The organism is Sporomusa sp. KB1 (genome assembly GCF_007830295.1).
GTDB lineage: Bacteria > Bacillota > Negativicutes > Sporomusales > Sporomusaceae > Sporomusa.
In genome coordinates, this window is the sequence record NZ_VLKC01000002.1 from 2840200 (window position 1) to 2897870 (window position 57671).

The window sequence follows — 57671 nt, forward strand, 5'->3', positions numbered from 1 at the left end:
GTACCAGTTATTCCGCCAGGAGTAGAGCTGGGTAGCTACGTTCGGAAAGGATAAACGCTGAAAGCATCTAAGCGTGAAACCAGCCTTAAGATGAGGTCTGTCATTCGAAAGAAGTAAGGCCCCTTGTAGATTACAAGGTAGATAGGCCAGATGTGGAAGTGGAGTAATCCATGCAGCTGACTGGTACTAATAGGCCGAGGACTTGACTTATATTCGAGGTTCAGTGATCGAAGTTCGAGTGTTCGAATGAGCAACGAATGAAGATAACGAACTAATAGATTAATCCTAATGCGCAGTCTTTCTTCTGTGAAGTTTTTAGGGAACATACTTTAATGAGATGTTCACCTATTTAATATTCCTCGATAGCTCAGTTGGTAGAGCAATCGGCTGTTAACCGATTTGTCGTAGGTTCGAGTCCTACTCGAGGAGCCAACTTTGTTTGAAAACGCCTTCACTTTTGTGAGGGCGTTTTTTATGATTTTGAGAGAAAGTATAACTTTTTCTTAGGGTCAGGGCAATCTCAACTTCTGCTTTCGCCAAAGGCGCGGCGTAAGCCGTGGTTTCTATCTATGAAAAAGTCCTAAAATAAAGCACTATCTCAATAGGCGGATAGTGCTTTTTGGTTTGGATGAAAAAAATACTATATATGGTAATCATTGCATAGTATAATATATAAACTACAATATGCTAGAATAAATGGTGTCTTTTGGTTTTGAATGATAACACGGAAGAGTAAAATGTATTCGAATCCAAGTATAAAATAGTATTGCTTAGTGGTTTCCGCAGTAGAATCATCCTATACATTTACATTGTAAATTGATATCAGCGCTGTGAGATTAGCTAAAGATTGTCGAAAATGATAGTAATAAAGCTGTTGAATTTAATTCCATTATTATTTAGAATGTACATTAGTTGGATATACTTGAAAATATTACCATGTTTATTCACCTAAATACCAGTGTTTGTGTACAGCACAAACATGGAAACAATCATCAGGCGTAAGATAAAGGTAGTGAGGACATGATCAAAAAATCTGTTTCTGTTTTACTAATCTGTGATGCCAAGCAGCATGATGAAATTAAAACGACATTAGATGATGCTAGGATAGATATCTGCTTTAATCTGCATTGGAGCGGAAGTCTTTCAGAAGGTCTAGAAATATTGAATAATACTGCAATTGATGTTGTCCTGTTAGTTCTTGCACTTTTGGATAGCTACGGGACAAGTGGCCTGACGCAGATTCGAGATTCTAACCCGGATGTACCGGTGGTTGTTATGGTCGAAACAAGTGATGCTGCGGTGATTACCAAGGCGGTGCAGAATGGAGGCCAAGATGTTCTTGTTAAACAGGAAGTTACTGGCAATGCATTGGCGCGTTCGTTACTTTTTGCGATCGAACGGCAGCGGATAGTCCAGAAATTGCAGACTGCGTCGTTAGTTGATGAGCTTACTGGTTTATATAATCGGCGGGGTTTTATGAATTTTGCCAGCCACTATGTGCAAGTATCAAGACGATCAAGAAAAGGAATGCTATTGTTTTACGCTGATTTGGATAACATGAAGTTCATTAATGATAATTTTGGACACCAAGCGGGGGACCAAGCCATTGTTGCTACGACTCTCATACTTAAGAGTATTTTCCGTGGTTCGGATATTATTGCCCGTATTGGCGGTGACGAATTCGTTGTTTTGGTAGTAGATACGACCTTAGCGTTTGCACCTAAAATTTTGGGACGATTAAGAGAAAAAGAAAAAGACAGCATCCAGCCCTATCCGCTATCTCTTAGTGTTGGCTTTGCTTATTACGATCCCGAAAACCCATGCACAATTCAAGAACTCCTAGTTAAAGCCGATAAGTATATGTATGAAAATAAACGGACCAAACGGAATGAAATGCAAGAGAGTACAATATTGGACGTCAATTAAATGTCTTCAAGAGTAAAGGACAATACACTTGTTTAAGTAAACAGCGTGTACTGTCCTTTATATTTTAAACATTGACAAATAGTAACACTTTATTCCAAAATTTCTTGCTTTCTCGATAATATTTCATCTGATAGCAGTTGCGTTTCAACATTTTTAAAACCAAGTCTTTCTATGGTTTGAGAAAAACGTTCTCCGGTTTTACCTTGCTCTTTGTAAAAAAGAATAGCCGTTTCAATTACGCGTAAAGCTTCTTCTTTATTTGTAAACAGTTTGTTTAACGCTTGGCCATGAGCTACGCATTTACCCCATCTGCCGCCAATGTATATCTTATAGCCCTGTATTCCTCCTTTTATCGCATCAAAATTGCATTTCCCAATACAGCGTCCGCAATGTTTACAGTTGTCAGCGTTAATTTCCAAAATACCGTCTACTATAGTAGCAGCGTTTACCGGACAACCTGAAGCAACCGAACATTTTTTACAGCCCTTACACTGGTTTTTATCAAAATTAGGAATCATTTGACCAATAATACCTAAATCATTTAAGTTCGGTTTTACACAGTTATTTGGACAGCCACCTACTGCTATTTTAAATTTATGTGGCAATTTCACACTAGTATAGCCGTTGAAAAATCTTTCATGAATTTCTTTGGCTAAGCCGGAGGCATCGATAAGGCCATATTGGCAGGTGGTGCCTTTACAGGCGACAACAGGACGCACTTTAGCGCCTGTCCCCCCGGTAACGAGGTCTTCTTTGGCAATATAGGAACGGAAGTCTTCAATCTTGCTATAAGGAATACCCTGGCATTCTACACTAAGTCTTGTTGTAAAGGTTATCATACCATTACCAAATAACTCAGCAGCAGCAGCTATACATTTGGCTTGAGCAGCAGTAATAGCACCATTCACGGTAAGCACTCTTGCTGAAAAATTATCTGTTCCTCTGTTGTTAAGGAAGCCAAGTGCCTTCACTCTCTGTTCATCTTCCTTACTAATTGTTAATGTAGCCATTTTTCATATTCTCCCATGCTATTATTTCTAAAAAATATCTATGATAACAATATAACACTTGTTGATTAATAATTAAAGTGATATTATTTTATGATAATCATAGGTAAAACCTATTAATAGTAAATTTGGCTTTTAAAAGTTTAAGGAGAAAAAATGACAATACGGCATCTAAAAATCTTTATTGCTGTGGCCGAAACTGGTAAGATGAGTGCTGCTGCTGCCAAATATTTTATTTCTCAGCCAACGGTGAGCCAAGCAATTAAAGAATTGGAAAATCATTATGGAGTATTGCTATTTGAAAGAATTTCAAAAAAGTTATACATAACGGAAGCCGGGAAAAATCTACTTACCTATGCCAGGGTAGCAGTAAAGCAATTTGATGAATTGAACAAGTATATGCTTATCGGAGGTCACTCGGAAAAAATACGTATTGGTGCTACGGTAACAGTAGGCTCCTGTCTGTTACCGTCCATTCTTACTCATTTTAAGGAACGAATGCCGCATGTGGGAACCTTTGCCTATATGAATAATACAAAATCTATAGAAGATAAAATTCTGAAAGCAGAGTTGGATATCGGAATTGTGGAAGGTCAGGTCAAAAGCCATGAATTAGTAAACACTCCGGCCATAAAGGATTATCTTGTTATTATATGTGCTAAAAGCCACAGTTTTGCGGGCCGTAAACGGATTTCGATAAAAGAACTCGAGAATGAATATTTTGTAATGCGCGAAGAGGGAAGCGGCACCAGGGAATTGTTTGAGAATTATATGCAAAATAATGGAACTAAAATGAAAGTCGCCTGGGAAGTAACTTGTCCGGGCGTAATAAAAAATGCTGTATTGGAGAATAATTGCCTGGCAGCGATATCGATAAGATTGGTGGAAGAAGAGGTAAAAAGTGGACAGCTGTATGTGATAAAGAGTAAAGAAAACGCTTGGGATAGATCATTTAACATAGTCTATTATAAAAATAAGTATATAAGTGAAAGTATGAAAACGGTAATGGAAATCGTTAAGGAGTATAACAACGCAGATATCTTAAAGGGTATACCAACAGGAACCCTTGTAAATGATTGATTGACAGCCAAGAAAAACCTCATCCCTCCCCTTGGCAATTTAATGATTTCTCTGGACGCCAGAGCGGGTACTATCGTAAGAATCTGGCCAGAGCCAACCACTAGATTGATTTCAAACGGCCAAAACAGCATAAAAACAGCAATGTTGGTAATTATATATTGGGTGAATTCTCTGAGAAACTTGTCTGGATATCTCAAAGGAGGCTGTTTATGCAGGCCTATTTAGGAATTGATGTTGGTTCAGTTAGTACCAATGTGATCATTTTGGATGACCAAGCAGTAGTGAGGGATACTTTATATATCCGTACCCAAGGACGTCCCATTGAAGCCGTGCAAACAGGTTTACGGCAAATTTATGAGCGCAATCCGGATATTATGGTGCGTGGTGTAGGGACTACGGGGAGTGCAAGGGTACTGAGCGGTGTTGTAATAGGGGCAGATAGTGTAAAAAATGAGATTACAGCCCATGCTGTTGCGGCTATGCATCTGGTACCGGATGTACAGACTGTACTCGAAATTGGCGGACAGGATTCCAAAATTATTATTATGCGCAGTGGGATTGTAACCGATTTTGCCATGAATACCGTATGTGCCGCTGGTACAGGCTCTTTTCTTGATCAGCAGGCAGCTAGACTCAATATTCCTATTGAGCAATTCGGCGATATCGCGTTAGAATCTCAGGCACCTGTGCGAGTTGCCGGTCGCTGTGCTGTATTTGCTGAGTCTGATATGATTCATAAACAACAGACCGGGCATTCAACTGCTGATATTTTAAATGGTTTATGTCAGGCATTGGTTCGCAACTATCTCAATAATGTCGGTAAAGGAAAGCAAATTAAAGAACCTATTTTATTTCAAGGGGGGGTGGCCGCGAATAAGGGTATGTGCCGGGCCTTTGAAGAGGCACTAAATACTAAAGTACTAGTTCCGCCTCACTTTAATGTTATGGGCGCTGTCGGCGCGGCTTTGTTAGCTAAGGAAGAAGTTAGTGATGGCCGGCCTACGGCATTTCGTGGTTTTGGGGTTACTGATTTTAGCTATCAGCCGAAAAGCTTTGAGTGCTCAGGCTGTGCTAATATGTGTGAAATTGTTGAAATTATATTGAACGACAAAGTCATTAGCCGTTGGGGAGATCACTGTGGAAAGTGGTCAAATAATGTGAGTGAGTCGCTGCAATAAGATAAGACTTGGTTTGTGCCAAGTCCTTTAGGACGCCGGCAGAAGCCGTAGTCGTTCTATCCAGGGAAAGTTAGCCTTTCCATCTGGATAGTCAAAAAACCTTTGAGTAAATTTATTTACTCAAAGGTTTTTGATTTGGAAGAGGGAAGTTAAGTATATTAAATGTTAGCTTTACTGGAAACTGATTAATACCAGGCCTATAGTTATAAAAAAGGCACCCACGACTTGACTGGTGGTAACCATTTCGTGAAGTAGAAAATAGCTTAAAACTAGAGTAATCAGAGGAGCACAGGCCATAATCAGAGATACCTCATTTATATTGCCAGCTTTTAAAGCATAAAAATAGGCTAGGTCGCCGAGTAGAGCGGCTAGTATGGCTTCAATTGTAATGAGTATCCAGAGTGATGGTGGTACAGTGAGAAGTTCATTGTAACCGCGGGCGCTAAGAAACCATGTGGCAATAATGATCGCTGCAATCGCCGTGCGCAGAACAAACGCGGTGACAGGGTTCATGCTATTTAAAACTGTTTTGCCGAATAATGGTGCTAAACCTAAGCAAAAAACTCCAGCTAAGGCATATACTATAAACATGCTCATTCCTCATTTCACAGTAAGCTTGTTGTAGATAAATATGCTAAAATAAGTTAAAAAAAGAACTATAGACCTGCTCATTTAAATGCTAATATTATATATAGGCTTTGTATTACACAAAGGGGGCTGATTCAAAGACTGGGTACGTCATTTCCATATGGCACTTTATTTCTAATGTTGTAGGGTGCTTTATCATTGGTATTTTTATAACAATCGTTACCGAAAAATTCATTGTAAATTCGTATTGGCGTTTGTTGATTACGACTGGCTTTTTGGATGGGCTTACCACTTTTTCCTCTTACAGCTATGAAACATTTAAATTGTTTGAGGATACCGGTATTAATGCTGCGTTTTACAACATTGCCGCCAACCTGATTAGCGGACTGTTGGCTACTTGGCTAGAAATCAAAGCGATTAGGATTTTATTTTAACGGAGAGGCGGGAGTAGTATGAAGAAGATTGCGGTAATAACTAGTGGTGGTGACTGCCCGGGAATGAATGCGGCTATTCGAGCAGTAGTTCGTGTGGCATTGACTTGCGGGATTGAGGTATGGGGAATTAGAAACGGCTATGCGGGCATGATTGCTGATGATATGACGAAATTAGATTCACGTTCTGTAGGGGATATTATCCAAAAGGGGGGGACATTTTTAGGTACGGCCCGCAGTGAAGAGTTTAAAACCTTGCAGGGACAGCAAAAGGCGGCTGGCAATTTGCAGGCACATGGTATTGAAGGCCTCGTTGTTATTGGCGGTGACGGTTCTCTTACCGGAGCTAAACAACTGAGCGAGCTTGGAATTAAGATTGTTGGGTTGCCAGGGACGATTGACAATGATATTTGGGGCACAGATTATACGATTGGTTTTGATACAGCCGTAAATACAGCACTTGATGCTATAAATAAATTGCGAGATACCGCCTCTGCGCATGGACGGGTTATGCTGGTTGAGGTAATGGGGCGGGCGTGTGGCTGGATTGCGCTTACAGCGGGACTAGCAGGTGGGGCCGAAATTATTCTTATTCCAGAACAGCCCTTCTCATCAGATAATATTTGCAAAAAACTGGTAGATTCGCGCTCTAAGGGTAAGAAATACAGTATTATTGTGGTGGCTGAGGGTGCCAGTAGTGCGATTGATCTGGGTAAATACATCTCAGCCAAGACGGGATTAGAGACGAGGGTATCGGTTATTGGACATATTCAGCGTGGCGGAGCACCTACGGTAGCAGATCGCCTGTTGGCTAGCCGCTTAGCGGAGCGAGCAGTCAGAGCTCTTGCGGATGGTAGAAGTGATGTTATGATTGGCTACCACAATAACCAATGTGTGGAAGTACCCATTGCTGATGCTGTTGGTAAGAAAAAAGACATTGATCCAGAGTTATATCGCCTGGCTGATGTTTTATCTCAATAAGATTTATACTTTCTGTTAGGGTAAAAAATCCCGCATTTATTTCCAGGGAAATAAATGCGGGATTTTGTCTGATATCCGGATAATGAGAGGTGTCCCAATAAGTTACATTACAAGTACCAGTAGCATTTTAAAGTTTTCTACAGCATCAAGGCCATGAGGAATTCCAGCCGGCATAACAACGACTTGTCCGGTAGTAGCTGCGACTTTTTCGTTGCCAATTGTAATTTCAGCCTTTCCATCAAGGATGTAGACCATGGCATCGCCGGGGGCAGAGTGGCTGCTGATAGCTTCGCCTTTGGCAAAAGCAAAGAGGGTCATACTAAGTGCCTGATTTTGTGATAAAGTCAGGCTTACCACTTTGCCAGGTTGATAATCTACCAGAGTAACCATTTCCAGGGCTTTGCTGAACTCAATATTTTTGATAAATTGCTTTTCCATTATAATAACCTCCTTGTAGTTGGTATGAATTGTATCTTTGTATTTAGTTTACCAAATCAATTTAGAAGAGACTGTGACGCAAGTCACAGTTTGCCGAAAAAACAGGCCGGAGTTGGCCTGCTTTTTGCATTTTTGTTCTCTTTTACTTTTAGCGAACATCATTATTCAAATCAAGAATCCCGTCTTCAGAAACCCGTACATTAAGGCTAGCATTCTCTTCATGCCCCCAGAGCATTTTTGCTACTAAACTGTTCGCAGCGTATTTATTGTTAAACTTGAGTGCCCCTGCCCGGAAAGTATCATGGGTGTTATCAAAACTACTCTCATGGGTTACCACATTGGTGTGGTCAATATCAGGACCTTCATGAAAGGCGGGAGCTGCAGGGGAAGCAGATAGGGTGGTTCCTACTTGTAAATTATTTTTAGTTTCAGTCATGATAAGTTCCTCCTGATTGCAACGGGTGCATTTGAAGTTAGCGTATCCGTTGAATCCTTGTGCCATACATACTTTCTTTGAGTTTGTGGCAATTGTTTGTTATCGTGCATATCTATAAGCATGTGATGCGTGAGGCAAAGTCGCCTGTGCAACGTACCAGAGAGCTGGCTGCGTGTTGACACAGGCTATTCTTTTGGGGAGATGATGGGTACAATGTGTGGAATTACTGGGTGGATTGACTGGCAGCAAAATCTTGTTGAAAAAAGCCATATCGTAGCTGCGATGATTGACACGCTGGCAGCACGAGGGCCAGATGCACAGGGAGCATATATTACACCACATGCGGCATTAGGACACCGCCGTCTTAGTGTTATTGACCCGGTAGGGGGCGCGCAGCCCATGATTCGCTTTCGTGGTGAACAAAAATTCGTTATCACGTATAATGGGGAACTGTATAATATGCCAGAGCTTCGACAGGAACTTGCGGATCGGGGTCATGTTTTTAATACACGTTGTGATACTGAAGTGTTGCTTGTGGCTTTTATTGAGTGGGGTTCAGCTTGTGTTGAACGGCTTAACGGTATCTATGCTTTTGGTATTTGGGATGAAGCAAACCAAAGCCTGTTTTTGGCCCGTGATCGCATTGGTGTAAAGCCACTATTTTATACTGAACAAGGCAGCAGTTTAATTTTTGGCTCAGAGCTTAAGACGCTTTTGGCGAATCCACTTGTACGGCCAGAAATTGATGAAGAGGGCCTGGCTGAAGTATTTATGCTTGGTCCAGCCCGGACACCAGGGAATGGCGTGTTTCGTGGCGTTAAGGAATTAAAGCCCGGTCACTCAATGATATATAACAGACAGGGAAAGGTGATAACAAAATATTGGGCGCTTGAAACCAAACCGCACACAGACGATTTTGATGCAACGGCGGCTAAAGTCCGTGAGCTTTTAATTGATGCTACCACACGGCAATTGGTGTCAGATGTCCCTATTTGCACGCTGCTGTCAGGGGGCCTTGATTCCAGTGCGCTTACTGCGCTAGCTGCTATGTCAAATAAACAATCAGGTTTAGGAAGTCTAGCCACCTATTCTGTGGATTATGTAGATAACGAATTGTATTTTAAGGCAAATAGTTTTCAACCCAACTCTGATTCGCCTTGGGTTAGACGCGTATCCGAATATTTTGGTACATGTCATCATACTATTGTCTTAGATACTCCTGAACTGGCAGCAAGCTTGAGACCTGCTGCATTAGCACGTGATTTGCCAGGGATGGCTGATATTGATACTTCATTATATTTATTTTGTCGTGAAATCAAAAAGGGAGCGACAGTTGCCCTGTCGGGTGAGTGTGCTGATGAAATCTTCGGCGGGTATCCCTGGTTTCAGCGGGAAGAGATGATTAACGCTGCTACCTTTCCCTGGTCGCCGCAGCCCGAGATCCGCATTCCTTGGTTGAAACCAGAAATACAGCACAGAATTAAGCCGGCCGATTATGTAGCGCAGCGCTATAGTGAGGCTCTGGCAGAAGTGCCGCATCTGCCTGGCGAAGATAAATGTTCGGCCAGAATGCGTGAGATATTTTACCTTAGTCTTACCCGTTTTATGCCAACACTCCTTGATCGTAAAGATCGTATGAGTATGGCATTTGGCTTAGAGGTTAGAGTACCGTTTTGCGACCACCGGATTGTGGATTATGTTTGGAATGTGCCTTGGAAGCTGAAAAATGCTCACAACCGGGAAAAGGGATTATTGCGTTATGCGTTGACAGGTATTTTGCCTGAGGATGTATTGTGGCGAAAAAAGAGTCCCTATCCTAAAACACATAACCCCGCATATACTAAGGCCGTTGTCAGTGAGGCTTTCGCCGTTTTAAATCAAACGTCATCCCCGCTTAAACAGGTTCTTGCGATTGATAAATTAAGAGAAATTGCCGAGACCAATTTAGCTGCATCCAATATCCCTTGGTTTGGTCAACTGATGAGTGGGCCGCAGCTCTTTGCCTATCTCATCCAAGCTGACTATTGGATGCGCGAATACAAGGTACAAATAGTATGAAATAACCGCTGTATCTCTTGAGAAATCAGAGATACAGCGGTTAATTATTTACAAAATTAGTATTTTATCAGTAAAATATTTATTTTACTTACAGCTTTTTGTTGAAAAACAAAGGAAATATATGCTTTTAAAGCGAATATAATAAATGAACTTGTTCAGCAAAGCTGACATCGAATCTTCAGATAGGGACTCTACTCCCACCCGAAGTAACGCCGCCTATAAAGGCGGGAGTCTTATCGCATCATTAAGATAAATAAATTCATCTATCGGAGTGAAATATGCAAAATATGTGGGCAAAGCTAAAATTAAAAATTAAAGAAGCTATCGAGCAAACAAAAGGAATTAAGCCGCCGACGGTGAGTAAACCTGATTTTGCTGGACTGTTTAGTAAGGTAAAGGTGGCTATAGGCAGTCTTTTGGCAAGTCTTGAGCCTAAGCATCTGGTATATTTTGCGTTAATACTTCTGCCTGCTATTGTTGGGCTTGGGACTTACTATGGTATTATGGATAGTAAAGTGAAACTGGAAGCGGCTAATTTGCCGGAAAACCAGCTTTTTCGCATGGGTGTGAATTTTACGGCTGATGATTTTGTTAAATATGCTGGTCGGGGTGATAAAGGTATTACTACGCTATTTTTGCAAGCTGGGATGGGGCCTGATGCTTATCGGAAAAATGATGGGTTTACGCCACTCCACGCAGCTGCTGCTTATGGACGGGCTCCCATAGTTCGCCTGCTTTTAGATCAAGGCGCTGACATAAACGCCCGTGATAAAGACGGTCAGACTGCGCTAATGAAGGCTGTAGGGAATAGCCATGCCAATGTGGTGACTGTCTTGCTGCAAAGGGGCGCTAACATTACCGCCAATGATGGTAAAGGCAGTAATAGTGTCAGTATGGCTATAATCAAGAGTGACCGGAGGGTGTTGGAAGCTTTGGTGCAAGCCGGGGTTACTGAACTTAAGGGTGCATTAGATAAAGTTGCTCCTGTTAGCAATCCAGATAAGCCGTTAACCTTAACCACACCTGATAGCAAGCCTCAAGGAACGAAAACCTCCAGTTATAATTCAGCGGCCAGTAAGCCCTCGGCAGCGGTGGCTGGCCCCCAGGGGCAATTTACGTTAGCTACTGCCTATGCAGGGAACCTTGGGGTGGGTAAGTCGGTTGCCCCGCTGTACCAGGAGTTTGGCGAGCAGGCTGTAACCGGCGGTGAAGCATTTCTTAGCGGCAGAATGTATCCTGTGCTTAGGGCGTATAACCAAAGCACAGGGTCCCTGTCGCTTGTTGTTTTTTTTGCTCAGGGGAAAGAGAATGAAAAAATAGTTACTGCTATTCATGTGTTTGATGAGCGTTATCGGACCGGCAATGGTATTGGAGTAGGGACTACACTGGGCGAGCTGAGGCAAGCTGGCGGTTTAAGTTCAATTCAATACACTGACTCCCTCTATGCCATAACGCGCGATGGGAAAATACGGTATGAGCTTGATATCAGTGCCGATAGTATGCCTATTGATTGGCTAAACGGCGGCGATAGTAATTCTTTGCCTGATGATATGAAAACTAAGAGCATTTACATTTTTTAGTGTGCTTTTTTTATTGACAAAGTGCCTAGTGCTATGATATTATATGTAACATAATAGTACATAAGGTATATTTATCTAGGCTGATTAGTAAACTAAAGGCCAAAGAACTGCTCTAGTGAGCCATTCTTTGGCTTTTTTATTTTTAGTAACTTACAATTATTAGGAGGAAAATTAACATGGCATTACCTGAAAATCTAAAATTCAATACCCTGGCTGTTCACGGGGGGCAAGAGTCTGATCCTACTACTGGTTCCCGAGCGGTACCTATCTATCAGACTACGGCCTACAATTTTCGTGACGCTGACCATGCCGCCAATTTATTTGGTCTTAAAGAGCCTGGCAATATCTATTCCCGTCTTATGAATCCGACTACCGATGTATTTGAAAAACGCATTGCCGCACTTGAAGGCGGTGTAGGTGCGCTGGCTTTTGCATCCGGTCACGCTGCTATAAGTGCAGCTATCTTTAATATTGCCCAGGCTGGCGACGAAATTGTCAGCTCCTCGACCTTATATGGTGGTACTTACAATATGTTCGCCTACAACCTGCCGCGGCTGGGCATCAAAGTTACTTTTGTTGATCCCAGTGACCCTGAAAACTTTGCCAAGGCCATTACTCCAAAAACCAAGGCTCTTTATGCCGAGACCATTGGCAATCCTAAGATTGATGTGCTGGACATTGAAAGCGTAGCCGCCATAGCCCATAACAACGGCATACCACTTCTTATTGATAGTACCTTTACTAGTCCGTATCTCTGCCGCCCCATTGACTTTGGTGCTGATATTGTTATCCATTCGGCAACTAAGTTCATTGGCGGTCATGGTACATCCATGGGCGGTGTTGTTATTGACAGCGGTAAATTTAACTGGGACAACGGTAAATTCCCGTTATTATCTGAGCCTGACCCCAGCTATCATGACTTAAGATATACAGCAGCCTTAGGGCCATTGGCCTATATTATTCGCCTGCGGGTACAAATTTTGCGGGATTTAGGTGCTTGCCTCAGCCCGTTCAATAGCTTTGCATTTTTACAAGGCCTGGAAACACTACACCTCCGAATGGAGCGTCATAGCCAAAATGCTCAGAAGGTAGCCGAGTTCCTGCAAAAGCATGAGCTTGTCTCCTGGGTCAGCTACCCTGGCCTACCAAGCCATCCTGATTATAAACTGGCCCAAAAATATCTGCCCAAAGGCGCGGGCGCTATTTTGACTTTTGGTATTAAAGGTGGCCTAACGGCTGGAAAAAAATTCATTAACAGCCTTAAACTGTTCTCACTTCTTGCCAATGTTGGTGATGCCAAGTCGCTAGTTATTCACCCGGCCAGCACAACCCATTCTCAATTGAGCGGCGAACAGCTGACTGCAGCCGGTGTAAGTGACGACATGGTGCGGCTGTCTGTTGGGATTGAAGATGTAGAGGATATTATTGCTGATTTGGAGCAGGCTTTTGTAGCAACCAAATAGTAACAGGTGTAGTTTTTAGTGCAGGAGGAACCCATAGTGCAACTCAACGATAAATTAGAAAACTTGAAACAACTATTACAGGAAATGGGGACCGTGGCAATCGGTTTTTCCGGTGGCGTTGACAGCAGCTTCCTGGCTGCTGCTGCCCAGCGGGTATTAGGGGACAATGCGGTGGCTGTTACTGCTTATTCGGAAACCCTGCCTGATGCAGAACGACAGGAGGCCATTGATGTTGCTAAGCAAATTGGTATTCGTCATGTTCTGTTACACAGTAGTGAGCTTGTTAGTGACGACTTTGTTGCCAACACAGCGGAACGCTGCTACTTTTGTAAGAAAAAACGGTTTAGCGACTTGAAAAAGTGGGCTGATGAAGAGCAAATAGCCTGGGTATTAGAAGGTTCCAATGCAGATGATAAATCAGACTACCGGCCTGGCATGCGCGCTATTGACGAACTAACAGGGGTTCGCAGTCCCTTGTTGGAGGCCGGGTTGACTAAAGCGGACATCCGGGTACTATCGAAGGAATGGGGCGTTCCTACCTGGAACAAACCCAGCGCCGCCTGCCTGTCATCACGGGTGGCGTATGGTTTACCAATTACGGCTGAGAGGCTAAAGCAGATCGAATTAGCTGAGGCTGTTATTAAACAGTTCTGCGCTGGTCAGGTTAGGGTAAGACATCATGACCAACTGGCTCGAATTGAAGTTTCTCCTGAAGATATTCCAGTGCTAGCTGCACCGGAAAAAGCAGCGTTAATTAGTGGGGAACTTCGCAAGTTAGGGTTTATGTATGTCACGCTGGATTTGTCAGGGTATCGTACTGGTAGTATGAATGCGGTGTTAGACTTACCTGACAAGCAGTAGTTTTAACGAGATAGTTTAAAAGAAATAAGTCCGTACCACAATGGTGCGGACTTACTTATTTTTTTGATTACAATTGTTTGTCAAGCATATATGGGAGCTTTTGAACTCAGCAGGTACCATTAGGCGATTTTGCTTTCCGGCGTATCTTGATCAGTTATATTTAGATTGTGTAGTTGCTGGTATAGTTCTTTGGCGGCTGGTGATAGGTTTTGGGGGATATCGATACGGATTCTAAGATATAAATCGCCCAGCCCCTGTTTTTTTGGCAATCCTTTATTTTTTAAGCGCAGTCTTTGACCTGTATGTGTAGTAGGTTGAATTTTGAGCTGGACTGGACCGTGAGGCGTAGAGACTTTGATGCTGTCACCCAATACGGCTTGTTCAGGATAGAGGATGAGTTCGGTTTCCAGGTCGCTGCCAGTTATTTGCCAAGACGCGTTTTCAGCAACCTGAAGGTGAAGATGCAGATCACCGGCAGAACCAGTTCCGTATCCCTTACCGCCTAGCCCTTTTAGGCGTAGTGTAGCCCCGGGGTAGAGGCCGGCAGGTATCTTCACCTTGACAGTTCTGGTATCTTCGATGACACCAGTGCCGCCGCAGGACGGGCAGATACCTTGTTGACTAAACCGCTGCCCATGGCAGGTGGTGCAGACATTGGGCAGAGATAGATAGAGCTCTTTTTCTGCTCCGTGGATTAGCTCATTAACAGCTAAGCTGATGCTGGCATCCACGTCTTCGCCTTTGTAGTTGCCACTGTTTGCCTTGCTGCCGCCGTGTTCGCTATGGGTAAAATTTTGTCCAAAAATACTTGAGAAGAAATCGCTGAACCCAAAGTTGCTGTTATCAAAATCAGCAGCTCTCTGGTAGGTATAACTCTGATTACCAGCAGGGTTGGTTGGATCAAAATGAATGTTATCACCTGCCTGCCAATTCATACCCAACTGATCATATTTGGAACGCTTCTCGGGATCGCCCAGCACTTCATAGGCTTCGTTGATGAGCTTAAACTTTTCCTCCGCTTTGGCCTTGGCATCACCTTGATGAAGATCGGGGTGATGCTGGCGGGCCAGCTTGCGATAGGCTTGCTTGATTTCTTTCTCAGATGCCGTTTTGGAAATTCCAAGTGTTTCATAGTAATCGATATATTTCATAAGCATCACCCCTTTTTATTTTTGCGGCGAGTTAAGACCCCCGCCTTTGCAGGCGGCGTTTGTTCAGGTGGGGTAGACTCCCCACCTGAACCTGCCGATGTTTCAGCTATGCTGAAACAAGTTCACTTACTCATACTCAGCATCTATTATGTCATCATTCGGATGGGGCTGCTGAGTGGGATTAGTACTTTGGCCGGCATCAGCGGGCGTGTATTGGCTGGCTTGGTTATACGCTTGTTCCAATTCATTTTTTAGCTGTAGCAGCGTAGCTTTGTCAGCGGTGTTTTCCGCTTGTTTGACTGCATCCAGTGCAGTTGTCAGGCGGCCGCTAATATGGGCAGGCAGGGCGTCTCCCTTTTCTGTTACCAAATTACGGGCCTGATAGGCCAGAGAATCTAATTCGTTTTTCAGTTCTATATATTGTCGGCGGGTTTTATCTTCCGCAGCATAGTGCTTAGCATCAGCCACCATACGGTCAATATCTGTCTTATCCAGGTTACTGGAGCCACTGATGGTGATGGACTGCTCCTTGGTGGTTGCTTTGTCTTTGGCGCTGACGGTGAGAATACCATTGGCGTCAATGTCGAAGGTGACTTCGATCTGTGGCAGACCACGAGGCGCGACAGGAATGCCGGCTAATTTGAATTGACCAAGGGAACGGTTGTCTTTGGCCATTTCCCTTTCACCTTGAAGCACATGAATGTCTACTTCGGCTTGATTATCATCAGCAGTGCTGAAAACTTGACTGCGGCGGGCTGGAATGGTAGTGTTGCGCTCGATAACCTTAGTCATGATGCCGCCTAAGGTTTCTACGCCAAGTGATAGTGGTGTAATATCAAGGAGTACTACATCTTTAAGGTCACCACTCAAGATGGCGCCTTGGATGGCAGCGCCCACGGCTACGACCTCGTCAGGATTAACGCTTTGATTTGGGTTTTTACCAGTCATAAGTTTGATTAATTCCTGAACTGCGAGGATACGGGTAGAACCGCCTACTAAAATGATTTCATCAATGTCTTTAGCGGACAGCTTGGCATCGGCAAGCGCATTTTCCACTGGGATGCGACAACGCTCTACCAGACTGTGGGTAATTTCGTCGAATTTTGCCCGGGTAAGCTTGCTGTCCAGATGCTTAGGGCCGCCAGCATCTGCGGTGATGAACGGCAGATTGACGGTTGTTTCGGTAACTGCTGACAACTCAATTTTGGCCTTTTCGGCTGCCTCGGTAAGACGTTGCAATGCCTGTTTGTCTTTGAGAAGATCAATGCCGTTATCCTTTTTAAATTCGGCAGCCAGCCAATCGACGATAGCCTTATCAAAATCATCGCCGCCAAGGTGGGTATCGCCATTTGTGGCTTTGACTTCAAACACGCCATCGCCAACTTCAAGAATCGATACATCAAAGGTACCGCCGCCTAAGTCAAAAACCAGGATGGTTTCATTCTTTTGCTTATCAAGGCCATACGCCAGGGCCGCAGCGGTAGGTTCGTTGATGATTCTCAAAACATTGAGGCCGGCAACCTGGCCAGCATCTTTGGTGGCTTGACGCTGGGCATCGTTAAAATAGGCAGGTACAGTAATGACCGCATCGGTTATGTTTTCGCCCAGGTATTTGCTCGCGTCATCTACCAGTTTACGAAGCACTTGTGCTGAGATTTCCTCCGGTGCGTACTGCTTATCATCAACAATGAAAGTAACAGTGTTATCTGCGCCTTGCGCTATTTTATAGGGTACCAGCTTCATTTCATCTGTGACTTCACTATAACGGCGACCAATAAAACGTTTTATCGAATAAAAGGTTTTTGTGGGATTTAAGACTGACTGGCGTTTGGCTAACTGGCCCACAAGACGCTCGTTATCGCGAAATGCGACAACTGAGGGGGTAGTGCGGCCGCCTTCAACATTGACAATAACCTCAGGACGTTCTCCTTCCAATACAGATATACACGAGTTAGTAGTACCTAAATCAATGCCTACTACTTTTCCCATAATTTGCGCCTCCTCTTTATTTCAATTAAACAATAACTTACGTGGGAAGAGTTCCCTGTTTACAACTTTATAGTAACAGAAAATAATTACTAATGGAAAAATCAAAAATGTTTAAAAATAGCTACCTATAACCCTGTAAGCCATTCTATAAACAAAATGTCCGTAATTCATACCCAGGCTCATTATTTCTGACTTTTTGACCTTTAAACTTTTTGACTTTTTATTTTGGCTCTCAAAGAGGGATTTTATCTTAGTCGATAAGTTAGGACTCTCGCTCTTATAGGGGACATTACTTCCGGTGGGGTAGAGCCTACAACTGAAGAGTTGATTTTCAGCTTTGCTGAACGAGTATATTTTACAGGCCAAAGAAAACGCAGCTTTCAGGCAAATTTTTGCCTGAAAGCTGCGTTTTCTTTGCACCCCGGAGTATTGTGGGCAGTTATAGTTATGTCTGAGTTAACTATTTAATAGCTTTGATTTGATTAAACACTTCCGTTATATCGGGTAGTTCGGGAATTGGATAAACTTTAACCCAAAGTACTTTGCCGGCTTCATCAATAAGAACATTTGCCCGCTCTGAGAAACCTTCCTCTTCACGGAAAAGGCCATAGCTAAGAGCAATATCACCATGCGGCCAAAAGTCAGCCAACAGTTTTACCCGGGCAATGCCTAATTCCTTCGCCCAGGCATTTTTGCAGGGATAAGAATCAATGCTAAGGCCAAGAGGAACAACGTTATACTTATCAAACTCATCCAAATTAGCTTCCAATGATTTCATTTGCTCGGCACAAATCCGTGTCCATGCAAGGGGATGCCAGGATAGTAGAACCTTTTTTCCTTTGTAATCTGATAAACGAATTTCATTTCCACGATTGTCTTTCAAAATAAAATCAGGCGCATACTCTCCAACCGTAATTTGATTCATAGCGATCGCCTCCGTTTATATAGCAAATCATGAACTATGTATATAAGGTTATAAATTATCATCAAAAATCCTTCTTTTATAGAAAAATATCTTAATTATTTTTAAACTTTTTACTGTAAATTTGCAATTACTAAGAATATATATTTGACAAAATGCCGATCACTATATATAATACTTATTGTGCGTTAAACATTAATCTATAACGTTGGGGCGTCGCCAAGCTGGTAAGGCACGGGACTCTGACTCCCGCATTCCTAGGTTCGAGTCCTAGCGCCCCAGCCATAAGCAAAGAGCCAAGTTTTTGTCGCGATAACAACGCGGAAACTTTGCGAATTGTGTAGTTCCAAGCGATAGCGCGGAACATCTAATTTACTATTTATATGACTCACTAGCTCAACTGGCAGAGCAACTGACTCTTAATCAGTAGGTTCACGGTTCGATTCCGTGGTGGGTCACCACTCGAAAACTCAGGTGTATCAAGGCTTTAAGGCCTTTTGGTACACCTTTTAATTTTGCCGTTACAGCAAAACAGTTGCCAAAACCATTGCCACGAATGGGTATAAAAAAATATATAGCAATAATCTGTAATAATCATTTTTTAAACTTTGAGGAACGGCCAGAACAACAACAAATGTTAATTCAGTCTGAAATCAAGGATTTTCTTAATGAAATGACCTTTGAAAATGGGATGCACTAGTCAATAAAAAGTAGTTATTATTTTTGTTTCTCATATCTCTCAAGAATCTTGCAGCATATTTCAGTAGAGATATCAATTATTGCTTTTTTTACTGAGTTTGCAGTTTCATCGCTAAAGATATTTGCTTTCTCTTTATTAAGGTAAACATCTTGGAAGGGTATCAGATTTTTCTCTATTGCCATGGTTGGAGGAGTTGTGAAGGAGGAGAAAGTTTATGAGTAATGGTGTAGAAATGGTTGCTGCTTAACGGCAGCGACAGATAGAACAAGAAGGCTGGTCGCAGGATAAAAAAATAAGCCCAATCAGGGCTTATGAGATACAGCGATTAGTTTCTTTCGGGAACCGCGAATTTAATTAAAATCTACGAAACCGTCGCCGGAACGGGAAGAATGGGAAAAACGGGAAGAACGGGAAGAACCCGAACCCGAATCCGAATCTGGGTCTACGGAATCCACCGAACCCGCCGAATCTGCCAAAACCAATAGGATCACCGGGCGGATCACCGGGCGGATCATCGAACGATGCTCCACACATAGGACATCCACTATGCTGGGTTGAATCGAATTCGTGTCCGCAGCAAGGACAGACTTCGGACATATCATAGCAACAGGTTTCATAAATTCGGAAGCGTCTAGTTAAGGTTCCGACGCACCTTCTATGGCATGGTCTGCAGTCAGGTTCTGGCATACACTCATCATCACGCATACACTCATCATTACGCATACATTCATCATTACGCATACGATATTTCATTATCATACCTCCACAATATTTTTCTAAGGGTCTCTATTATATTTTATGCGTAATATTAACTACATGTTACGTCAATTAGTGTCTAATCGGTAATTTAAAAGGAGGACAACCATGAAGGCCATAACTATCCTGCAACCGTGGGCAAGCTTACTAGCCTGCGGCGCAAAGCAGATAGAGACACGGAGCTGGCCGGCTAAGTACCGGGGGCCGATTGCGATTCATACGGGGAAGACCTGGACAATGTTTACAAGAGAACTTACTTAAATTACATTACCGGTAGGCGCGGTAATAGTTGTAGCTGAGTGGGAGGGAACAGCATGAGCGACTTACTTAAAAAGATTGAAGATAAAGAGTTAAGTAGTATTGTATTTATGGCAGGATTTTGGAATCTAATGGAAAAAAGATTATAATTTAATTATCAATTTAAGGATAATCTTCGATAATATAAATATAAGTAAATTGGAGGTAATGTAATGTCGACGATTAGTGGTATAGCGAGTGCTTTATCCGGTATATTAACAAAAATTGCTGATTCAACCAACAGCGATTCTAGTACTCAACAAACATCTTCTTCGAGTGATATAAGTTCAACAGCGTCTACTCATAAGAAAGCACTTCTTGATTATTTTGAGAGTTCTTCAAACTCTGCTGGAACTAAGACACTTGCAGATTATTTGGATGCTTCTTCTGATGATTCCTCAAATATTTATAGTGTGCTTGCATATAGCTGTCAAGGAAAAGTACAGTCTATTTTAAATCAAATTGAGTCGAAAGAAAATACAGATAATACATCTGGCAGTACAAGTGATGCCAGTACAAAAACTAAGGTATAATATTCATAGTTAAATCACGCCGCCAAATGCAGCCTTCTTCTGCGTCGTAACGAATTTTGGCGATTTGATCACTTTGAAGCAACGTTAGCCTATCTCTCAGTCAGTGGCAGGGGATGGGCTTTTTTATTTTGCAAGAAATAGCTTTTAACATAAACATCAGTAGCTACATAAGATATAATAAATTTCAGTGAAAGAGGTATCGATATGAAAATTAGTGGAAGAAACCAAATCCCCGGAATCGTGCGTGATATAGAGTTTGGCGATGTTGTATCTAGTGTCACAATCGAATATGAGTGCGGGACTATAACATCAATAATAACAACGGCTTCTGCAAGGGAATTGAGATTGCGGCCAGGAGTATGTGTATCTGCTTTAATCAAATCGACTGACGTAATGATTATACGCGAGTAAAAGCAACCAAAATACTAAGTTGCTTGATAGGCGCCTGCCGGGTTCGTCCTGGTGGGCGTTTTTTTATAATTGCATTAGTCTATAACATTTGCTAATATTTCCATAAAAGAAAAGGTATTTGTTACCTAGGCGACCTATCTCAGTTATCTCAAATTCAGGAATAAGCGTTTGGCCTGTCACTCTTATTTTCCACGATTTTCAAATAGAATTCCAAAGAATGGAGTGTATACTGATATTGCCTAAGAAAATTGACAATGGGGGAAATGCAATGAAAAAAATAATACTCCTAATGATTGATTATTAAGGTGGTTGGTATTAAAATACAAGCTACCTGAACGCGAAAGCCCCTATCACGGCTAGTTACCGGAGTAGGCAATGTCCATAAGCAGTAACGCTCTCTATTGGAAATAAATTCCCCTGCTGCATAAAAGTACTTAGTGACGGGTATGGTGCAGGGGACTTTTATAGTGTGGAGTTCCTGAATGATAGTTAGTCCCATGGTTCGACCCAGCGGGACTTAATGATTTTTAGGGAGCTGAAGGCGTAATAGTATAAGTAAGCGCATAAAATGATATGGATGCTGAACTATATTTGAGGATTCAATCATGACTGAAAAAGGGAGGTTAGCGGAATGAAAAAAGTAGTCGTTTTAGTAATGGCTGTATTTGTTATGAGCTTTTTTTCAATAGCGAGTGCTCATGACAATTATCCAAATGAAAATTATCAAATGCTTTATCGTGGTGATCCGCCACCGGAAGGCCCACCACCACAGGACCCACCACCTAGACACCGGGATAAACATAGGCATCACCACCCAGCACCGCCACCACCACATGAGCCGCCACCACCGCATGAGCCACCACCAAGATGGTAAATAAAAAACCGTAAAGTAGATACTAAGATCCCCGTTTTGGTTTTGTCCGAAACGGGGATCTTGCATATCCTGCAAGCTACTGATGCGGAGTGGGAACTGATTTTTAACTATGCCGATAAGGTAAGAAGGCCAAAATATTTTACAAAGATTGCTATCGCTAACTCCTCTTTGTGTTACAATTTATGTATAAAAAAGTTCATATAGTTAAGGAGGTTTTGCATGTTTATCAAACTGGTGTACATTAATCGTTGGAGGACTGCCTTGTTCTGCTTCATTTTCTTTGCCTGCTTTACCACGGTAAGCCTCGCAGGGGAAGAACTTATCCTACCACCACCAAACTCAACTGGCGCAGCTAACTATTATGAAATGAATCCCAACCCGTACTACATATCTCTTGGGGTCAAAGGCTATCAACAGACGACTGATTATACATGTGGCCCAGCTGCTGTTATGTCACTTTTGCGCTGGTACAATGTTCTAAGTGATCAATCAATGAACCATGATACCGAAATGCTGATCGCCAAAGGGATGGGTACTGGCGATATTAACTCTAAACATCCTGGCACTACCCCAGAGCAGATGAAAAACTGGTTAAGGAAGAATGGTTTTGAGGTAATGATCGGTTATAACGGAACATTGGAAATGCTCCGGGAAAACTTAAAGAAAGGAATCCCTACCCTTGTTGAATGGATTGACTGGGGAGGCCACTGGGTGGTCGTTACTGGTTACCATGCAGCCTACGAATCACCTGAGAAAGGAGTTGACACTATCTTCTTTGCCGATAGTTGACACTATCTTCTTTGCCGATCCTGCTGTTCACTGGACCACTGTCAATAACCCGGACGGAATATCTTCCTTTAACGCCTGGCGGTTCCGAGACATGTGGTTTGATGCTCAGTATATTAACCCCGGACATTTAGTGAAGAACATATATATTGTTGCTGTCCCCAAGAAGGATAGTCCTAAATAAGAACAATTTTCTTAGAGAAGCCCTCGGCGTGTGCCGGGGGCCTTATTAACCTGAAAAAAATTAAGAGGAGCTAGTGGTGAGTATGATTGATGATATTGAGTTCGGTAATACTAAATGTTATGAGATTGAAGGCCGACAATAGCTGAAAGAGAGGTTGCTATGGATGTGCGATATTGATAGGCTATTTATGCGTATAGGAGATATGGATAGAACAGAACTGGCAAAAGCTTACTTAATGGTATTGCAAGAGAATGCCGATCTTAGTCGCCAACTTAAAAAATCAATGGAAAGAAGCCAACAGACTGCTGTTGAACCGGAGCCAGATACAAGGGGTGACTGGAATGGCTAAAACCGTGGTTCTAGATTTTGATGGTGTAATTCATAGCTATACAAGCGGCTGGAAAGGGATAGATAGTATTCCTGACCCTCCGGTCGATGGGATTAAGGAAGCAATAGGCAATATACGGAAACATTATAAAGTTGTCGTTGTCTCGACACGGTGCTTCCAGGAAGGTGGTTTGGAAGCGGTCAAGGCATGGCTGGATAAACATGACATCTCTGTTGATGAGGTGCTCGCACATAAGCCGCCAGCGATAGTGTATGTGGATGATAGGGCCGTAACTTTTGACGGTGACGCTAAAGGATTGCTGCATAAAATAAAAACTTTCAGGACCTGGCAGAATAAGTAGGTTGATATACCTGATGTGAATAGTAAAAAAACTTAGCTATTATGTAGTGGTGGCGATGAGTATGCTTTTCAGGCAATTGTTGAGTCGTAGAACTTCGCCAGAGTGTAACAGCTTATAGATAAGCGCTACAATCTTTCTCGCCACAGCAATAATAGCTTTCTTTTTGCCCAATTTACCCTGCCGGGACAAAACCACAATGCAAACGAACTATTATGACTGTTCCTAGACTTATCTAACGCTTTACCCATACATAAACTCAAACAATATGATATAATTAACATAAATAAGCGGAAGGAGGACTGTTCTATGAGAAGGGCGACATTTATACGTATCTTAACTGCCATAAAGCTGATTTCAAATAATGTAAGTATTGTAGAAAACTTTAATAATAAGGCACTGGTAACTGTTCGAGTTCCTGAAATAACCGGGGATTCCCCTAAACAGTTTCGCTCCTTACGAAAAGTACTTTCTTATTGCTCATATTTTAGTATAAGAGCGGAAGCTGGTGAACTAGTTGTTACTTTGGAATTTAATTGGGATCAAAGGAATAATTAGTTATTCTGGCGGTTTTTTATTTGTAAGCAGTAGTTGCCATTTACCAAAGCTGTATAAATAGACGCAGTCAGGCAAGCGTTCCACATAATCTTTTATTTGCATATTATGTAATAAAGTGCGATAAGGAGGATATAATGTGGATATATTTTGCCGAGAAGTAAAACCATATGAGTGTCTGAATATGAGGCGGGTTCAGTTCTGGCTTAGAATAATGAAAGAACATTCTTTATTCATGAAGCTAGGCTTTGCCTGCTCGGATACTGAGCTTATTTGTCAGGCAGAAGAATTTTACAATGTTTTTGCAGATCTTGAAAAACATTCATGTAATATCAAGTGTGATGAAGAGTTTATGGCATTTGTTAGCAGGATTATGGTTGCCGTTAAAAATATCTTTGCCTTTAAACGGCATGTTTTGCATTTACTCATTGAATGTCAAATTGGGGGCTATAATTATCCTTTATTGATAGACCATATTTCCCGTGAAGCCATGTATTTTTTGAAGCTTCTCCAAAAAATTCAGGACGGTGATATGAAATATCCTGTTGATTCTATAGTCAGTGACAATGTCTTCTGGCTCAGGCATATGGCAGACCATGCCAGATTTATTGTAGGTTTGCTTGATCCTTCGGAGCGAGGTTTTGTCGAAAAGGCTAATGCATTTGCAGTTCAGTTTGAGCAATTACAACTTCAAGCTCGTGATTTAGATAGTATGCTGTGGCATTATTGTCCCAATAATGATCTTATTCGGTTTGAAAAAGATGTAACCCAAGCAACGATGCAAATCCGGGACTTTAAAGAGGCTGCGAGAGATTTAATCTCAGCTTGCAAAGTAATATCTTTGATACCACCGTTATTAGCAGACCATGTGCTTCGGGAAGCGGAATATTTCTTGGAAGTCCTTGAGCAAATAAAACATGATATTCCAATGATGGATGGGGAAATAGTTACATGTGATTATTAGTTCGTGCTATAAAGTAAAATGAGGCTGTAGAAAACGTAATTTGCATTTTCTACAGCCTCATTTTACTTTTATGCTAGTTGTTCCGGCGTGATTGGCCATTTGCCATATTTCCGGGCAGCGTCCATCATGGCCAGAACATTCGCTGTCGGAGTGCCCAGCGATAGTCCGCAGCCACTTGATAACATAAATCCCTTTGGATTAGTATAAGCTTTTTGCAAACATTCCTTAACTTCATTCGTAACTTCTTGGGGGGTTCCCCGCCATAAGGTGTATGGTTTGACATTTCCGGCCAGACAGATCTTGTGACCCACCTTATCTTTGGCTTCAGTTAAGTCAATTTGATTATCTAAACTTAGTACAGTAGCGCCAACGTTAACCATGTCATCCAAAATATTCATAGTGTCGCCACAAATGTGGAGAAAAGGACCACTCCCGCAGCGTTGCGAGATTCGATCCGCGCATTGACGCAGGTAGGGTTGAGCAAACTCACGGAAATGCTTGGCGCTGATTAAGGTGCCGGAGGCTGTAGGTTCAGCGAGACTTGGTTTAATACCCATATCGCAGAGTGTGTCAATGAAGAGCAGGATATTGTCAGTAGCGTATTGCAGTAAACGGTGTACCTGCGCTGGCTGCCGGCATATTTCTTTGAGAAACTTATCGGTTCCGCGGATAGCTGCAGCCGTAGTAAATGGGCCGCCAACCGAGCAGCCTGTTGCTACGCGATCCTTAACCGTTTCCTGAATAATCTTGAGTGCTTCCAGGATGATGGGCAATCTGCCAGAATGGTGAGGGTCAATCAATCCCATTTTCTCAAGGTCTTGATAACCTGAAATCGCCGGTGCGGAAACATAGGGAACGCTGTTATCAGGAAAGGTTAATGTACTGCCGATGGCTTCAGCGATGCCGAATAGTCCCGGACCGGCGCCAACCGAATCGGTTTCGTAAGTTTCAAAAGCGTAGATTTGTGCCTCGGCCATTAAGGTGGCGGAATGATAATACTTTGCCATTGAGCCGCCGGCCAGGTTAAAAGCCTGGTCTGTAACCAAAGGCAGACAAGGTATCCGGTCTAGCGGCTTACCGGTGGCAAATGCCTTAAATCTTTCGTTTGGTGTCATTTCATCTTTCCAGGTGGTTTTCATGACTATCCCCCCGCTTCTCTATCTCAGCAGGTAATTGCTTAAATAAAGAAATATTATATATGTATAATAGTAATTATGGATATATAAAGTAAAATCCTCCTTAAATACGGCGGGGTTTTACTAAAATTAATAGAAAGAAGAAGTACAAGGGAGCAATCATGCCGCAATTTTAAGCTTTTTTGATACAGGAAAATTTTCATAGAATTATTAGACTGGTTACTGCTTGACGGATTCCTGAATAAGTGATACACTATAATTAATATTCATACAAGTTAACAGCTGATCAGAGAACTGAAGGCTAAGTTTACTCCTAATGGGGGATCAAACTTGGCTTTTTTTGTTATCCAGAGGGAAAGGATAACTTTCCCTGGATTGAACAACTAAGTATATCTATGGCTTCGGCTTGCTTATAGCTAGGTAACATGGGTGGGAGGTTAAGCGGTGAATAAGGTATGGAACTTTGTTTTGCGGGAAATCAAGCTGTTGGTGACAAGTTTCATCGAATACGCTAAGAAGGTTGAGCTATAAGTGAGAAAGAGAGTTGTATTCACAAAACTGGGAAAAGGTCCTTGACTATACAGGATAAACCATTTACAATAAGAGCATGTCAAAACAGACAATCTAATAATAAAAGCTAACCAGAAAACTGGAGGCTAACTACAAAAATGTAGTTAGCCATTTTTATTTTCTAAAAAACAGTTGAGCAGGGTTTAATGCCTGCGTGACACCAGGCTAAACTAAAAGGATTCAAAAAGGGAGGAAATTGACATGATTTCGTTGCTATCCAAACAAAAGTCAAAGTCTGTAAAATTCTATCTGCTTGTTATTGCACTGTCGCTGGCAGTTACCAGCCTTGCTGGTTGCGGCAAACAGGAGGCTGCTGCTGATAAAGCAGGCACACAAGCTGCTGAATCAGTTAAATTACTGAATGTCTCTTATGACCCGACCCGTGAACTATATAAAGAATTTAATGAATCATTTGCTAACTATTGGAAAAGCAAAACCGGACAGACCGTTAGTATTCAACAGTCTCATGGTGGTTCTGGGGCGCAGGCACGTACAGTACGTGAAGGTATTGAGGCCGATGTTGTAACCTTAGCTTTAGCGCAGGATATTGATGAATTGCAAAGGGCCGGACTTATTGCAACCGATTGGGAAAAGCGCCTGGCGCAGAATTCTACCCCCTATACCTCTACCATAGTCTTCCTGGTGCGTAAAGGTAACCCCAAAAACATTAAAGACTGGGATGATTTAATCAGACCTGATGTATCAGTCATTACTCCCAACCCAAAAACTTCGGGAGGTGCCCGGTGGAATCACCTGGCAGCCTGGGGCTACGCTTTGAGAAAGAATAATAATGATGAAAACCTAGCCAAAGATTTTATGGCTAAGCTATATCAAAATGTGCCAGTACTTGATACCGGGGCCAGGGGAGCAACAACCACTTTTGTTGAACGTGGTATTGGTGATGTATTGCTTGCCTGGGAAAACGAAGCGTTATTGGCAGAGAAGGAATTAGGTAAAGACAAATTTGAAATTGTGGCGCCATCAGTAAGTATTCTTGCAGAACCCCCGGTTACCGTAGTTGATAAAGTAGTTGACAAAAGAGGTACGCGTCAAGTGGCGGAAGCCTATTTGCAGTATCTATATACTGATCAAGGTCAGGAAATTGCTGCCAAAAACTATTATCGGCCTCGTGCTGAAGCCGTTGCGGCCAAATATGCTGCTCAGTTTCCCAAACTTAACTTATTTACAATAACTGAATTAGGTGGCTGGGCCGATGCCCATAACAAACACTTCATCGATGGCGGCCTTTTTGATCAAATCTATACACCGAAAGCCAAACAGTAACGAAGTGGGGAATAATCATGAATCTTAAATCCCTGATAATAACTAAACATAGCATATTGCCTGGTTTTGGTCTAACGGTGGGTTTTACTATGCTGTATCTGGGGCTTTTAGTGTTGATTCCGTTATCGACCATTATGGTTAAGACTGTCGGAATGGGCTGGCCACATTTTTGGGAAGTCATTACAGCACCGAGGCTGGTTGCTTCCTATAAGCTAAGCTTTGGAGCCTCATTTATCGCGGCAGCCATTAATGCCGTATTTGGTTTACTTGTAGCTTGGGTTCTTGTACGCTATTCATTTCCAGGAAAGCGGATTATTGATGGACTTGTTGATTTGCCATTTGCCCTTCCGACTGCTGTTGCCGGTATTACGCTAACAACACTGTTTGTTCCAAATGGCTGGATTGGCAAATATTTGGCCTTACTGGGTATCAAGGGAGCCTATTCGCCACTGGGAGTAGTTATTGCGCTTACCTTTATTGGGTTACCCTTTGTAGTGCGAATGGTGCAACCTGTTCTGCAAACGCTGGACAAAGAAGTGGAAGAAGCGGCGGCCAGCCTGGGGGCTGGCCGTTTGCAAACTTTTATTAAGGTTATTTTTCCGGAAATACTCCCCGCTCTTTTAACCGGGTTTGCTCTAGCCTTTGCCCGAGCCTTGGGGGAATATGGTTCAGTTGTATTTATTTCCGGTAATATGCCCATGCATACCGAAATTACGCCGCTGCTAATAATGACAAAGCTTGAACAGTATGATTATACCGGCGCAAGCGCCATTGCAGGCGTCATGCTGATTGTTTCATTTATGCTGTTATTTTTTATTAATATATTACAATGGTGGCAAAGCAAACGGCATGGCTGAATAGAGAAGGAGACGATAATATGGCTGGCAATATAGCACTACAACAAGAGACAGCCACTATACGGCGAGCTTCCGATACAATAACAGAATCGCCGTTAGTACGCTGGATACTCATCACAATGGCCCTTACTTTTCTTGGATTGATGTTGATTATTCCAGTTATTGCTGTGTTTTCTAAGGCACTTGAACAAGGCTTGGAGCTTTATTATAAAGCAATAACAAATCCAGATGCTTTGGCTGCTATTCAGCTTACTTTACTGACGGTGCTTGTTGCTGTGCCGCTGAATACACTGTTTGGGTTAGCGGCAGCATGGGCAATAGCCAAATTTGAATTCAAGGGAAGAAATGTTCTGATTACCTTGATTGATTTGCCGTTTGCCGTCTCACCGGTTATAGCAGGCCTGATTTTTGTATTTTTGTTTGGAAAACCAGGTGTATTCGGTCCTTGGCTATTCGCCCATGATATCAAAATCATTTTTGCTGTGCCAGGCATTGTTATGGCCACCGTTTTTGTTACTTTTCCTTTTATTGCCCGCGAACTTATCCCACTCATGCAGGCGCAGGGGACCGCTGAAGAAGAAGCGGCGCTGACACTCGGCGCAAGCGGCTGGAAAACTTTTTGGCTTGTTACACTACCCAACATCAAATGGGGTTTGATTTACGGCATAATTCTTACCAGTGCCAGGGCGGTCGGTGAATTCGGCGCGGTATCGGTCGTGTCAGGCCATATTCGTGGTCTTACTAACACCATGCCCTTGCATGTTGAGATTTTGTATAACGAATATCAATTTGTAGCAGCCTTTGCCGTGGCCTCGCTGATGACGCTGATGGCCATAGTAACCTTGGTTGTAAAAAATATTGCGGAGTGGAAAGTACAGCAGCAAGCCGAAAATCTAGGGTAGTGGAAAGGGGTTAAGTAATGAGTATCGAGATCGTAAATATAAATAAACAATTTGGTTCATTTACCGCTTTACAGGATGTTAACCTGACAATCCCAACAGGAGAACTTGTGGCATTACTTGGGCCGTCAGGTTCAGGCAAGACGACACTGCTGCGAATTATTGCCGGTTTAGAAGTAGCTGATCATGGTTCCATTCTCTTTCATGGTGAAGATACGGCTAACCGAGAGGTCCAGCAGCGGCAAGTCGGGTTCGTATTCCAGCATTATGCCTTATTTCGTCATATGACTGTTTTTGAGAATGTTGCTTTTGGTCTAAACGTTCGTCCCCGCAGCCTGCGGCCTTCAAAAAGCGAGATTAAGGAAAAGGTACAAAAGCTGTTGAGTCTGGTAAAACTTGAGGGAATGTCAGGACGTTATCCAACCCAGTTGTCCGGTGGTCAGCGGCAGCGGGTCGCATTAGCCAGAGCGCTTGCTGTTGAACCGCAGGTACTATTGCTGGATGAACCATTTGGCGCTCTGGATGCCAAAGTGCGTAAAGAGTTACGGCGTTGGCTGAGACAATTGCATGACGAATTGCAAATTACGAGTGTGTTTGTTACTCATGACCAGGAAGAGGCTTTGGATGTAGCTGACCGTATCGTAATCCTCAACAATGGCCGCATTGAACAACTGGGGACACCGGAGGAAGTGTATGATCATCCCAGCAATCCGTTTGTATATGACTTTTTGGGAAATGTTAATCTATTTCGCGGCCGTCTTCATAAAGGCCGGATCAGCATTGGCTCCATTGAATTGGCGGCACCGGAATATGTCCATACAGTGGATACGCAGGCAGTAAGTTTTGTGCGTCCCTACGACATTGAGGTAGAGCGGGAAGCAAAGGGAACAGAATTTATTCCGGCGCGTATTCTGTATATCCGGGCAGTTGGGCCAATTGTCCATCTTGAATTGAAAAGAGAAGATACCGGCGAAATGGTGGAGGTTGAGTTGGGTAAAGAGCGATTCCGGGAGCTTGCTCTAAAGGCTGGTGAGCTGGTATTTGTGAAACCTAAGGACCTAAAAATATTCATTCCCGAAGATTATGTTATCTAAATACCAAGGAGTCGCTTAGTAATAAAAGCCTTCAGATGTTGAATTGGCAAGAGAAAGTAGTGTGAAGTAGCTTGAGTTTAGAAGAAAAGCATCTAGAAACAGATATTTTGATTATTGGCGGTGGGACGGCGGGTTGTTTTGCCGCAATAACCATTGCTGAGAATTCTAAGGCCAGCGTTATTATTGCGGAAAAAGCCAATATTAAACGCAGCGGCTGTCTGGCTGCCGGTGTAAATGCTCTTAATGCGTATATTGTCAAAGGCCAAACGCCGGAAACCTACCTCGAATATGTAAAACGGGACGCTGCCGGTGTGCTTAGAGAGGATCTTGTTTATACTACGGCCCAGCGGCTAAATCAGGTTACCCGAAAAATGGAAATGCTTGGCCTGGTAATCCAAAAAGATGAACATGGCGAATATGTCTCCAGAGGAACCAGAAACATAAAAATCAATGGGGAAAATATCAAGCCGATTCTGGCTGATGCTGTGATGAACAGCCCTGGTATTACGGTTATAAACCGGATTAACATTATAGATTATATAGTAAAAGACGGAAAAATAGCAGGCGCTTATGGTTTTTCTGTTGACTCCAGTGTAGTTTATATTATTTCAGCAAAAGCCGTGATTTGCGCAACCGGGGGAGCAGCCGGGCTTTACCGGCCCAATAACCCTGGTTTTTCCCGGCATAAAATGTGGTACAGTCCCTTTAATACCGGAGCAGGCTACGCTATGGGAATCAGAGCAGGCGCAGAAATGACTACCTTTGAAATGCGATTTATTGCCTTACGGTGCAAAGATACCATCGCTCCTACCGGTACAATTGCCCAGGGAGTCGGTGCGCCGCAAATAAATAGTCAGGGCGAGGAATATGAACAGCAGTATGGGAGTATGAGCACAGCAAACCGTCTGTATTCAACTGTTATGGAAAACAAAGAGGGTAGAGGTCCCTGTTTCTTAAAAACAACAGCCATTACTGCCAGGCAAGAAGACGAATTGTATAAGGCGTATCTGAATATGGCTCCGGCGCAGACACTGCGTTGGTTGGAACGGAAAGGCCCTGCTGTGGAAAATGTAGAGATAGAGGGTACTGAGCCTTATATTGTGGGCGGGCACACGGCCAGCGGTTACTGGGTAGACACCAAACGGGCGACAACTCTTGCCGGGCTTTATGCTGCTGGTGATGTGGCCGGCGGCAGCCCGCAAAAATATGTAACAGGCTGTTTTGCGGAAGGAGAAATTGCCGCTTTTTCCGCCTTGGAATATATCCGGGATAAAAATAATCTCTGGCCTGAACCAGATGAGATCTACAGCATAATCGGTAGCCTGGAACAAATGCTGCGGCCGGAACCGGCCTTTTATGCTACCGAAGATATCGAAGATGCCATGCAAAAAATTATGGATGACTACGCTGGCGGTATTTCTTCCGGTTATGCTTTTAACTACCAAAAGCTGCAGATAGCTAAAGCGCGGATTGAAGAGCTGCTGGGAATGAGCAAACAAATAAGGGCAGGGAATATGTATCAACTGCTGCAAGCCTACGAGGTTATTGACAGACTGTATGTTTGTAAAGTTCTCATCCGCCATCTGGAAGCAAGACAGGAGACACGCTGGCACTCATTTCAGGAAAATACGGATTATCCGGCAAGGAAAGATACCGACTGGTTAAAATACGTCAATTCCAGACTGATAAACGGTGAAGTAGAGATCGTGTTCCGAGATTTAGTAAAGAAGGATGAAAGCTATGAGCATCAGGATTGATCACCAAAAGTGTACCGGGTGCGGCAAATGCCGTGAGGTGTGCCCGGGTAATCTCTTACAGGCAGCAGACTCCGGCCAAACGGAGATTACAAATCCCAAAGACTGTTGGGGCTGCACCTCCTGTTTGAAGGAATGTAAATGCAAAGCAATTCAGTATTATCTTGGTGCTGATATGGGCGGTCGGGGTAGTTTGCTGTGTATCCGGCAGGAAGGAAATGTGCTGCACTGGGTAGTTGTCCTGCCTGATGGCCAAGAGAAAATTATAACTGTAGATAAGAACCAAGCCAATGCATATTAGGAGGCGTTTATACGATGGATCATTTGGACCGCTTGGAAGCGCAGAGTATCTTTATCTTGAGAGAAGCCTATAAAAAGTTCGGCAAGCTCGGTATGTTGTGGTCAATTGGTAAAGACTCAACCGTACTATTATGGTTGGCCAAAAAAGCATTTTTCGGGCATTGCCCGTTTCCGTTTATTCATGTTGATACAACCTATAAAATTCCAGAAATGATTGCATTTCGGGACAGAGTAGCCAGGGAATACAATCTGGATCTTATTGTGCATACCAATGAAGCGGCATTGCAGGAGGGAATGGGGCCGGAAAAGGGGCGGCTCACTTGCTGCAAGGCGTTAAAAACCGACGGTTTGCAGCAAGTTGTCACCAAGTATGAATTCGAAGGGCTTATATTAGGGATACGGCGGGATGAAGAAGGCTCACGCTCCAAAGAACGGGTTTTTAGTGAAAGAAATAAAGACTCGGAGTGGGATTATACCAATCAGCCTCCCGAACTTTGGAATCAATTTAAGACTGATTTTCCCAAAGGTAATCACATTCGGGTACATCCAATTTTACATTGGAATGAGATTGATATCTGGTCTTATATTGGCAGGGAAAAAATTCCCCTGGTTGACCTCTACTTTGCTAAAAACGGTAAAAGATACCGCAGCCTGGGTTGTGCACCATGCACAGGGCAAATTGATTCCAATGCGACAACAATAGAGGAAATCATTGAAGAACTAAAAAATACCAAGCAAGGCGAACGGGCCGGACGGGCGCAAGATCAGGAAGATTCGTATGCCATGCAAAAGCTGCGCAAAGACGGATACATGTAATACCTGAATACATTGGGAACGGGGAGGCCATCTGAATTGGACATGGAAAGAGAAGTACTTAATATAGTTGTTGTTGGACATGTTGATCATGGAAAATCCACAGTGATTGGCAGGCTGTTGTATGATACCCAATCGCTGCCGGAAGGCGCAATTGATCGGGTAAAACGTATTGCCAAAGAAAAAGGAAAACCGTTTGAATATGCTTATTTATTGGATGCTTTTGAAGAAGAGCAAAAGCAAGGTATTACCATTGATACCACCCAGCTGCAATTTCGTACCGAAAAAAGAGATTATGTCATTATTGACGCTCCCGGACATAAAGAATTTCTAAAAAATATGATTTCCGGAGCGGCCAGTGCGGAGGCGGCGCTCCTAATCATTGATGCTAACGAGGGGATTCAGGAGCAATCGAAACGGCATGGCTATTTATTGTCATTGTTAGGAATACAAAAGGCCTATGTTTTAATTAATAAAATGGACCTAATCAATTATTCTGAAGCAAAATTTAATGAAATTAGGCGGGAAATGAATGAGTTCTTGCACAACCTTCACGTCTTTCCCCTGAAGTATATCCCAATTTCAGCTTTTTTCGGCGAAAATATGGTTGCACCTTCGGAGAAAATGCCTTGGTATAAAGGCGAACCTATCCTCAAGGCAATTGACTTGTTTGAAAAGGATAAGGGATTGGAGACAAAACCACTCAGATTTCCTATTCAAGATGTATACAAATTTGATAACCGGAGGATTATTGCCGGGCGGATTGAAACTGGTACTTTACAACTTGGGGATGAAATTTTGATTTCGCCCAGTAATAAACTGACAAAGGTTAAGACAATAGAATACTGGGCTGACAAGGATAAGACTGACAGCATTTATGCCGGAATGTCGGTAGGAATTACGGTGGAAGACGAATTTTTTAATCAACGGGGAGAATTTATTGTTCATCCCAACCAGGCTCCCCTCACTGCCGACACATGTAAGGCTAATATTTTCTGGATGGGAAAAAAGGAATTGGTCAAAGGCAGGGAATATAAGCTCAAGCTGGCGACACAGGAAGTAGAATGCGAGATCCACTCCATTGTCAAGGTCATTGACGCTACTACGCTGGCGACAGTAGAAAATGCCAGCCAGGTTAAAACCAATGATGTAGCGGAAGTAATCATTAGGACCAAAAAACAACTTTGCTTTGACGAATTTAAGAATAATCAACTGACAGGCCGGTTTGTTATTGTTGATGGCTATGATGTAAGCGGCGGTGGTATTGTATCAGGTCTTGTGAAAGAACTGCAGGCAGTAAGCAAGTTGATTGGCAACGGGCTGGAACTGGTGGTTAATTGCTTTGATGATTATTTCTATGTACTTTCCGAAAGCACTGTGAGGAAACTGGACGCCCGGCCCCATACTTTTAGTGTCGGGGATGTTGTTGCGGTGGCGGGAAAAACCTATGAATATCCTGAGGATTTCGATATCATTGATCTGCGGTCTAAGGTGGCTGCTTATATAAGAAAAGCCAGGGTGGTAAATATCGTAAAACTAAATGAATATGTTTTTGCTGGTGTACCTGCTATTGATTCCAAGGGGGCTTATCTAAGGATAGAGACTAAAGAGAATTTTGACGACTTTTTAAATGAGTTTAAGGAAATCAATGATTGGCAGGGTAAACAGGCGTCAAGCTTTACAAATAAGTGGTTTGAATTTACTACGTATCGAAATATCCCGGTTGTGGCAGCGCTGAAAACAGCAGGCCCGGATTATCAGATTTGATCTTTTGCGCAGAGCGAATTAACCCCCAGCAGAGAGCTGTGGGGTTAATTTCATTCTATTATCGAGTTTAACCTCCAAAGTAATCCCTGAATAGAAGGTTATCTTAGTACGCGAGTCAAGACTCCCGCCTCTACAGGCGGCGTTAATTCAGGTAGAGTAGACTCTCCACCTGAATCCCCAATGTTTCAGCTATGCTGAAACGAGTTCACTAGGCTCAATCAATTTCTGTGAATAATAACATATCTTCCTTGCGCTTGGTGCAACCTATACTATGTACGGGTTTACAAAGGAGGAAAAATTATGGAATTGCAGGAATTTCTTCGCGATACTTGGCAGACCTCGCTAGTATTCATAAGTCTACTAATTTTGACTCGAATACTTGGCAAAACGCAGGTCGGGCAACTTACCTTCTATGAATACATTAGTGGTATTACCATTGGCTCGCTTGCTGCCAACATTGCAGCAGCAGATGCTGATAAAGTGTGGAGCCATTTCTATGACCTTATCTTATTTGTAGCACTTACCTACGCAGTAGCAGTGGTTACGCTAAAAAGTCGGCCTCTGCGGAAATTGTTGGATGGATCGCCAACAATTGTGGTAGAGAACGGAAGTATTCTTGAAGAAAACATGCATAACCTGCGCTACGATTTAGATGAGCTGCATGGACAGTTACGCGAGCAAGGGGTCTTAGATCCTGCCGAAGTACAATATGCTATTTTAGAAACTACAGGAAAGTTGAGCGTAATAAAAAAGACTGATTATCAGCCGGTAACGAAAAGTGATTTTAATATTCACTTGCCTGATCCTGTGTTTCCGGTGGAATTAATTATGGATGGAGTAATCATTGAGCGAAATTTACATAGACAAAACCGCTCTGAAGCCTGGCTAAAGCAACAATTAAGCGAGAGAAGCATCCACGACATATCTGAGGTAACCTATGCCGGGATTGACTCTAAAGGGCAACTTTTTGTTAATAGCAAGACTTCCTCAAACTATAGTAGCAAGAATAGTGACGAATAACTTGCCAGGTTTAATCGCCGCATAAGATTATCAGACCGATTGTTACAACAAGTGCGCCAATAAGCTGTCTGAGGGACAAAGGCTGACTCAGAAATAAATAGCCTAAAATAATTGTGACGAGCGGAGCGCAGGACATGAGGACTGCAATCTCATAAACGTCGCCTTTTTCAAGTGCGTAGTAATATGCCAATTCACCTAAGACAGCTGCTAAAAGTGCTTCCATACTGATCATTAACCAGCCGAATAAGGATAAAGCTGTAAATTCAACATAGGTTTTCGTAAGCAGCAGCCAGATACTGACAAGGCCGGTAGCGATAAAGGTTCGGATTACCAGAGTAGTGACAGGATTAATATTGTCAAGGGCGGATTTACCGAATAGTGGTGCCGAGCCCAGGCAAAGAACGGCAAGAAAGGCATATAAGAATATCACAGGTAACCTCCATTTAATCTGTTTTTAAAGTATATGCCCCTGGGCTTAAACTAGTAGCTCAAACTCTATTGTACTCTTTGGGGTAGGTTGGTGCCCATACCCTGGTAATGTAAAACATTTCCACTTATAATCGAAAGCAGTCTGTAAAATAATAGTAAACGGAACAGTAAACTATCAAGTAGGAGGCTAGTGTGAGCTATGACTGTAAAAAAAGACTTAGAGAAGGCTTTAGCTGCTGCTGAATCTGCCAAAGGTACGTATGCAACCTTTGCCGCATCTACTGACGACCAAGGTGCACAGACAATGTTTGAGCAAATGTCTCAAGATATGGATCGTCATATTGCACAACTCAATAGTCGTGTAAGTACTACATCAGAAACCAAATTAAGTAATCAGCAACAATAGCAAAAAGGAGGTAGATAGAACTACCTCCTTTTTCTCCAACTGGAAAAGTTAACTTTCCCTGGATTGAACGACTAAGGCTTCTGCCGGGGTCCTGACGGACTTGGCCCAAGCCCAAGTCTTTTCTTATGCAAACTAAGATATGACAAGGTGAGACAAATGGGTGTTAAAGTTGGAATTCCTGAAGCTTTGCTATACCATGAGTTCGGCAGTTTATGGCTGAACTTCTTTCAGAACATCGGAGTTCCAGTAGCTCTTTCCGGTAAGACCAATAAACAAATTTTAGACCGGGGGATGTCGCTTGCCATCGATGAATCTTGTATACCATTGAAGGTTTACTTAGGACATGTCGAATCCTTATTAACCACCTGCAGTCATATCTTCGTACCGCGCATCGCTCAGTATTATCCGGATAATCACCTTTGTGCAAAACTTGCCGGTTTACCGGATATCGTGCAAAATACGTTTAGGTTGGCTAATGAGAAGTTACTTAGTCCTAATATTGAAAATAGCTCCACTGCTACAATAGCAAAGGCCGTTCACACTATATGCCGGCCGCTGGGATTGTCTGATTTTACCGGATATCAGGCCTACCGCCAGGCCGTTAAACAATGGAAGAATACTATCCCGATCCAATCTGTCCACCCGGCAAAGGCCAAAATCGCGATTATCGGTCATAGTTACATAATAAAAGATGTTTTCTTCAATAGCGATATTGAAAACTTTTTTAAGTCCCAGGAGGTAGAGCTTATTATCTCCAGTGATTTGCCAAACAAAAGACTTTATGAGGAAGCGAAAGCCTTTCAGCAGGATATTTATTGGCAGTTGTCAATGAAAATCGCCGGTGCTGCCCGGTATTTCTGCGGACAAGAAGATATTGCAGGTGTTATTATCGTGTCAAGCTTTGGCTGTGGTCCTGACTCGCTTGTTAACGAATATCTGGAGCATCATATTTTTAAACCAAGCAATAAACCACATATGGTACTTACTATTGATGAACATACCGGCAATGCCGGACTTATTACGCGAGTGGAAGCCTTTTGGGATATGGTAGCAAGGAGGTTAAAGCTTGAAGGTAAGTTACCCGCAGATGGGCTATCTTAGTATACCGGTCTACAACATGCTGACAAACCTTGGTGTTGAAGTTGTTGAAGCTCCGGCAATTTCCCGGAAAACGGTTGAATTGGGTTCAATGTATTCGCCGGAAGGTGTATGTTTGCCTTATAAAATGAACATGGGTAATTTTCTGGAGAGTATTGACAAGGGTGCAGATACATTTGTAACCATGTGTGGTGCGGGAAAATGCCGCTTTGGGTTTTATAGTGCCGTACAAAAAATTCAGCTTTCCAAGACTAAAGATGTGGGATTTTACACCATTGATACCAACCATCTCCTTACCGGGTTATATCATTTTTTACAAAATGTGGCTCCAGGGGTTAGTCGCTTGGAGATAGTAAAACAACTTACTATGGCAATAAAAACACTAAAAGCTCTTGATGCCATAAACAATGCCAAAAATTTTTATGGATCACGGTCTGCTACGCCGGATAGTATCATTGATATAGCGAACCAATCAGCTGGAGAGTTTCGTGATTGTCGCGCTTTTAGCGATGTTAAGGATAAACAAAATCGGGTTATTCAATTGATAAAGTCAATGAGTGAAGAGGATGATAGCCAACCGCCGAAAGTTGGCTTAGTTGGAGAATTTTATTTGTTGCTTGAGCCGTATGTCAATTATAGAGTGGAAGACGTATTGATTAAACAAGGGATAGAGGTTAAAAAGTTGGTTAATACAGGGGCGTGGGTCTATGCCAATACATTATTGAGCTCCCTGGGGCTATATAATGAGGAGCGCGCGTACCAGAAGCAGGCCCGGCCCTATCTTAATCATCATGTTGGCGGTGATGGGCTAAAATCAGTAGGGAGTGCGTTATGGTGCGCCCAGCACGGTTATGACGGGATTATCCATGTATATCCTTTTGGCTGTATGCCTGAAATAGTAGCTCAATATGCACTCAAAAATATTGCGCAGGACTTTAATTTGCCCTTACTGTCATTAAGTGTTGATGAACACGCCAGCAATGTTGGTGTTCTCACCAGACTGGAGGCATTTGTTGACTGCATCAAACGAAAGAAAAAAAGTGTGAACAAGACGGCAGCGCATTCCTCGTAAAGGGATATGCTGTCGTTTCGAATATATTTACATATACCAAAATCAAAGAGTGTCATTTGAAGGCAGTGATCCATATTATGTAATAGCCGTGACTTTCTTACTTACGGCAATTTCATAAGAGGGGATGAGTATAGTGCCAAGAGATGACTGGGAGTTTCCCGAAATTGAGGAATGGGATGCAGAAGAATATGAGGAAGCGGAATCCAACGATTTTCGTCAATGCTTCCCATTTGGTTGTTCTCCAAGGTTTTGTAATCCGCGACGGTTTTGTTTTCCCCGTCAGTGCTTCCCCAGATTCTGTTTTCCCCGTCAATGCTTTCCACGCCAATGTTTCCCGCGCCAGTGTTTCCCGCGTCAGTGTTCCCCCAGATTCTGTTTCCCAAGACAGTGTTTTCCTCGTTGATAAGAGCAGAAAGAGACCAGTGCCTGCGACCTGGTCTCTTTTTTGGGAGGGTTAAGTCTTAATTATGCATTACTTCCGCCAGCGCAGCAGGTAGCTGGTCAGCCGGTGATATAAGGTCATTATTGTCAGCACGACTGCACCGATGACAATAATCCCGGCAACGACTCTTGGATAATCAGCAAAGTCGGAGAAATATTTTACATACCAGCCCAGGCCACTGGTGGCGCCAATCATCTCGGCTGCTGTTAATAGGATAAATGCCAACACCATACTGATAGCACCGCCGCTGACGATATGAGGCATAGCTCCTGGCAAGAGAATCTTAGTAAGCATGGATTTTTTGCTGACACCGATGGTTTTGGCAGAATCAACAATACCCTTTTCCAGGGCTTCTACGCCAGCGATCGTATTCATGAATAATGGCCAAAAAGCGCCAATAAAGATGATAAAGATGGAGGATTGTGTAAAAGTCGGTAATATGGCAATGGCATAGGGAATATAGACAATAGGCGGGATGGGTCCCAGGACATTGGTAGCCGGTTCGATAGCCAGTCGCAGCCGCCGGTTCCAGCCAACAATGAGCCCCAGGGGGATGGCGAGCAGCGCTGCCAGGGTGCAGCCCCAGAATAACAGCGTAAAGGAACTGAGCAGACTTTTTAAAAATACCTGACGGTCTTCGACAAGCAGGCGAAGAACTTGTATCGGCTGTGGGAAGAGCTGAGGATCGAGCAGTTTTAACCAGGCGGTACTTAGCTGCCACAGCAGCAGGATAGCAATGCCTAATAACAAGCGGTCGCGGCTGGTCTGACTCATATGCCGGCGCCTCCTTCCACTTGTTGGAGTTCTGCTAGAATTTCTTTTTGCAGCAAGGACAGGATTTCGTTGCGCAGTTCAATATAACGGGGATCTTGCACCAGGAAAAAACGCCGCCGGGGCCGGGGGAAGGGAACATCAATGATCTTCTGGACTTTTCCCGGACCGGGAGTAAACACCGCAATGCGGTCGGCAAGATACAGGGCTTCGTCAATATCATGAGTGACCAGAAATACTGTTTTTTTGTTACCATCACCAGCCCATAGCTTGAGCAGCAGATCTTGTAAGCTTACCCGGTTTTTGGCGTCTACCGCGCCAAAGGGTTCATCCATAAGATAGACCGGGGCATCAAGGGCAAAGGCCCTGGCGATGGCTACCCGCTGACGCATGCCGCCTGACAGTTCACTGGGATATTTATGGCTGTAACTGCTGAGACCGACCATATCCAGCAACTTTTTGGCTTGTTCACCGGCAGCTTTACCTGTCGCCCGGCCTGATTCCTCAAGGGCAAAGATGATGTTATCAAGGGCTGTCATCCAGGGGAACAGAGAGTAGTCTTGAAAGACAACAGCCCTGTCCGGGCCGGGGGCAAGAATCGGGTGGTCATTTAATGTAAGCAGGCCGCTTGTGGCTGGTGTCAGTCCGGCCAGCAGGCCGATGGTTGAGCTTTTGCCGCAACCACTGGGACCGACTACTGCTAAGAGTTCACCCTGGTTTATGCTTAGTGATAGGTTTTCTACGGCCGGACGCTCGTCGCCCGGATAAGTAAGAGAAACAGATGCAAGATTCAGTAAGGCCACAAGCCATCCCTCCGTTTCGATTATCTTAGTACGCGAGTCAAGACTCCCGCCTCTACAGGCGGCGTTAATTCAGGTGGAGCAGACTCTCCACCTGAATCCCCAATGTTTCAGCTATGCTGAAACGAGTTTACTGATTGTTTATTACAAAGTCTTTAGCCAGCTTTTGATAGGTACTATTCTGTGGGTCCCGCTGTTGCAGCTGGTCGAGGGCCGTTTTGTAAATTTCTGTGTTTACATGCTTGGAAATATCAATGTCACTTTGAATATAACCGGCGGTCTTCATAGCTTCCCAAAAGGCGATAAACCCTTTTTTGTCAGGATCAGGGATGCTGTGGATGTGACCGCTGTAGGTGGCTTTTCTGAGTAATTCCCGGTCTAGCTTGACATATTTACTCGCGATATCAAGGGTTTCTTCCTGGTTATTGATATAGAAGTCATAGGCGCGAATGCTGGCGCGGGATAAGCGGATATAGGCTTCTTTGTTATCTTTGATTTTATCTTCGAGCGCGACTACCCGGCAGCATACATGTCCCGGCATGTACTCAGAGGACCAAGAGACGATTTGTAAGCCCTGTTGTTCGGCCATTTCAGAAAAGGGAACCCATACAAGGCCGACATCAGCTGCTCCTTTTTTAACAGCCTCAAGTACAGCGGCAGGAGAATCAAGCTCTTGGATGGTGACTTGTGTTTTCCAGTCAATACCTGCCTTGGACATGGCTGCTCGCCAAACAGCATCACCGGTTGCCAGGCGAACAGTAGCAACCTTTTTACCGACAAAACCCTGCAGATTGGAATACTGCTGGGCATTTTCCGGTTTGGCTACAACAGCATGGCCTTCACTTTGCATACCGCCGATATCGACAAAGGGAGTTCCTTTCGCGATAAAGACTTGGGGAGCAGAGGTACCAAAGGCGCCGGCGTCCAGTTTGCCGGCTTTGATCGCATTGAGACCTTCCCCGGAGTTAGTAAACTGAAATAGCTCAACATCAAGGCCCTCTTGCTCGAAGAACCCTTTCTCTTTGGCAACAAACGACAAGATATCGCCTACAGCAGGCAGATAACCAATTTTGAATTTGATTTTATCAGTGGGGGTGGTTGATTGTGCAGCCGAGGGTGTTGCTGACTGCTCAGCCTTTTGTTGACCGCAGCCAGCAAGTAGTAGGCTAAAAACAAGAGCAATGGTGAGGCTGGCGATAAGTAGACGAGGCTTGCGCACTGAGTATCACTCCTTTTCTTCCTGCAAGAGGCGTTTATAATAGAAACCACTTGTATAGAGCGCCGCTGCCGGATTATGCCCTAATACCCGGTCCTTGGTTATGAGAGTTGTGACAGGGGCGTTAGAATGTTTGATAAACAAGGAATCATGACCAACGCAGAGTCCGACGATAACATTGAGGTCAGTTGCGGCCTGATTCAAGAGGCGAGCCTGAAGAATAGGATTGCAGAGGGATTCATGGCAGCCTTTCTGCACTTTATATTCGGCTGGCACGCCAATTTCGGTTTTGTCAAGAGAACCTACTTTGCATATGACGCTGTAGCTCTCAAGACCTTTAGCGGCAAGGATCTTTGAAAATACCCGCGTTTCTTCAATAAGGCCAATGCAGGTGGCAATGCCAATTTTTTTGGCGCCAATTCGTTTAGCAAATGCTATGATTTCTTCTACTCGTGTGAGCTTGCCATAGTACAAGCCTTCGATTTCAGCCGCTGCCAGTGCCATCTGGCGGTCAGGGCCTTCTTCCGTGTAGATAGTTTTGACTTTTTCAATTTCAGCGTCAATATTGGCATCGCCGCGTGAGGTTACAGTCAGGCAAAAGTCAGGGAACCGCTTGTCACGGCGATAGCAATTTAGTTGATGGCAGTCGGCGCAGCTAAGGCGCTCAGAAGCTTGTTGATCACTCATGAAAATACCTCCTTAGAAATTCAGGCAGTTAATAAAAGTTTTATCAAAGTCGCTATAGGTGGCTAGCTCTAACACTTCCACCTGTTTTACCAGGTTAGCGATCATTTGGCGGGAATCTTGATTTAATAGCAGGGCCTGACCGCCTGTTTTGGCAGTGTTGCCGAGAAAATCGATTTTTCCTCTAAAGGCCTCAGGCAGCATACCGATGTTGATCAGACTGTCGGCATTAAGGTGAAATCCAAAAGAACCGGCGATAAATACGCGGTCAACTTCGGTAGTACTTAGTCCATTGGCATCAAGCAGACATTCAATGCCTGCCCGGATGGCTCCTTTGGCCAGCTGTACCTGGCGAATATCTTTTTGCGATAAATAGACGGTTTGGTGGATGGCAAATACGGTTTTGCCATTTTCCTTTTTTAACCGCCGCTGCAAAGGGTGAGTATGATTAGTTTCTGTTCCAGCAAATTTTCCTGTCTTATTGATTAGTTTGGTTCTGACAAGCTCACCAACAATGTCAAGCAGGCCACTGCCGCAGATACCAACAGCCGGAGTGTCGGCAATGGTTTTTACGTCCACATCCCCGCTGTGTGCTACTTTGAATTTTTCAATGGCCCCAGGGGCAGCTCTCATGCCGCAGGCGATGTTCATGCCTTCGAAGGCCGGACCGGCAGCTGTTGAGGTTACTGAAAGGCGACCGTTAACCGCCAAGGCCATTTCACCATTGGTGCCAATATCGACAAACAGTGTAGTGCCTTCAAGATTGGCTAAGTCTGCAGCTAAAATTCCGGCAGTGATATCTGCTCCCACATAGGCCGACATAACTGGCGGCAGGTAGACTTGGGCAAAGGGAGCGGCAGTAAGGCCGATAGCTGCTGCTCCATGATAGCTGTTACCCCAAAGAACGGGTGTGTAGGGGAATTTCCCCAGCGAAGCAGGATTGGTATTCATCGCCAGATGCAGCATGCAGGTATTGCCGCTGAACACGATCTCATAAATGCTTTGTGGCTGGATGCCTGTGGTTTGAGTCAGTTGGCTAATCATGCTGTTGATAGCGCCAATAATCTCAGTGTAGAGAGTTGCCAGGCCTTCAGGGGAATTTCCCAGCTTGATGCGGGATAAAACGTCTTGGGCATGCAGACTTTGCGGATTGAGCGCTGATACGGCAGAAAGTTCCTGGCCGGTAGTAAGGTCAAATAATGCCATTACCAAAGTAGTTGTGCCAATATCAACAACCAGACCATGGGCAATAGCTGCAGTATTTCCCGGTTCTGTTCCCAGTACTGATTTGCCTGCCAATACTAAAGTTTGGCTATTGTCAGGCAAATACTGTTTGGTTATGTTGGGAGCAAGGGTTACAGCCAGCTGTTGTCCCTGACTTAAGATTTGTACATTGCTTTTATCCTGACGCTCAAGGACGAAGATATCGATTACATCAGTAGCCAGGGTTTGCCCTTGAATTTCAGTAGTGCAACCGAGAAAGATGCCTTGACTGATTTCTTCCGGCGATAATGTGTGGTGGCAACCGGGCAGAACCAAGAGTGCTTCAGGGGGATATGCCGGAATACGAACTTTGCATTTGCCGCAAGTACCGGCACCGTTGCAAGGGGATTCAACCAAAACACCGGCAGCTCTGGCGGCAGCTAGAACGGTAATGTTGTCCTGTGCTTCAAAGGAAACGGCAGTGGCTGCCGGTTGGCTGTTATCCTGCCAAAAGCGTAGTATGGTCACAAAGCTTACACCCCTTCTTTCGCAAAATTGGTCTTGACCGCATGGGTCATGGATTGGATATTGGCTAAGGGGCTGGAGGTGCTTAACCCGCAGGCTGGGGCAATAATATTAATGCCCTGGGCCAGTAGGTTTTTGGTTTGTACGGCCACTTTTTCAGCAGGCCCTAGCTCTAAGAGATAGGTACTGACATTTCCCATAGTGGTAAGTTGGGGGAATTCGTCTTTTAGCCGCTTTAAGTTGACTATGGCATCTGTACTGACGGCGTTGGCTTCAAGAGTGGAAATTAACGGTTTTACACTATTTAAATTGCCGCAAATATGAACGATAACCGGCACTCCTTTTTCGTGGACAGCTGTGATGAGCTTGTTAAGATAAGGTACGGCATATTCGGCAAACATCTTCGGGCCAAGGATTTCTCCGGTTGCGGTTGGATCACCAATTTCGATGACTGTAGCACCATGCTCAATTAGCTTATCGGCAAAGCCGATGAGCAGCTTGGTTACATAGTCGAATACCCGATGAGCATTTGCCGGATCTTTGCGTAAATCTTTTAAGAATTGTATTGGATCAACAATAGAGGCAGCTGTACTCACCGGGCCAGTCAGACTGCCAATAACAGGAATGTCAGGGTATCTTGCGGCTAAAAGCGAAACAGCCTGGCAGACTACCGGTATCCGGCCGGAATTCAGCATGGTTGGGATATCTTTGTATTCCACCCTGGCGGCAGCGGCAAATACCTCACGGCTTATTTTGGGTTCGCATTCCAAGGTGCCTAAATCAATCTCGCTGCCCAGGACTTCGGCTTCTACGGTCATGCAAAAAGGAAGACCAAAGTTTTCAAACCCAGTGAGGTTGTGTACGGCATAAGCCAGATCGGCCATTAAAGCGGCATCCGAGTGGCCGGCAGGCAGGGTTTGCCCGCTGCTTTTCATGACATCGACAATGGCGGCATTCATCATACCGCCAGGGCAGATAACCGGGGGGCGGTCTGTTTGTTGTTTATTTAATACTCCTAGTAAGCGGTCTTTTTCGTTTACCACTGTCACTTAGACCACCTCTGTTCCAAAAGATTCAATTTCTCTTCGGTGATGGGATAGCCAATTTCGCGGACAGCGTCAAGCATGGCATCAATGTTGGCGAAGGGTGTTTCCGTAGGCAGACTGCAGCCAGAAGCTACAATATAGCCTTTTGGATTGTTATAGGCTTCGCGAACACCGCTAAGCACAGCCAGACGAACATCAGCCACGGTGCCTTGCAGCATGATTTCGGAGGGCTTAACATTTCCCATCAATCGCAGCCTGCTGCCCACTTTCTCTTTGGCCTCGGTGAGACTAGCGGCATTATCAATACTGATACAATCAGCACCGGCATCAGCCATCTGCTCCCACACCTTGGCGGTTTTACCGCAGATGTGCAGGGTTACTCCTTTGCCCCGGGAGTGAATATAGTCAATAAGCTCCTTTAGATAGGGGAGAGAAAAATCTTTGAATTTCTGAGGGCTGATAATGGTTGCAGAGGACATGGGATCAGTCAGGCTGGGGGTGCAGCCAGTATCAATAATTGCTTTAGCATAGGTAAGGCAGGTTTCCAGTGACAGGCGGCATAAGCGATGGACAGCCTCCGGATTCTTGGCAACAAGCCGGGCCAGATTTTCGGCGCCAATGAGAAACGATGCAGTGGTAAAGGGGCCGGTAAGTGCTCCGGTGACGGTTACTTCTTTGCCTACTTCAGCTACCGCGATTTTCATGGCTTCCAGTTGAACAGGCAGATGGCCGTCCTTATAAGGGTCTGCTGGCTTCAGGTTATCAATCTGGCTTATATCGGTCAGGGCCGGTTTGTCCAGATAGGCTGTTTCGTCTTCCGGATAGTGAATGACGGCGCCCATGGCTTCGGCCTGCCCGTAGAGGTCGGTAAATATGCGGATGATATCATAGCCAAACCGCCGGTAAGCGGCAATCTGGGCTTGCGCCAGTAATTTTCCACTTGTTGGCAGCTCACTGACTTTGACGCCAATAACCCGCGCCGCTGTGTTGCCCACAATGGGGACACATGGCAGACGATCAATGGGATCTCCTTGATTGTAAGCTGTTAATCGTTCAATTGGTGTCATTTGGTCTTTAGCCATTTGACGCCACCACCTTTGCTATTCTCATTTTTCCGTACTCCTTTCAGTGCGCTAATTTATTTTAGGAAAAACAAAAAAAGGCCAAAAGAAACGGCTCGTTTCTTTTGGCCTTCAGTGTATCTGATCAGCCTAAAATGAAATTGATGTACTGCAATTATATGATAAGAAGTGAAAAAGTGTCAAGGGTTAATTTTAAAGTAAGCCCTCAATAAATTTCCTCAGGGGTTGACACCTCTTTAGCTGTATGCTACTATAAGTCTAATATTTGAGAATATAGACGCTGACCGGAACACCGGAGGCAATCATTGGCTGCTGAGCAGTCTATGATTGCCTTTTCTTTATTTAAAAATGGACAATTGCTGACTGGAAAGTACCGGAGGCAACTGATATCTACATTGTAGAGAATCCAGTTGTCTTTTTATTTTTGAATAACTAATAGTAAGGGGATGAGAATATGACGGCTTTGGTTATCGGCGCAGATTATTTAGGAGCAATTGAACAAAAAATGCGGAGTATGGGTGTAACTGAAATCGCTCATATTACTGGTCGAAACCCTGGTGAGGTAAGAAAGATGAATATACCAAAGGCAGCAGCTTTCGTGTTGGTCTTTACCGACTATATCAATCACAATATGGCTAAAGCGATCAAAAGCCATGCCAAGGCCCACTCAGTTCCGCTGATTTATGCCAAGCGTTCATGGTGCGCTGTTGAACGCAAGTTGACCGGGCTTGGCTTACGGTAGTGAGCTCGTTTCAAAGGGGATTCAGTGAAATATATAAAGGAAGATTCTAAGGACAAAGAGGTTGTTTGTCAATTTGAAGTGATTATGTGGTGAGATAAGGGAGAGGATGCAACAGTGAGTTATTTTGAGCTGAAAGAACCGCCCCGCCGGGAAGACCGGTTAAAAGCCTGCATTGCCCATGGAGCGGCATTAGGTGAGGTAGCCGGCCGCGGTTTGCAGTGTTGTCAGCCAGGCAATGAACGCAGCTTTACGCAAAATTCCATTTGTTTGTTATTACCTGCCCTGGGGACGATGAACAGCATTCCCAATAGTGTAGTACTCATGCATGGCGGTTTGGGCTGCGGTTCATCCAGTCATTGCGGTAATGCTGCTGTTCGCGGCGGTAATAACCAGCGTTGGGGTGTGGTTAAGGATGGCCGCTGGCTGTCAACAGGCTTGACTGAATCTGATGTTATCAGCGGCGGTGAACCCAAACTAGCGCAGGCGATTATCGAGGCCGACCGGCGTTACCGGCCTGCTGTAATTTTTATCGTTGCCAGTTGTGTGCCTGGAATTATTGGTGACGATGTGGAGAGTGTGGTTGAGCAGACGCAGCCGGAAGTTGTAGCAAAACTATTGCCGGTACATTGCGAAGGCTTTAAGACAAAAATTTGGGCTACTTCTTATGATGCCATATATCATGCAATTGGCCGGAATTTACTGACAGATAATGAGCAGCCGGCAATAAACAAAGAAAAAACCGGCATTACCGTCAATTTGATGAATGTATCATCTATGGGGCGGCTTGATGAACTGGAGCTTGAGCGTCTGTTAAATGAATTGGGAATTTCGGTCAATATTTTCCCGGTTTTTGCTGATCCTGACGGGATGCAGCGCATGACAGAAGCCGATTTATCAATTAGTACTTGCCCGACACATGATGATTATATGCTTACCTATTTAAAGGAAAAATATCAAGTGCCATTTATCATCAGACATATGCCGATTGGCATTGAAAATACCGGCAAGTGGCTGCAGGATGTGGCTGATTTCTTTGGCCTTGGTGAGCCAGCGCGCGCCTTGATTGCGCGGGAAGAAGCCGATTTGGCGGCTGCGCTGGCGCCGCTTAAGCCGATGTTCATAGGTAAAAAGGCGTTTAGCAGTGCTGGCGAGTTCCGGGCACTTTCCACAGCCATACTGCTGGCCGAACTGGGCTTTGAGATTGTAGGTATCCGGGCATTTCATCATGATGAATTTGCCGAAGTAGAATATGAAAAGCTGGTACGGCTTGTCGGCAAGGATTTGCCGCTCAATATTGCCAATTGCCAGCCGTTTGAAGAAGCCAATTTGCTGCGTAAACTAAAACCAGATATTTATCTTGGTCATATGAATGGCAATAGTACAGCCGCTAAACTCGGTATTTCCACTCATGTTATTTATAATTCCGGTTTGCATTATATCGGCTATAAGGGCGCCTATGAGCTGGCCAGACGCTTATACCGCCAAGTAAGAAATCCCCGCTTTAATACCAATCTCAGCCAGCATGCCGTTTTGCCCTATAAAGAATCCTGGTATCAGCAAAATCCATTTAAGTATATTAAAACGGCAGGCGGTGACAACGAATGAGCAATTATAAATTTATTGAAAGACCCCGTTATACCTGCGCTTTGGGCGGAGCTATCGCTACCGTGAGCGCTTTGCCGAAAGCAGTGCCGATATTGCACGCACCGCCAGGCTGCGCCAGTAACTTTACCTGGACACAGGCCGGTGGTTCCGGGCTGCAGGTCGGTGGTTATTGCGGCGGGCTGAGCATGCCTGGCTCTAATGTCCAGGAACGAGAGGTTGTCTTTGGCGGTGTTGAGCGGCTGGAAGAAGAAATCAGGAATATGTTCGACGTTATGCAAGGGGATTTGTATGTTGTTATTACCAGTTGTGTTACCGAGGTCATCGGCGATGATGTCGGATCTGTAGTCAGGCCTTTGCAGGAACAGGGTGTTCCTATTTTCTTTGCGGAAACTGGCGGCTTTCGCGGTAACTCCTATCAGGGGTATGATTTAGTGCTGCAAAGTTTATTTAAGGATTTTGTACAGAAAACGGATAAAAAACAGCCGCGTTCAGTAAATTTATGGGGAATTACTCCTTTTATCGATGTTTTCTGGCGCGGAAATATAGCGGAAATCCGGCGTTTGCTGGAAAAGCTGGGCTTGACGGTAAACAGCTTCTTTACTGTAGATGACAGTGTGGATAGAATCCGCGAGGCCGGTAGTGCGGCGTTAAATATTGTGGTGTCAGAAGTTGTTGGCCAGGGTGCGGCTCAGGTGGCAGAGGAGGTTCATGGTACGCCCTATTTGTCTGCAACACTACCGGTTGGGCCGACAGCTGCCAGCGCGTTTTTACGTCAGGTTAGGGAAGCATTGTATCTGGACGCTACGTTGGTGGAAGAGGTAATTCAGTATGAGACAAAGCGGTATTACAGCTTATTGGAACCGCTGGCTGATGGCTTTAATGATATAGATTTGCAGCGGTATGCCGTAATTATTGGCGATACCAATTATGCGGTAAGTCTTACCCGCTTTTTGGCCGACGATTTGGGGTGGCTGCCGGAGGTTGTGGGTATTACCGATATTTTGGAGGAAGAACAGCAAGAACAGATTGCCGGCCAGTTAAGCAGATTAGCAAGCGACTTAGCTCCGGAAGTGGTTTTTCACACCGATGGCAGTGTGATTGCTGATGCGGCGCGTACCCATTGGCGCAAGAAGCAGCCGCTGGCCGGCAAATACACAAATCCCTTGAGCCCGTCCTTTGTCATCGGCAGCGCTCTTGACCGTGAACTGGCCATGGATCTAGGCGCCGGGCATTTAAGTGTTAGTTTTCCTATTGCCAACAGGGCAGTTATCAGCAGGGGCTATGCCGGCTTTAATGGCGGTTTAACACTTATCGAGGATCTAATCAGCACAATTATTATCGGCAGGTGATGATTGTAAGGGGAGATGAGGAGAAGTATGTTGGACAGAATTCTCCAGGCTTTACAGGTGAAGAGTAATAAACCATCCAGTCAGTCCCAAATTCCGGCAGCACTCCTGTCCGGCGGGACCTGGGCATTTCGACAAAAGGGTCTGACTTTGCAGGAAGTACTGGAAAAGCCGGAACTGGGTGCGCCTGCTATTATCGCCATTAACCAAGTAATTCAGTCTGACATTGTGTGGCCAGGGTCAGGCTATCACAACCTGCTTGCTCATATTTTTGGCGGTAAAATTAAATTTCGGCCGCAGGGAAATATTGATGTAATTGAGCCGGCATTTGCCCAAATTGCGGAGGCTGACCGGATTGATTTGAGCCAAATCGATAGCCAAGAGTGGATTCGTGCCCTGCGTTTGATTATTTCGCAAGTGAATGAGCAAATTGGCAATGAATTTCTGATAGGAACGTCCAGTTGGGGCCCGTTTACGTTGGCAGGGCAGTTTTACGGCGTAGAAAAGCTAATGTCAGGCCTATATAAAGATAAAGCAGGTATACACGCATTGCTTGAAGTTATGACAGCGGTTTGTATAGCCTACCTGGCGCCGGCCATTGATTCAGGAGCGCGCATTCTATCAATTGCAGAACCTACCGCATCGGGAGACCTTATTTCGCTTATACATTTTGAAGAATTCGTTGCGCCGTATATAAAGAAGGTTAATGATGAATTGAAAAAAAGAGAAGCGTATACTACCCTGCATATTTGTGGCAATATTAGAGACCGCGTGCAGCTGGCTCCCCAGCTTAATGTTGATGTATTATCAGTTGATTATAAAGTGGATTTGGAGCTGGCGCAAAAGAATTTGGCAGGAAAAATAGCGTTGGCTGGCAACGTAAATCCGGTGCTGCTCAAAGATGGAACGGTAGATGAAATCATACGAGCTGCCAGGCAGAGCATCCAGCAGGCTGGCCGTGGTGCCAATTATATTCTTATGCCTGGCTGCGATATTCCGCCAAGCGTACCATTAGCTAACGTAGTGGCCTTTTTAGGGGTTGGCAGGGAAAATGTTGTGAAGGCTTCATGACAGTAAAAATTATTGCCTGTGAAGTTATGAAGGAAGAACTGCGTGGAATAGAGGCAAAGCAAGATATCGAGTTTGAGTTTATTTCTATGGGGCTCCATCTGCAGCCGAAAAAGCTGAATAGTGAGTTGCAAAGACTCCTTGATCAGTCGCTAGGATACGAAAGAATTATTTTGGCCTTTGGTCTTTGCGGCGGGGCTGCCAGAGACTTACAGGCCTCGGATAGTCCGCTCATTATTCCGCGAGTACATGATTGTATCCCCATTCTTCTCGGTTCAAGGAAGCGGTATGAGCGGCTCAGTAAAGAGGAAAGAGGCACATTTTATTTGAGTTGCGGTTGGATGATTACGGAAAAAAATATACTTTCGGAACACCAGCGAATTATAGATAAATTTGGTGAGAAAAAGGCAGTGCGCATTCTTTCCCAAATGTATGACAGTTATCAACGCGTGCTTTTTATTCATACCGGTTGTCAAGGCGAGGTAGAGAGTCTTAAAGAATCCAATAAGATCGCAGAGCTTCTTGATCTGCGGCATGAGACAATACAAGGCGAGAGTACCTATATAAACAAACTAGTTAATGGTCCTTGGTGCCAAGACGAATTTATCCATCTTGCGCCGTATGAAACGGTTCAGGAAGAACAATTCGGGATTGGCGCCAGGTAAATTTAAAATATTATGGGAGGGCTTAAAATGCCGGTAAATAAGGAAGAATTATTCAAAAAACTATCTGATGCAGTTGTGGATATGAATGAGGAGGAAACGGTAAGTCTGGCAGAGGAAATTATAGCAAAGGAAATTGATGCCTATGAAGCCGTTGAAAAGGGCTTGTCTGATGGCATGGACCGGGCGGGAACATTGTTTGAGGAAGAGGAGTACTTTATTCCTGAATTGCTATTATGCTCTGACGCTATGTATGCCGGGCTTGAGGTGCTAAAAGGGCATATCAAAGTTGCAGAGCAAGGCGAAAAACGCAAAGTAGTTATTGGGGTTGTAGAAGGTGATACTCATGATATTGGCAAGAATTTGGTAAAAATTATGCTGGAAACTTCCGGTTTTGATGTTTTTGATTTGGGTAGAGATATTTCACCGTCAGCCTTTGTGGAAAAAGCCAAGGAGGTTAACGCCGATATCATTGCTGTGGCAACATTGATGACTACTACCATGGAGGGAATGGCCGCAGTTGTACAGCTTTTACAAGAGCAGAACATTAAAGACAGCTATAAAGTAATTATTGGTGGCGGACCGATTTCGCAGAGTTTTGCTGATAAAATCGGAGCTGACGGCTATGCTGTCAATGCTGCTGATGCTGTGCGGCTTTCCCGGCGGCTCCTGGGAGTGGCTGGATAAAATACAGGTATAGGCGGATGGGGGTAAATACATGAGTGTAGTCCAAATAAAGGAACAATTAACCTCGTTGGAACGGGTAGGTTTGGCTCTGCAGTCTAAAGAAACCGACAGAATTCCGGTGACGCCGCTATTTTGCGGCGCTTCTCACCGCGTACTGGGAATTACCTATGACAAGTGGTCGACAGATGCTGAGTTAGCAACCAAAAGCTTACTGGCGTCACAGGAAATCATCGGCTTTGATGCCTTTGTCACTTTAGTTGATTTGTCTGTTGAGGCGGCCGATTTTGGGCAGGAAATCATTTATCCTAAGAACAGCACAGCGTATCCCGACTTTAATAATCAATTCATTGCTAATGCCAATGAATATAGTAAGATTGAATATGTCGATCCACGTAAAACCAAACGTATGAAATCGGTTATTGATATTTGCGCCGGGCTTGCCAAGGCTAAAGGCAATGAAGTGGCTATTCTTGGCTTTCTGTATGGTCCGCTCGGTGTATTGTCCCAGATTCGGGGTCATAAAGAATTGTTTAAGGATTTGATTCGCCACCCGCAAGCGGTATTACAGGCAGTGGAAATCATTACGCAAGTACTTGTTGAATATGCCAAGGCGCAAATTGAAGCTGGAGCACATTCCGTCTGCATTGATCCTTTGTACTCTTCGCCGACAATACTTAGCAAGAAACAGTGGGAAACCTTTGAAGGACCGTTTATTGAGCGGATTGCCAACGCCATTCGTGAAGCTGGCGGCATAGTTACTATACATAATTGCGGTAATGGCGTATATTTTGAAGAGGTCATCAAATGGACGAATCCTGTTGCCATCTCGGTAGCTTATCCGGCCTACGGCTGCAAGACCTGGGAAGAACATGCCCAAAAATGGGGTAAAAAGGTAGTAACAATTGGCTATTCGCATCCCGCTAATACGGGTTTAGTTATGACCAGGGAAGAGGTATTGGCAGACTGCCGCAGCCAAATCGAACTCTTCCGGAACAATAGTGCGGGCTTTATCTTGTCTACTGGCTGCGAGTTTCCTCCTAATGGAAATTTGCTGAGCGCTGTGGCTATGGTAGATGCGGGCAAGCTGTATGGAAGCTATAAAAAGTAACAAATAATCGGCTGATTAGTAGCAACTGAAGGCTGGAGAGTCCTATTTAGGGGGCGCTCCAGCTTTTTGCTCTTGGATTTTAGAAAAGTACTAAGCAGGGAAAACTAAGCTATTAGTAAAAATATATAAGTAAGGTTTTACTAGTAGTAGAGTAAGTTCGCAGGGCGGTAGGTTTGTGCAACTGACGGAGGGATAGGTCTTGGATAAAACAAACCAAATACTTGCGGCAAAGCAACAGGTGGACAACAGGATTTCACTGCGACGGTTATTTTATCTTTACGTGCTTATTAGCTTGACCGGCTTTGGGCCAACGCTTGCTGCGGAAACGAGAAAACGGTTGGTTCAAAATGAATCATGGCTTAAAGAAGAGGATTTTGTTAATGGCCTGTCTTTAGCACAACTATTGCCTGGTGCGACATTTGTGAATCTTGCTGTATATGCAGGGTATAAGCTGAGAGGAATGGCTGGTGCGGTAACAGGCTTTGCGGCCATTTTACTTATGCCTTTTATGTTGATGCTGCTTTTGGCACATATCTATTTTTCCTATCATTCGGTAGAAGCAGTCAGCATCTTATTTAAAGGTACTACCGTTGTGATTGTCGGGGTTATTGCGAACGCTGTGATTGAATTGGGGCGTACTACTGTCTGCGATGGGGCGGCTGGTATGATTGCACTGACTGCGGCAGGATTGATGTTTACCTTAAAAAATCCTTTTGCCGTGCTGCTGGCTGCCGCTTTTGCCGGAATTTTGCTGTATTATCGCTTTTTCCAAAGACAAAGTAAGCTCTTGGCGGAACCGCAGCATATAGTAGAAAAAAACAAGAGCAGCTATTGCGGCCGCCGAGTGTGGCTATTAGCTGCTTTGGGAGCAATAACGGCAATCATTCTGCAAATCGCACCTTTTACCCCAGTGTTTACAAAATTGTGGTGGGTTTTCTTTCGGATGGGAGCCGTTTTATTTGGCGGCGGGTTAGCCATGATCCCGGTTATTCAACAGGAAATAGTTGATTATTATGGTTGGCTGAACCTGGATGAATTTGCTGTTGGAATTGCGCTCAGCCAGGTTACGCCAGGGCCTGTCTTGATTATAGCAGCTTTTATCGGCTATAAAGTTGCTGCTGTCGGCGGCGCTATTGCGGCGACACTGGGAATATTTTTCCCTTCACTACTTTTGGTGATGAGTACTGCTGAAATCCACCAAAAAATCAGAAATAACAGTTGGGTAAGATCCGCTCTCCGGGGTATAGCCGCTTCTTTTACCGGGATGATGGCCGTTATGATTTGGGGTTTGGGAAGGTATGCGTTGACTGATATGCCTGCTTTTATTGTGGCAACATTCGTTTTTTTTGTGTTGCGGTTTGGCAGGTTGAATATTATTACAGCCATTATTACGGGAACGATAGTATACTGTATATTTACTTTAACAGGTATAATATAAGAGGTGCTAAAAATAACCTCAATGTCACATTTTACTAATAAAGGAGGGTTTTCAATGTCCAATTTACTAAAACCATTACAGGCAGGCTGCTTACCCTTATCCAGCCGTTTAGTCCTGCCGCCTATGGCTACGTCTAAAGCTGAACCTGACGGTAAAGTGAGTTCAGCTATCCTTGACTACTACCAAGAAAAATCGGCAGGTGGTTACTTTTCGTTAATCATCATTGAGCATAGTTATGTACAGCAGGCGGGAAAGGCCAGTGAGAATCAGCTTTCTGTTGCTGATGACAGTGTAATTGACGGCTTAAAAGAGTTGGCTGCCGTTATTCATCGTAATGGCTCTAAAGCTGTAATGCAAATTAACCATGCCGGGAGTGCCACTACCCAAAAAGTCACCGGCGCTATACCGGTTGGGCCTTCAGCAGTAAAAAATCCCCGTAAGGGCGATGTGCCGCATGAACTTACCCAGCAGGAGCTTCGTGAAATTATAGCAGCCTTCAGTGCTGCCGCCGGCCGGGTAAAACAAGCTGGTTTTGATGGTGTGGAAATTCACTCCGCGCATGGCTATTTTCTGAATCAGTTTTTCTCGCCGCTGACCAACCGGCGTACAGATGAATATGGCGGCGATGTGCTGGGGAGAATCCGAATTCATCAAGAGGTAATTGAAGCAGTGCGGGCAACTGTGGGAGAGGAGTTCCCCATACTTCTGCGGCTGGGAGCTGCCGACTATATAGACGGAGGAACCACCATCGCCGACAGTCAAATTGCTGCCAGAGAATTTGAAAAGGCCGGAATCGCGATTCTTGATATTTCCGGTGGTTTTTCCGGATATACTATTCCGGGAAACAATGAACAGGGATATTTTGCTTCACTGAGTGCGGCCGTTAAGGAGGTTGTATCAATTCCGGTTATTCTTACCGGCGGCATTACGGAAGCACAGGCGGCCGAACAACTTTTAGCGCAGGGAAAGGCTGATCTCATTGGTGTAGGCAGAGCCGTGTTACATGATTCTTTGTGGGCGAAAAAAGCTGTTGACAGCATAAAATAGTTCACTCACAAGGGCTGAGGATAATCCAAATGGGGTGCCAGGGCTTGCTGTAAAAACCTGTGTGACATAGCTTCAGGTAGGGGTTTTTCTCCACCTAAAGCTATGTCTGTTTTTTATCCAGATGGAAAGGCTAACTTTCCCTGGATTGAACGACTAAGGCTTCTGCCGGCGTCCTGACGGATTTGCAAAAGCTAAATTCATTACCTTATAATACGTATTTTGTAGCCTCAAATAGTACATTTGCCTAGTAGACAAGTGTAGAATATTAGAATAAAATGGTGATATATAGCTTATTATGTTGAAAAAACGGTAGAGAAAAGAGGGCTGATTTTATTATGAAAAGTATCCAGACCAAATTGACAGTTATCATTTTATTAATTTTTATTGTGTCCATGGGAACCCTGGGCGGACTAAATTATTGGAAGGCGCGGCAAATGCTTTCTGATAGTCTTGTTAAGGAAATTGCTACATTGGCGACTGTTTCAGCCGATGATGTCAATGACTGGATTGAGGGACGTAAGCTTGAAATGGCAGGAATTGCATTAGCGCCTGTTCTTCAGACAGGGAGTCCGGAAAACATAGGACCTTTCCTAATGCAAGCAGTCAAGAATAACGGCCGTTATGAAACTTTTGGCTATATTGCTCCTACAGGTATCGCACTTGATTCAAAGGGTGTAAGTGTCAATCTCGGTGCACGCGAGTATTTTCAAAAAGCAATGAAAGGCGAAGCTGCTGTTTCCGACCCGGTGGTATCCCCGGCAACCGGGGGGCTGGTAGCGGTTGTTGCTGTTCCTGTTAAGTTGGACGGCAAAGTAACAGGGGTGTTTTTCGGCAGCATTAGCCTGGACGAAATCTCCCAAAAGAC

At 44.2% G+C, this 57671-nt stretch carries 59 protein-coding genes, 3 tRNA genes and 1 other annotated feature (2 of these 63 only partly in view); of the genes, 44 read left to right on the plus strand and 18 right to left on the minus strand.

The genetic code is table 11. From position 1 onward, the window contains the following. Positions 1–198: a sequence feature (23S ribosomal RNA rRNA prediction is too short), on the plus strand; it begins 129 nt to the left of the window's first position. 158 nt (positions 199–356) lie between these two features. After that, positions 357–432 (plus strand) — tRNA-Asn (locus SALPA_RS16810). Between the two features lie 588 nt (positions 433–1020). Continuing rightward, positions 1021–1926 carry a diguanylate cyclase gene (locus SALPA_RS16815; protein ID WP_145096503.1) on the plus strand — a complete coding sequence of 302 codons (906 nt, stop codon included), beginning with the start codon at positions 1021–1023 and terminating at the stop codon, positions 1924–1926. Positions 1927–2015: 89 nt separating this feature from the next. Here the strand turns inward: SALPA_RS16815 and SALPA_RS16820 are convergent, their stop codons facing one another. After that, positions 2016–2936, minus strand: coding sequence for a 4Fe-4S dicluster domain-containing protein (locus SALPA_RS16820; protein WP_145096506.1), 921 nt, complete (start codon positions 2934–2936; stop codon positions 2016–2018). Between the two features lie 153 nt (positions 2937–3089). Here SALPA_RS16820 and SALPA_RS16825 point away from each other — a divergent pair, with 153 nt between their 5' ends. Together SALPA_RS16825 and SALPA_RS16830 are read left to right on the plus strand one after the other, a co-directional pair. Further along, positions 3090–4013, plus strand: coding sequence for a LysR family transcriptional regulator (locus SALPA_RS16825; protein WP_145096508.1), 924 nt, complete (start codon positions 3090–3092; stop codon positions 4011–4013). A 209-nt stretch (positions 4014–4222) separates the two neighbouring features. Next, the gene (locus tag SALPA_RS16830; RefSeq protein ID WP_145096511.1) at positions 4223–5191 is read left to right on the plus strand and encodes an acyl-CoA dehydratase activase; all 969 of its coding nucleotides are present in this window, start codon (positions 4223–4225) and stop codon (positions 5189–5191) included. Positions 5192–5362: 171 nt separating this feature from the next. Here the strand turns inward: SALPA_RS16830 and SALPA_RS16835 are convergent, their stop codons facing one another. Continuing rightward, positions 5363–5782, minus strand: coding sequence for an EamA family transporter (locus SALPA_RS16835; protein WP_145096514.1), 420 nt, complete (start codon positions 5780–5782; stop codon positions 5363–5365). Positions 5783–5889: 107 nt separating this feature from the next. On the opposite strand from SALPA_RS16835, the gene SALPA_RS16840 reads away from it, so the two are divergent. Together SALPA_RS16840 and pfkA are read left to right on the plus strand one after the other, a co-directional pair. Next, positions 5890–6213 (plus strand): CrcB family protein, encoded by a 324-nt coding sequence (locus SALPA_RS16840; protein WP_255451242.1) that lies wholly within the window; start codon positions 5890–5892, stop codon positions 6211–6213. A gap of 18 nt (positions 6214–6231) precedes the next feature. Continuing rightward, positions 6232–7191: a 6-phosphofructokinase gene (pfkA, locus tag SALPA_RS16845; RefSeq protein WP_145096517.1), complete on the plus strand. Its 960-nt coding sequence runs from the start codon at positions 6232–6234 to the stop codon at positions 7189–7191. 102 nt (positions 7192–7293) lie between these two features. Here the strand turns inward: pfkA and SALPA_RS16850 are convergent, their stop codons facing one another. Both SALPA_RS16850 and SALPA_RS16855 read right to left on the minus strand, forming a co-directional pair. Beyond that, on the minus strand, positions 7294–7629 hold the full coding sequence (locus SALPA_RS16850) for a cupin domain-containing protein (protein ID WP_145096520.1): 336 nt from the start codon (positions 7627–7629) through the stop codon (positions 7294–7296). A gap of 148 nt (positions 7630–7777) precedes the next feature. Further along, complete coding sequence (locus SALPA_RS16855; protein ID WP_145096523.1) at positions 7778–8065, minus strand: hypothetical protein; 288 nt, start codon at positions 8063–8065, stop codon at positions 7778–7780. Between the two features lie 213 nt (positions 8066–8278). On the opposite strand from SALPA_RS16855, the gene asnB reads away from it, so the two are divergent. The 4 genes from asnB (at position 8279) to larE (ending at position 14027) form a co-directional block, all read left to right on the plus strand. Further along, entirely contained in the window at positions 8279–10123 is a 1845-nt protein-coding gene (gene asnB / locus SALPA_RS16860; protein ID WP_145096526.1) for an asparagine synthase (glutamine-hydrolyzing), read from the plus strand. Positions 10124–10401: 278 nt separating this feature from the next. Continuing rightward, the gene (locus tag SALPA_RS16865) at positions 10402–11703 is read left to right on the plus strand and encodes an ankyrin repeat domain-containing protein (protein ID WP_145096529.1); all 1302 of its coding nucleotides are present in this window, start codon (positions 10402–10404) and stop codon (positions 11701–11703) included. Positions 11704–11879: 176 nt separating this feature from the next. Then, positions 11880–13166: a homocysteine synthase gene (locus tag SALPA_RS16870; protein ID WP_145096531.1), complete on the plus strand. Its 1287-nt coding sequence runs from the start codon at positions 11880–11882 to the stop codon at positions 13164–13166. A gap of 33 nt (positions 13167–13199) precedes the next feature. Next, positions 13200–14027 (plus strand): ATP-dependent sacrificial sulfur transferase LarE, encoded by an 828-nt coding sequence (larE, locus tag SALPA_RS16875; RefSeq protein ID WP_145102052.1) that lies wholly within the window; start codon positions 13200–13202, stop codon positions 14025–14027. A gap of 119 nt (positions 14028–14146) precedes the next feature. Here larE and SALPA_RS16880 read toward each other — a convergent pair whose 3' ends face one another. The 3 genes from SALPA_RS16880 to SALPA_RS16890 all read right to left on the minus strand — a co-directional run bounded on the left by SALPA_RS16880 (position 14147) and on the right by SALPA_RS16890 (position 18092). Beyond that, positions 14147–15178 (minus strand): DnaJ C-terminal domain-containing protein, encoded by a 1032-nt coding sequence (locus SALPA_RS16880; RefSeq protein WP_145096534.1) that lies wholly within the window; start codon positions 15176–15178, stop codon positions 14147–14149. Positions 15179–15304: 126 nt separating this feature from the next. After that, positions 15305–17167, minus strand: coding sequence for a molecular chaperone DnaK (dnaK, locus tag SALPA_RS16885; RefSeq protein ID WP_145096537.1), 1863 nt, complete (start codon positions 17165–17167; stop codon positions 15305–15307). 460 nt (positions 17168–17627) lie between these two features. Further along, positions 17628–18092: a redoxin domain-containing protein gene (locus SALPA_RS16890; RefSeq protein ID WP_145096540.1), complete on the minus strand. Its 465-nt coding sequence runs from the start codon at positions 18090–18092 to the stop codon at positions 17628–17630. Between the two features lie 206 nt (positions 18093–18298). On the opposite strand from SALPA_RS16890, the gene SALPA_RS16895 reads away from it, so the two are divergent. The 10 genes from SALPA_RS16895 to SALPA_RS16940 all read left to right on the plus strand — a co-directional run bounded on the left by SALPA_RS16895 (position 18299) and on the right by SALPA_RS16940 (position 23319). Further along, positions 18299–18374, plus strand: a tRNA-Gln gene (locus SALPA_RS16895). A 100-nt stretch (positions 18375–18474) separates the two neighbouring features. Beyond that, positions 18475–18550 (plus strand) — tRNA-Lys (locus SALPA_RS16900). 1103 nt (positions 18551–19653) lie between these two features. Beyond that, complete coding sequence (locus SALPA_RS16910; protein ID WP_145096546.1) at positions 19654–19806, plus strand: ASCH domain-containing protein; 153 nt, start codon at positions 19654–19656, stop codon at positions 19804–19806. Between the two features lie 209 nt (positions 19807–20015). Further along, positions 20016–20375, plus strand: coding sequence for a hypothetical protein (locus tag SALPA_RS16915; protein ID WP_145096549.1), 360 nt, complete (start codon positions 20016–20018; stop codon positions 20373–20375). Between the two features lie 204 nt (positions 20376–20579). After that, the gene (locus tag SALPA_RS16920; RefSeq protein WP_145096551.1) at positions 20580–20786 is read left to right on the plus strand and encodes a molybdopterin-binding protein; all 207 of its coding nucleotides are present in this window, start codon (positions 20580–20582) and stop codon (positions 20784–20786) included. A gap of 631 nt (positions 20787–21417) precedes the next feature. Next, the gene (locus SALPA_RS29100) at positions 21418–21660 is read left to right on the plus strand and encodes a hypothetical protein (RefSeq protein WP_186451102.1); all 243 of its coding nucleotides are present in this window, start codon (positions 21418–21420) and stop codon (positions 21658–21660) included. 261 nt (positions 21661–21921) lie between these two features. Continuing rightward, the gene (locus tag SALPA_RS16930) at positions 21922–22449 is read left to right on the plus strand and encodes a C39 family peptidase (protein WP_186451103.1); all 528 of its coding nucleotides are present in this window, start codon (positions 21922–21924) and stop codon (positions 22447–22449) included. Next, on the plus strand, positions 22436–22630 hold the full coding sequence (locus tag SALPA_RS16935) for a hypothetical protein (protein WP_145096557.1): 195 nt from the start codon (positions 22436–22438) through the stop codon (positions 22628–22630). Before SALPA_RS16930 ends, SALPA_RS16935 begins: the two co-directional genes overlap by 14 nt. Positions 22631–22832: 202 nt before the next feature. Then, a complete protein-coding gene (locus SALPA_RS29105) occupies positions 22833–22979 on the plus strand; it encodes a hypothetical protein (RefSeq protein WP_186451104.1) in 147 nt (48 codons plus the stop codon). Next, a complete protein-coding gene (locus SALPA_RS16940) occupies positions 22972–23319 on the plus strand; it encodes a hypothetical protein (protein ID WP_094603545.1) in 348 nt (115 codons plus the stop codon). The genes SALPA_RS29105 and SALPA_RS16940 overlap by 8 nt, the downstream gene beginning before the upstream one ends. 39 nt (positions 23320–23358) lie before the next feature. Here the strand turns inward: SALPA_RS16940 and SALPA_RS31565 are convergent, their stop codons facing one another. Continuing rightward, positions 23359–23490 carry a hypothetical protein gene (locus SALPA_RS31565; RefSeq protein WP_255451243.1) on the minus strand — a complete coding sequence of 44 codons (132 nt, stop codon included), beginning with the start codon at positions 23488–23490 and terminating at the stop codon, positions 23359–23361. 135 nt (positions 23491–23625) lie between these two features. Between SALPA_RS31565 and SALPA_RS16945 the strand changes: the two genes are divergently transcribed. Continuing rightward, on the plus strand, positions 23626–23874 hold the full coding sequence (locus tag SALPA_RS16945; RefSeq protein WP_145096559.1) for a hypothetical protein: 249 nt from the start codon (positions 23626–23628) through the stop codon (positions 23872–23874). 136 nt (positions 23875–24010) lie between these two features. Continuing rightward, positions 24011–24835, plus strand: a complete 825-nt coding sequence (locus SALPA_RS16950; protein ID WP_145096562.1) for a DUF2935 domain-containing protein — start codon at positions 24011–24013, stop codon at positions 24833–24835. A 68-nt stretch (positions 24836–24903) separates the two neighbouring features. Here SALPA_RS16950 and SALPA_RS16955 read toward each other — a convergent pair whose 3' ends face one another. Beyond that, positions 24904–25974 (minus strand): uroporphyrinogen decarboxylase family protein, encoded by a 1071-nt coding sequence (locus tag SALPA_RS16955; RefSeq protein WP_145096564.1) that lies wholly within the window; start codon positions 25972–25974, stop codon positions 24904–24906. A gap of 768 nt (positions 25975–26742) precedes the next feature. Here SALPA_RS16955 and SALPA_RS16960 point away from each other — a divergent pair. The 9 genes from SALPA_RS16960 (at position 26743) to SALPA_RS17000 (ending at position 36329) form a co-directional block, all read left to right on the plus strand. Further along, entirely contained in the window at positions 26743–27825 is a 1083-nt protein-coding gene (locus SALPA_RS16960) for a sulfate ABC transporter substrate-binding protein (RefSeq protein ID WP_145096566.1), read from the plus strand. 17 nt (positions 27826–27842) lie between these two features. After that, on the plus strand, positions 27843–28682 hold the full coding sequence (cysT, locus tag SALPA_RS16965; protein WP_145096569.1) for a sulfate ABC transporter permease subunit CysT: 840 nt from the start codon (positions 27843–27845) through the stop codon (positions 28680–28682). Further along, positions 28655–29584, plus strand: a complete 930-nt coding sequence (cysW, locus tag SALPA_RS16970; RefSeq protein ID WP_255451244.1) for a sulfate ABC transporter permease subunit CysW — start codon at positions 28655–28657, stop codon at positions 29582–29584. The genes cysT and cysW overlap by 28 nt, the downstream gene beginning before the upstream one ends. A 17-nt stretch (positions 29585–29601) precedes the next feature. Then, on the plus strand, positions 29602–30675 hold the full coding sequence (locus SALPA_RS16975; RefSeq protein WP_145096575.1) for a sulfate/molybdate ABC transporter ATP-binding protein: 1074 nt from the start codon (positions 29602–29604) through the stop codon (positions 30673–30675). A 71-nt stretch (positions 30676–30746) separates the two neighbouring features. After that, complete coding sequence (locus tag SALPA_RS16980; RefSeq protein WP_145096577.1) at positions 30747–32432, plus strand: adenylyl-sulfate reductase subunit alpha; 1686 nt, start codon at positions 30747–30749, stop codon at positions 32430–32432. Then, complete coding sequence (locus SALPA_RS16985; protein ID WP_145096580.1) at positions 32416–32730, plus strand: ferredoxin family protein; 315 nt, start codon at positions 32416–32418, stop codon at positions 32728–32730. Before SALPA_RS16980 ends, SALPA_RS16985 begins: the two co-directional genes overlap by 17 nt. 14 nt (positions 32731–32744) lie before the next feature. Beyond that, positions 32745–33545, plus strand: coding sequence for a sulfate adenylyltransferase subunit CysD (gene cysD / locus SALPA_RS16990; protein ID WP_145096583.1), 801 nt, complete (start codon positions 32745–32747; stop codon positions 33543–33545). A 42-nt stretch (positions 33546–33587) separates the two neighbouring features. Next, positions 33588–35309, plus strand: coding sequence for a sulfate adenylyltransferase subunit 1 (locus SALPA_RS16995; RefSeq protein ID WP_255451426.1), 1722 nt, complete (start codon positions 33588–33590; stop codon positions 35307–35309). 300 nt (positions 35310–35609) lie between these two features. Next, complete coding sequence (locus tag SALPA_RS17000; RefSeq protein ID WP_145096588.1) at positions 35610–36329, plus strand: DUF421 domain-containing protein; 720 nt, start codon at positions 35610–35612, stop codon at positions 36327–36329. A gap of 10 nt (positions 36330–36339) precedes the next feature. Here the strand turns inward: SALPA_RS17000 and SALPA_RS17005 are convergent, their stop codons facing one another. Beyond that, complete coding sequence (locus SALPA_RS17005) at positions 36340–36759, minus strand: EamA family transporter (protein ID WP_186451105.1); 420 nt, start codon at positions 36757–36759, stop codon at positions 36340–36342. A 198-nt stretch (positions 36760–36957) separates the two neighbouring features. Here SALPA_RS17005 and SALPA_RS17010 point away from each other — a divergent pair, with 198 nt between their 5' ends. The 3 genes from SALPA_RS17010 to SALPA_RS17020 all read left to right on the plus strand — a co-directional run bounded on the left by SALPA_RS17010 (position 36958) and on the right by SALPA_RS17020 (position 39334). Then, positions 36958–37164 carry a DUF1657 domain-containing protein gene (locus SALPA_RS17010; protein WP_145096594.1) on the plus strand — a complete coding sequence of 69 codons (207 nt, stop codon included), beginning with the start codon at positions 36958–36960 and terminating at the stop codon, positions 37162–37164. A 156-nt stretch (positions 37165–37320) separates the two neighbouring features. Beyond that, the gene (locus SALPA_RS17015; protein ID WP_145096597.1) at positions 37321–38265 is read left to right on the plus strand and encodes an acyl-CoA dehydratase activase-related protein; all 945 of its coding nucleotides are present in this window, start codon (positions 37321–37323) and stop codon (positions 38263–38265) included. Further along, positions 38231–39334, plus strand: coding sequence for a hypothetical protein (locus SALPA_RS17020; RefSeq protein WP_145096599.1), 1104 nt, complete (start codon positions 38231–38233; stop codon positions 39332–39334). Before SALPA_RS17015 ends, SALPA_RS17020 begins: the two co-directional genes overlap by 35 nt. Positions 39335–39435: 101 nt before the next feature. Here the strand turns inward: SALPA_RS17020 and SALPA_RS17025 are convergent, their stop codons facing one another. From SALPA_RS17025 to SALPA_RS17060, 8 genes are all read right to left on the minus strand, one after another. After that, positions 39436–39717 carry a hypothetical protein gene (locus SALPA_RS17025; RefSeq protein WP_145096602.1) on the minus strand — a complete coding sequence of 94 codons (282 nt, stop codon included), beginning with the start codon at positions 39715–39717 and terminating at the stop codon, positions 39436–39438. An 89-nt stretch (positions 39718–39806) separates the two neighbouring features. Next, positions 39807–40550 carry an ABC transporter permease gene (locus SALPA_RS17030; RefSeq protein ID WP_145096605.1) on the minus strand — a complete coding sequence of 248 codons (744 nt, stop codon included), beginning with the start codon at positions 40548–40550 and terminating at the stop codon, positions 39807–39809. Beyond that, a complete protein-coding gene (locus tag SALPA_RS17035) occupies positions 40547–41350 on the minus strand; it encodes an ABC transporter ATP-binding protein (RefSeq protein WP_222428028.1) in 804 nt (267 codons plus the stop codon). Before SALPA_RS17035 ends, SALPA_RS17030 begins: the two co-directional genes overlap by 4 nt. A gap of 127 nt (positions 41351–41477) precedes the next feature. Continuing rightward, entirely contained in the window at positions 41478–42566 is a 1089-nt protein-coding gene (locus SALPA_RS17040; protein ID WP_145096608.1) for an ABC transporter substrate-binding protein, read from the minus strand. A 6-nt stretch (positions 42567–42572) separates the two neighbouring features. Beyond that, complete coding sequence (locus SALPA_RS17045) at positions 42573–43250, minus strand: DUF1847 domain-containing protein (RefSeq protein ID WP_145096610.1); 678 nt, start codon at positions 43248–43250, stop codon at positions 42573–42575. A 12-nt stretch (positions 43251–43262) separates the two neighbouring features. Further along, complete coding sequence (locus tag SALPA_RS17050) at positions 43263–44978, minus strand: ASKHA domain-containing protein (protein ID WP_255451245.1); 1716 nt, start codon at positions 44976–44978, stop codon at positions 43263–43265. 5 nt (positions 44979–44983) lie between these two features. After that, the gene (locus SALPA_RS17055) at positions 44984–46024 is read right to left on the minus strand and encodes a uroporphyrinogen decarboxylase family protein (RefSeq protein WP_145096613.1); all 1041 of its coding nucleotides are present in this window, start codon (positions 46022–46024) and stop codon (positions 44984–44986) included. Continuing rightward, positions 46021–47103, minus strand: coding sequence for a uroporphyrinogen decarboxylase family protein (locus tag SALPA_RS17060; protein WP_145096616.1), 1083 nt, complete (start codon positions 47101–47103; stop codon positions 46021–46023). Before SALPA_RS17060 ends, SALPA_RS17055 begins: the two co-directional genes overlap by 4 nt. Before the next feature lie 454 nt (positions 47104–47557). Between SALPA_RS17060 and SALPA_RS17065 the strand changes: the two genes are divergently transcribed. The 10 genes from SALPA_RS17065 to SALPA_RS17110 all read left to right on the plus strand — a co-directional run. Then, positions 47558–47845 (plus strand): DUF2325 domain-containing protein, encoded by a 288-nt coding sequence (locus SALPA_RS17065; RefSeq protein WP_145096619.1) that lies wholly within the window; start codon positions 47558–47560, stop codon positions 47843–47845. A 114-nt stretch (positions 47846–47959) separates the two neighbouring features. Then, positions 47960–49450 (plus strand): nitrogenase component 1, encoded by a 1491-nt coding sequence (locus SALPA_RS17070; RefSeq protein WP_145096622.1) that lies wholly within the window; start codon positions 47960–47962, stop codon positions 49448–49450. Then, positions 49447–50799: a nitrogenase component 1 gene (locus SALPA_RS17075; protein ID WP_145096624.1), complete on the plus strand. Its 1353-nt coding sequence runs from the start codon at positions 49447–49449 to the stop codon at positions 50797–50799. The genes SALPA_RS17070 and SALPA_RS17075 overlap by 4 nt, the downstream gene beginning before the upstream one ends. A 27-nt stretch (positions 50800–50826) precedes the next feature. Next, a complete protein-coding gene (locus SALPA_RS17080) occupies positions 50827–51867 on the plus strand; it encodes a uroporphyrinogen decarboxylase family protein (protein ID WP_145096627.1) in 1041 nt (346 codons plus the stop codon). After that, entirely contained in the window at positions 51864–52529 is a 666-nt protein-coding gene (locus SALPA_RS17085) for a DUF1638 domain-containing protein (protein WP_145096630.1), read from the plus strand. The genes SALPA_RS17080 and SALPA_RS17085 overlap by 4 nt, the downstream gene beginning before the upstream one ends. A 27-nt stretch (positions 52530–52556) precedes the next feature. Next, positions 52557–53213 carry a corrinoid protein gene (locus SALPA_RS17090; RefSeq protein WP_145096633.1) on the plus strand — a complete coding sequence of 219 codons (657 nt, stop codon included), beginning with the start codon at positions 52557–52559 and terminating at the stop codon, positions 53211–53213. A gap of 31 nt (positions 53214–53244) precedes the next feature. Then, the gene (locus SALPA_RS17095; protein ID WP_145096635.1) at positions 53245–54321 is read left to right on the plus strand and encodes a uroporphyrinogen decarboxylase family protein; all 1077 of its coding nucleotides are present in this window, start codon (positions 53245–53247) and stop codon (positions 54319–54321) included. A gap of 199 nt (positions 54322–54520) precedes the next feature. After that, complete coding sequence (chrA, locus tag SALPA_RS17100; protein WP_145096638.1) at positions 54521–55759, plus strand: chromate efflux transporter; 1239 nt, start codon at positions 54521–54523, stop codon at positions 55757–55759. A 54-nt stretch (positions 55760–55813) separates the two neighbouring features. After that, positions 55814–56806, plus strand: coding sequence for an NADH:flavin oxidoreductase (locus SALPA_RS17105; protein WP_145096641.1), 993 nt, complete (start codon positions 55814–55816; stop codon positions 56804–56806). Positions 56807–57141: 335 nt separating this feature from the next. Continuing rightward, positions 57142–57671, plus strand: partial view of a methyl-accepting chemotaxis protein gene (locus SALPA_RS17110; protein ID WP_145096644.1) — the 5' portion only. The gene runs 1444 nt beyond the window's last position; 530 of the gene's 1974 nt are visible here — the first part of the coding sequence; it begins with the start codon at positions 57142–57144; the stop codon falls past the right edge of the window.

What these genes read in the sequence shown, in the direction of transcription:
- SALPA_RS16815 (WP_145096503.1), top strand. Translation starts at nt 1,021, where the DNA reads ATGATCAAAAAATCTGTTTCTGTTTTACTAATCTGTGATGCCAAGCAG.
- SALPA_RS16820 (WP_145096506.1), bottom strand. Translation starts at nt 2,936, where the DNA reads ATGGCTACATTAACAATTAGTAAGGAAGATGAACAGAGAGTGAAGGCA.
- SALPA_RS16825 (WP_145096508.1), top strand. Translation starts at nt 3,090, where the DNA reads ATGACAATACGGCATCTAAAAATCTTTATTGCTGTGGCCGAAACTGGT.
- SALPA_RS16830 (WP_145096511.1), top strand. Translation starts at nt 4,223, where the DNA reads ATGCAGGCCTATTTAGGAATTGATGTTGGTTCAGTTAGTACCAATGTG.
- SALPA_RS16835 (WP_145096514.1), bottom strand. Translation starts at nt 5,782, where the DNA reads ATGTTTATAGTATATGCCTTAGCTGGAGTTTTTTGCTTAGGTTTAGCA.
- pfkA (WP_145096517.1), top strand. Translation starts at nt 6,232, where the DNA reads ATGAAGAAGATTGCGGTAATAACTAGTGGTGGTGACTGCCCGGGAATG.
- SALPA_RS16850 (WP_145096520.1), bottom strand. Translation starts at nt 7,629, where the DNA reads ATGGAAAAGCAATTTATCAAAAATATTGAGTTCAGCAAAGCCCTGGAA.
- SALPA_RS16855 (WP_145096523.1), bottom strand. Translation starts at nt 8,065, where the DNA reads ATGACTGAAACTAAAAATAATTTACAAGTAGGAACCACCCTATCTGCT.
- asnB (WP_145096526.1), top strand. Translation starts at nt 8,279, where the DNA reads ATGTGTGGAATTACTGGGTGGATTGACTGGCAGCAAAATCTTGTTGAA.
- SALPA_RS16865 (WP_145096529.1), top strand. Translation starts at nt 10,402, where the DNA reads ATGCAAAATATGTGGGCAAAGCTAAAATTAAAAATTAAAGAAGCTATC.
- SALPA_RS16870 (WP_145096531.1), top strand. Translation starts at nt 11,880, where the DNA reads ATGGCATTACCTGAAAATCTAAAATTCAATACCCTGGCTGTTCACGGG.
- SALPA_RS16880 (WP_145096534.1), bottom strand. Translation starts at nt 15,178, where the DNA reads ATGAAATATATCGATTACTATGAAACACTTGGAATTTCCAAAACGGCA.
- dnaK (WP_145096537.1), bottom strand. Translation starts at nt 17,167, where the DNA reads ATGGGAAAAGTAGTAGGCATTGATTTAGGTACTACTAACTCGTGTATA.
- SALPA_RS16890 (WP_145096540.1), bottom strand. Translation starts at nt 18,092, where the DNA reads ATGAATCAAATTACGGTTGGAGAGTATGCGCCTGATTTTATTTTGAAA.
- SALPA_RS16910 (WP_145096546.1), top strand. Translation starts at nt 19,654, where the DNA reads ATGAAGGCCATAACTATCCTGCAACCGTGGGCAAGCTTACTAGCCTGC.
- SALPA_RS16915 (WP_145096549.1), top strand. Translation starts at nt 20,016, where the DNA reads ATGTCGACGATTAGTGGTATAGCGAGTGCTTTATCCGGTATATTAACA.
- SALPA_RS16920 (WP_145096551.1), top strand. Translation starts at nt 20,580, where the DNA reads ATGAAAATTAGTGGAAGAAACCAAATCCCCGGAATCGTGCGTGATATA.
- SALPA_RS29100 (WP_186451102.1), top strand. Translation starts at nt 21,418, where the DNA reads ATGAAAAAAGTAGTCGTTTTAGTAATGGCTGTATTTGTTATGAGCTTT.
- SALPA_RS29105 (WP_186451104.1), top strand. Translation starts at nt 22,833, where the DNA reads ATGGATAGAACAGAACTGGCAAAAGCTTACTTAATGGTATTGCAAGAG.
- SALPA_RS16940 (WP_094603545.1), top strand. Translation starts at nt 22,972, where the DNA reads ATGGCTAAAACCGTGGTTCTAGATTTTGATGGTGTAATTCATAGCTAT.
- SALPA_RS16945 (WP_145096559.1), top strand. Translation starts at nt 23,626, where the DNA reads ATGAGAAGGGCGACATTTATACGTATCTTAACTGCCATAAAGCTGATT.
- SALPA_RS16955 (WP_145096564.1), bottom strand. Translation starts at nt 25,974, where the DNA reads ATGAAAACCACCTGGAAAGATGAAATGACACCAAACGAAAGATTTAAG.
- SALPA_RS16960 (WP_145096566.1), top strand. Translation starts at nt 26,743, where the DNA reads ATGATTTCGTTGCTATCCAAACAAAAGTCAAAGTCTGTAAAATTCTAT.
- cysT (WP_145096569.1), top strand. Translation starts at nt 27,843, where the DNA reads ATGAATCTTAAATCCCTGATAATAACTAAACATAGCATATTGCCTGGT.
- cysW (WP_255451244.1), top strand. Translation starts at nt 28,655, where the DNA reads ATGGTGGCAAAGCAAACGGCATGGCTGAATAGAGAAGGAGACGATAAT.
- SALPA_RS16975 (WP_145096575.1), top strand. Translation starts at nt 29,602, where the DNA reads ATGAGTATCGAGATCGTAAATATAAATAAACAATTTGGTTCATTTACC.
- SALPA_RS16985 (WP_145096580.1), top strand. Translation starts at nt 32,416, where the DNA reads ATGAGCATCAGGATTGATCACCAAAAGTGTACCGGGTGCGGCAAATGC.
- cysD (WP_145096583.1), top strand. Translation starts at nt 32,745, where the DNA reads ATGGATCATTTGGACCGCTTGGAAGCGCAGAGTATCTTTATCTTGAGA.
- SALPA_RS16995 (WP_255451426.1), top strand. Translation starts at nt 33,588, where the DNA reads ATGGAAAGAGAAGTACTTAATATAGTTGTTGTTGGACATGTTGATCAT.
- SALPA_RS17000 (WP_145096588.1), top strand. Translation starts at nt 35,610, where the DNA reads ATGGAATTGCAGGAATTTCTTCGCGATACTTGGCAGACCTCGCTAGTA.
- SALPA_RS17010 (WP_145096594.1), top strand. Translation starts at nt 36,958, where the DNA reads ATGACTGTAAAAAAAGACTTAGAGAAGGCTTTAGCTGCTGCTGAATCT.
- SALPA_RS17015 (WP_145096597.1), top strand. Translation starts at nt 37,321, where the DNA reads ATGGGTGTTAAAGTTGGAATTCCTGAAGCTTTGCTATACCATGAGTTC.
- SALPA_RS17030 (WP_145096605.1), bottom strand. Translation starts at nt 40,550, where the DNA reads ATGAGTCAGACCAGCCGCGACCGCTTGTTATTAGGCATTGCTATCCTG.
- SALPA_RS17045 (WP_145096610.1), bottom strand. Translation starts at nt 43,250, where the DNA reads ATGAGTGATCAACAAGCTTCTGAGCGCCTTAGCTGCGCCGACTGCCAT.
- SALPA_RS17060 (WP_145096616.1), bottom strand. Translation starts at nt 47,103, where the DNA reads ATGGCTAAAGACCAAATGACACCAATTGAACGATTAACAGCTTACAAT.
- SALPA_RS17065 (WP_145096619.1), top strand. Translation starts at nt 47,558, where the DNA reads ATGACGGCTTTGGTTATCGGCGCAGATTATTTAGGAGCAATTGAACAA.
- SALPA_RS17075 (WP_145096624.1), top strand. Translation starts at nt 49,447, where the DNA reads ATGAGCAATTATAAATTTATTGAAAGACCCCGTTATACCTGCGCTTTG.
- SALPA_RS17080 (WP_145096627.1), top strand. Translation starts at nt 50,827, where the DNA reads ATGTTGGACAGAATTCTCCAGGCTTTACAGGTGAAGAGTAATAAACCA.
- SALPA_RS17085 (WP_145096630.1), top strand. Translation starts at nt 51,864, where the DNA reads ATGACAGTAAAAATTATTGCCTGTGAAGTTATGAAGGAAGAACTGCGT.
- SALPA_RS17090 (WP_145096633.1), top strand. Translation starts at nt 52,557, where the DNA reads ATGCCGGTAAATAAGGAAGAATTATTCAAAAAACTATCTGATGCAGTT.
- SALPA_RS17095 (WP_145096635.1), top strand. Translation starts at nt 53,245, where the DNA reads ATGAGTGTAGTCCAAATAAAGGAACAATTAACCTCGTTGGAACGGGTA.
- SALPA_RS17105 (WP_145096641.1), top strand. Translation starts at nt 55,814, where the DNA reads ATGTCCAATTTACTAAAACCATTACAGGCAGGCTGCTTACCCTTATCC.